This is a genomic window from Roseovarius sp. MBR-78, from assembly GCF_040547535.1.
Classification (GTDB): Bacteria; Pseudomonadota; Alphaproteobacteria; order Rhodobacterales; family Rhodobacteraceae; genus Roseovarius.
On sequence record NZ_JBEPPX010000010.1, the window covers coordinates 1 to 56,218 of the forward strand.

General features: G+C 63.0%; 53 protein-coding genes and 8 pseudogenes (1 of these 61 cut by a window edge). 30 read left to right on the forward strand and 31 right to left on the reverse strand.

The annotated features are described in order from the left end of the window. Positions 1-103: 103 nt before the first annotated feature. Positions 104-175, forward strand: a pseudogene (locus ABIE58_RS20335) (hypothetical protein); the annotation flags it as partial. Positions 176-313: 138 nt separating this feature from the next. Here the strand turns inward: ABIE58_RS20335 and ABIE58_RS09800 are convergent. Together ABIE58_RS09800 and ABIE58_RS09805 are read right to left on the reverse strand one after the other, a co-directional pair. Continuing rightward, positions 314-709, reverse strand: a pseudogene (locus tag ABIE58_RS09800) (IS6 family transposase); the annotation flags it as partial. 368 nt (positions 710-1,077) lie between these two features. After that, positions 1,078-1,812, reverse strand: coding sequence for a FadR/GntR family transcriptional regulator (locus tag ABIE58_RS09805; RefSeq protein ID WP_354544534.1), 735 nt, complete (start codon positions 1,810-1,812; stop codon positions 1,078-1,080). Positions 1,813-1,986: 174 nt separating this feature from the next. Here ABIE58_RS09805 and ABIE58_RS09810 point away from each other — a divergent pair. The 4 genes and pseudogenes from ABIE58_RS09810 to ABIE58_RS09825 all read left to right on the forward strand — a co-directional run. Further along, positions 1,987-2,460 (forward strand): annotated as a pseudogene (locus ABIE58_RS09810) (NAD-dependent epimerase/dehydratase family protein); the annotation flags it as partial. Between the two features lie 367 nt (positions 2,461-2,827). After that, positions 2,828-3,871, forward strand: a complete 1,044-nt coding sequence (locus ABIE58_RS09815; protein ID WP_354544535.1) for a TRAP transporter substrate-binding protein — start codon at positions 2,828-2,830, stop codon at positions 3,869-3,871. Positions 3,872-3,926: 55 nt separating this feature from the next. Further along, positions 3,927-4,529, forward strand: coding sequence for a TRAP transporter small permease subunit (locus ABIE58_RS09820; protein ID WP_354544536.1), 603 nt, complete (start codon positions 3,927-3,929; stop codon positions 4,527-4,529). Next, positions 4,526-5,890, forward strand: coding sequence for a TRAP transporter large permease (locus ABIE58_RS09825; protein ID WP_354544537.1), 1,365 nt, complete (start codon positions 4,526-4,528; stop codon positions 5,888-5,890). The genes ABIE58_RS09820 and ABIE58_RS09825 overlap by 4 nt, the downstream gene beginning before the upstream one ends. A 137-nt stretch (positions 5,891-6,027) precedes the next feature. Here the strand turns inward: ABIE58_RS09825 and ABIE58_RS09830 are convergent, their stop codons facing one another. From ABIE58_RS09830 to ABIE58_RS09840, 3 genes are all read right to left on the reverse strand, one after another. Further along, complete coding sequence (locus ABIE58_RS09830) at positions 6,028-6,783, reverse strand: 2-keto-4-pentenoate hydratase (RefSeq protein ID WP_354544538.1); 756 nt, start codon at positions 6,781-6,783, stop codon at positions 6,028-6,030. Between the two features lie 148 nt (positions 6,784-6,931). After that, the gene (locus tag ABIE58_RS09835) at positions 6,932-7,411 is read right to left on the reverse strand and encodes a hypothetical protein (RefSeq protein ID WP_354544539.1); all 480 of its coding nucleotides are present in this window, start codon (positions 7,409-7,411) and stop codon (positions 6,932-6,934) included. Beyond that, a complete protein-coding gene (locus tag ABIE58_RS09840) occupies positions 7,408-8,001 on the reverse strand; it encodes a recombinase family protein (protein WP_354544540.1) in 594 nt (197 codons plus the stop codon). Before ABIE58_RS09840 ends, ABIE58_RS09835 begins: the two co-directional genes overlap by 4 nt. A 128-nt stretch (positions 8,002-8,129) precedes the next feature. Here ABIE58_RS09840 and ABIE58_RS09845 point away from each other — a divergent pair, with 128 nt between their 5' ends. After that, positions 8,130-8,831, forward strand: a complete 702-nt coding sequence (locus tag ABIE58_RS09845) for an IS6 family transposase (protein ID WP_354544541.1) — start codon at positions 8,130-8,132, stop codon at positions 8,829-8,831. A gap of 53 nt (positions 8,832-8,884) precedes the next feature. Here ABIE58_RS09845 and ABIE58_RS09850 read toward each other — a convergent pair. The 4 genes and pseudogenes from ABIE58_RS09850 to ABIE58_RS09865 all read right to left on the reverse strand — a co-directional run. Beyond that, positions 8,885-9,172: pseudogene (locus ABIE58_RS09850) on the reverse strand (transposase); the annotation flags it as partial. Between the two features lie 85 nt (positions 9,173-9,257). Continuing rightward, entirely contained in the window at positions 9,258-10,754 is a 1,497-nt protein-coding gene (locus ABIE58_RS09855; RefSeq protein WP_354544542.1) for a tripartite tricarboxylate transporter permease, read from the reverse strand. A gap of 29 nt (positions 10,755-10,783) precedes the next feature. After that, on the reverse strand, positions 10,784-11,257 hold the full coding sequence (locus tag ABIE58_RS09860) for a tripartite tricarboxylate transporter TctB family protein (protein WP_354544543.1): 474 nt from the start codon (positions 11,255-11,257) through the stop codon (positions 10,784-10,786). Between the two features lie 79 nt (positions 11,258-11,336). After that, the gene (locus ABIE58_RS09865; RefSeq protein WP_354544544.1) at positions 11,337-12,308 is read right to left on the reverse strand and encodes a Bug family tripartite tricarboxylate transporter substrate binding protein; all 972 of its coding nucleotides are present in this window, start codon (positions 12,306-12,308) and stop codon (positions 11,337-11,339) included. A 186-nt stretch (positions 12,309-12,494) separates the two neighbouring features. On the opposite strand from ABIE58_RS09865, the gene ABIE58_RS09870 reads away from it, so the two are divergent. After that, positions 12,495-12,884 carry an NIPSNAP family protein gene (locus ABIE58_RS09870; protein ID WP_354544545.1) on the forward strand — a complete coding sequence of 130 codons (390 nt, stop codon included), beginning with the start codon at positions 12,495-12,497 and terminating at the stop codon, positions 12,882-12,884. A 29-nt stretch (positions 12,885-12,913) separates the two neighbouring features. Here the strand turns inward: ABIE58_RS09870 and ABIE58_RS09875 are convergent, their stop codons facing one another. The 3 genes from ABIE58_RS09875 to ABIE58_RS09885 all read right to left on the reverse strand — a co-directional run bounded on the left by ABIE58_RS09875 (position 12,914) and on the right by ABIE58_RS09885 (position 14,481). Next, the gene (locus tag ABIE58_RS09875; protein ID WP_354544546.1) at positions 12,914-13,432 is read right to left on the reverse strand and encodes a dihydrodipicolinate synthase family protein; all 519 of its coding nucleotides are present in this window, start codon (positions 13,430-13,432) and stop codon (positions 12,914-12,916) included. Continuing rightward, complete coding sequence (locus tag ABIE58_RS09880; RefSeq protein WP_354544547.1) at positions 13,332-13,664, reverse strand: dihydrodipicolinate synthase family protein; 333 nt, start codon at positions 13,662-13,664, stop codon at positions 13,332-13,334. The genes ABIE58_RS09875 and ABIE58_RS09880 overlap by 101 nt, the downstream gene beginning before the upstream one ends. Before the next feature lie 79 nt (positions 13,665-13,743). Then, positions 13,744-14,481, reverse strand: a complete 738-nt coding sequence (locus ABIE58_RS09885; RefSeq protein ID WP_354544548.1) for a GntR family transcriptional regulator — start codon at positions 14,479-14,481, stop codon at positions 13,744-13,746. A gap of 465 nt (positions 14,482-14,946) precedes the next feature. Here ABIE58_RS09885 and ABIE58_RS09890 point away from each other — a divergent pair, with 465 nt between their 5' ends. Both ABIE58_RS09890 and ABIE58_RS20340 read left to right on the forward strand, forming a co-directional pair. Beyond that, complete coding sequence (locus ABIE58_RS09890) at positions 14,947-15,849, forward strand: 5-dehydro-4-deoxyglucarate dehydratase (RefSeq protein WP_502950083.1); 903 nt, start codon at positions 14,947-14,949, stop codon at positions 15,847-15,849. A 151-nt stretch (positions 15,850-16,000) separates the two neighbouring features. Continuing rightward, positions 16,001-16,252, forward strand: a pseudogene (locus tag ABIE58_RS20340) (IS6 family transposase); the annotation flags it as partial. 61 nt (positions 16,253-16,313) lie between these two features. Here ABIE58_RS20340 and ABIE58_RS09900 read toward each other — a convergent pair. Further along, a complete protein-coding gene (locus tag ABIE58_RS09900; RefSeq protein ID WP_354544550.1) occupies positions 16,314-16,943 on the reverse strand; it encodes a glutathione S-transferase family protein in 630 nt (209 codons plus the stop codon). A gap of 90 nt (positions 16,944-17,033) precedes the next feature. On the opposite strand from ABIE58_RS09900, the gene ABIE58_RS09905 reads away from it, so the two are divergent. Continuing rightward, positions 17,034-17,777 carry an SDR family oxidoreductase gene (locus ABIE58_RS09905; protein WP_354544551.1) on the forward strand — a complete coding sequence of 248 codons (744 nt, stop codon included), beginning with the start codon at positions 17,034-17,036 and terminating at the stop codon, positions 17,775-17,777. Here ABIE58_RS09905 and ABIE58_RS09910 read toward each other — a convergent pair. From ABIE58_RS09910 to ABIE58_RS09925, 4 genes are all read right to left on the reverse strand, one after another. Beyond that, a complete protein-coding gene (locus ABIE58_RS09910) occupies positions 17,774-19,207 on the reverse strand; it encodes an FAD-binding oxidoreductase (protein ID WP_354544552.1) in 1,434 nt (477 codons plus the stop codon). The genes ABIE58_RS09905 and ABIE58_RS09910 overlap by 4 nt on opposite strands. Beyond that, complete coding sequence (locus ABIE58_RS09915; protein ID WP_354544553.1) at positions 19,207-20,904, reverse strand: thiamine pyrophosphate-binding protein; 1,698 nt, start codon at positions 20,902-20,904, stop codon at positions 19,207-19,209. Before ABIE58_RS09915 ends, ABIE58_RS09910 begins: the two co-directional genes overlap by 1 nt. A gap of 44 nt (positions 20,905-20,948) precedes the next feature. Beyond that, positions 20,949-22,823, reverse strand: coding sequence for a TRAP transporter permease (locus ABIE58_RS09920; protein ID WP_354544554.1), 1,875 nt, complete (start codon positions 22,821-22,823; stop codon positions 20,949-20,951). A 125-nt stretch (positions 22,824-22,948) separates the two neighbouring features. After that, the gene (locus ABIE58_RS09925; RefSeq protein ID WP_354544555.1) at positions 22,949-23,908 is read right to left on the reverse strand and encodes a TAXI family TRAP transporter solute-binding subunit; all 960 of its coding nucleotides are present in this window, start codon (positions 23,906-23,908) and stop codon (positions 22,949-22,951) included. Positions 23,909-24,162: 254 nt separating this feature from the next. Here ABIE58_RS09925 and ABIE58_RS09930 point away from each other — a divergent pair, with 254 nt between their 5' ends. From ABIE58_RS09930 to ABIE58_RS09950, 5 genes are read left to right on the forward strand one after another with little or no spacing between them, the layout of a single operon-like run. Further along, complete coding sequence (locus ABIE58_RS09930; RefSeq protein WP_354544556.1) at positions 24,163-24,921, forward strand: FadR/GntR family transcriptional regulator; 759 nt, start codon at positions 24,163-24,165, stop codon at positions 24,919-24,921. Next, entirely contained in the window at positions 24,918-25,703 is a 786-nt protein-coding gene (larE, locus tag ABIE58_RS09935; RefSeq protein WP_354544557.1) for an ATP-dependent sacrificial sulfur transferase LarE, read from the forward strand. Before ABIE58_RS09930 ends, larE begins: the two co-directional genes overlap by 4 nt. Further along, a complete protein-coding gene (larB, locus tag ABIE58_RS09940; protein ID WP_354544558.1) occupies positions 25,690-26,391 on the forward strand; it encodes a nickel pincer cofactor biosynthesis protein LarB in 702 nt (233 codons plus the stop codon). The genes larE and larB overlap by 14 nt, the downstream gene beginning before the upstream one ends. Before the next feature lie 3 nt (positions 26,392-26,394). Continuing rightward, positions 26,395-27,111: a FadR/GntR family transcriptional regulator gene (locus ABIE58_RS09945; protein ID WP_354544559.1), complete on the forward strand. Its 717-nt coding sequence runs from the start codon at positions 26,395-26,397 to the stop codon at positions 27,109-27,111. Between the two features lie 35 nt (positions 27,112-27,146). Beyond that, positions 27,147-27,464: an NIPSNAP family protein gene (locus ABIE58_RS09950; RefSeq protein ID WP_354544560.1), complete on the forward strand. Its 318-nt coding sequence runs from the start codon at positions 27,147-27,149 to the stop codon at positions 27,462-27,464. On the opposite strand, the gene ABIE58_RS09955 is transcribed toward ABIE58_RS09950, so the two are convergent. Genes ABIE58_RS09955 through ABIE58_RS09965 form a run of 3 tightly spaced genes read right to left on the reverse strand, consistent with a single transcriptional unit; the run spans position 27,465 to position 30,763 of the window. Beyond that, entirely contained in the window at positions 27,465-28,421 is a 957-nt protein-coding gene (locus tag ABIE58_RS09955) for a 2-hydroxyacid dehydrogenase (RefSeq protein WP_354544561.1), read from the reverse strand. After that, a complete protein-coding gene (locus ABIE58_RS09960; protein ID WP_354544562.1) occupies positions 28,418-29,962 on the reverse strand; it encodes an aldehyde dehydrogenase (NADP(+)) in 1,545 nt (514 codons plus the stop codon). Before ABIE58_RS09960 ends, ABIE58_RS09955 begins: the two co-directional genes overlap by 4 nt. A 39-nt stretch (positions 29,963-30,001) precedes the next feature. After that, positions 30,002-30,763 (reverse strand): HpcH/HpaI aldolase family protein, encoded by a 762-nt coding sequence (locus tag ABIE58_RS09965; RefSeq protein WP_354544563.1) that lies wholly within the window; start codon positions 30,761-30,763, stop codon positions 30,002-30,004. Positions 30,764-30,896: 133 nt separating this feature from the next. On the opposite strand from ABIE58_RS09965, the gene araD reads away from it, so the two are divergent. From araD to ABIE58_RS10010, 9 genes and pseudogenes are all read left to right on the forward strand, one after another. Further along, positions 30,897-32,639 carry an L-arabinonate dehydratase gene (gene araD / locus ABIE58_RS09970; RefSeq protein WP_354544564.1) on the forward strand — a complete coding sequence of 581 codons (1,743 nt, stop codon included), beginning with the start codon at positions 30,897-30,899 and terminating at the stop codon, positions 32,637-32,639. An 11-nt stretch (positions 32,640-32,650) separates the two neighbouring features. Continuing rightward, positions 32,651-33,562: a dihydrodipicolinate synthase family protein gene (locus ABIE58_RS09975; RefSeq protein WP_354544565.1), complete on the forward strand. Its 912-nt coding sequence runs from the start codon at positions 32,651-32,653 to the stop codon at positions 33,560-33,562. Then, positions 33,559-33,807, forward strand: a pseudogene (locus ABIE58_RS09980) (ribonuclease activity regulator RraA); the annotation flags it as partial. The gene ABIE58_RS09975 and the pseudogene ABIE58_RS09980, both read left to right, overlap by 4 nt. A gap of 45 nt (positions 33,808-33,852) precedes the next feature. Then, positions 33,853-34,499, forward strand: a pseudogene (locus tag ABIE58_RS09985) (IS6 family transposase). A 45-nt stretch (positions 34,500-34,544) separates the two neighbouring features. Then, positions 34,545-35,309, forward strand: coding sequence for a (2Fe-2S)-binding protein (locus ABIE58_RS09990; protein WP_354544661.1), 765 nt, complete (start codon positions 34,545-34,547; stop codon positions 35,307-35,309). Positions 35,310-35,318: 9 nt separating this feature from the next. Then, positions 35,319-35,431, forward strand: a pseudogene (locus tag ABIE58_RS09995) (RidA family protein); the annotation flags it as partial. A gap of 337 nt (positions 35,432-35,768) precedes the next feature. Further along, complete coding sequence (locus tag ABIE58_RS10000; protein WP_354544566.1) at positions 35,769-37,895, forward strand: YjbH domain-containing protein; 2,127 nt, start codon at positions 35,769-35,771, stop codon at positions 37,893-37,895. Next, positions 37,892-38,515: a YjbF family lipoprotein gene (locus tag ABIE58_RS10005; protein ID WP_354544567.1), complete on the forward strand. Its 624-nt coding sequence runs from the start codon at positions 37,892-37,894 to the stop codon at positions 38,513-38,515. The genes ABIE58_RS10000 and ABIE58_RS10005 overlap by 4 nt, the downstream gene beginning before the upstream one ends. Positions 38,516-38,542: 27 nt before the next feature. Next, a complete protein-coding gene (locus ABIE58_RS10010) occupies positions 38,543-39,934 on the forward strand; it encodes a polysaccharide biosynthesis/export family protein (RefSeq protein WP_354544568.1) in 1,392 nt (463 codons plus the stop codon). Positions 39,935-40,123: 189 nt separating this feature from the next. Here ABIE58_RS10010 and ABIE58_RS10015 read toward each other — a convergent pair whose 3' ends face one another. The 3 genes from ABIE58_RS10015 to ABIE58_RS10025 all read right to left on the reverse strand — a co-directional run bounded on the left by ABIE58_RS10015 (position 40,124) and on the right by ABIE58_RS10025 (position 43,661). After that, positions 40,124-40,522: a hypothetical protein gene (locus tag ABIE58_RS10015; protein ID WP_354544569.1), complete on the reverse strand. Its 399-nt coding sequence runs from the start codon at positions 40,520-40,522 to the stop codon at positions 40,124-40,126. A 91-nt stretch (positions 40,523-40,613) separates the two neighbouring features. Continuing rightward, positions 40,614-42,764 (reverse strand): GumC family protein, encoded by a 2,151-nt coding sequence (locus tag ABIE58_RS10020; RefSeq protein ID WP_354544570.1) that lies wholly within the window; start codon positions 42,762-42,764, stop codon positions 40,614-40,616. A gap of 99 nt (positions 42,765-42,863) precedes the next feature. Further along, a complete protein-coding gene (locus ABIE58_RS10025) occupies positions 42,864-43,661 on the reverse strand; it encodes a metallophosphoesterase (RefSeq protein WP_354544571.1) in 798 nt (265 codons plus the stop codon). A gap of 338 nt (positions 43,662-43,999) precedes the next feature. Here ABIE58_RS10025 and rpmB point away from each other — a divergent pair, with 338 nt between their 5' ends. The 5 genes from rpmB to cuyB all read left to right on the forward strand — a co-directional run bounded on the left by rpmB (position 44,000) and on the right by cuyB (position 47,479). Continuing rightward, entirely contained in the window at positions 44,000-44,290 is a 291-nt protein-coding gene (gene rpmB, locus ABIE58_RS10030; protein WP_354544662.1) for a 50S ribosomal protein L28, read from the forward strand. A 104-nt stretch (positions 44,291-44,394) separates the two neighbouring features. Continuing rightward, positions 44,395-44,742 (forward strand): hypothetical protein, encoded by a 348-nt coding sequence (locus ABIE58_RS10035; protein ID WP_354544572.1) that lies wholly within the window; start codon positions 44,395-44,397, stop codon positions 44,740-44,742. Between the two features lie 44 nt (positions 44,743-44,786). Then, entirely contained in the window at positions 44,787-45,263 is a 477-nt protein-coding gene (locus ABIE58_RS10040) for a copper chaperone PCu(A)C (protein ID WP_354544573.1), read from the forward strand. 230 nt (positions 45,264-45,493) lie between these two features. Further along, a complete protein-coding gene (hisD, locus tag ABIE58_RS10045) occupies positions 45,494-46,789 on the forward strand; it encodes a histidinol dehydrogenase (RefSeq protein WP_354544574.1) in 1,296 nt (431 codons plus the stop codon). 9 nt (positions 46,790-46,798) lie between these two features. Next, a complete protein-coding gene (cuyB, locus tag ABIE58_RS10050) occupies positions 46,799-47,479 on the forward strand; it encodes a cysteate racemase (protein WP_354544575.1) in 681 nt (226 codons plus the stop codon). Positions 47,480-47,770: 291 nt separating this feature from the next. Here the strand turns inward: cuyB and dapA are convergent, their stop codons facing one another. Then, the gene (dapA, locus tag ABIE58_RS10055) at positions 47,771-48,646 is read right to left on the reverse strand and encodes a 4-hydroxy-tetrahydrodipicolinate synthase (RefSeq protein WP_354544576.1); all 876 of its coding nucleotides are present in this window, start codon (positions 48,644-48,646) and stop codon (positions 47,771-47,773) included. Positions 48,647-48,774: 128 nt separating this feature from the next. Here dapA and ABIE58_RS10060 point away from each other — a divergent pair, with 128 nt between their 5' ends. Beyond that, positions 48,775-50,727, forward strand: coding sequence for a lytic transglycosylase domain-containing protein (locus ABIE58_RS10060; protein ID WP_354544577.1), 1,953 nt, complete (start codon positions 48,775-48,777; stop codon positions 50,725-50,727). A gap of 26 nt (positions 50,728-50,753) precedes the next feature. Here ABIE58_RS10060 and ABIE58_RS10065 read toward each other — a convergent pair whose 3' ends face one another. From ABIE58_RS10065 to ABIE58_RS10095, 7 genes are all read right to left on the reverse strand, one after another. Then, positions 50,754-51,617 carry a substrate-binding domain-containing protein gene (locus ABIE58_RS10065; RefSeq protein WP_354544578.1) on the reverse strand — a complete coding sequence of 288 codons (864 nt, stop codon included), beginning with the start codon at positions 51,615-51,617 and terminating at the stop codon, positions 50,754-50,756. Positions 51,618-51,691: 74 nt separating this feature from the next. After that, entirely contained in the window at positions 51,692-52,576 is an 885-nt protein-coding gene (locus ABIE58_RS10070) for an MBL fold metallo-hydrolase (protein WP_354544579.1), read from the reverse strand. Further along, positions 52,573-53,007 carry a DUF6691 family protein gene (locus ABIE58_RS10075; RefSeq protein ID WP_354544580.1) on the reverse strand — a complete coding sequence of 145 codons (435 nt, stop codon included), beginning with the start codon at positions 53,005-53,007 and terminating at the stop codon, positions 52,573-52,575. The genes ABIE58_RS10070 and ABIE58_RS10075 overlap by 4 nt, the downstream gene beginning before the upstream one ends. A gap of 3 nt (positions 53,008-53,010) precedes the next feature. Continuing rightward, a complete protein-coding gene (locus tag ABIE58_RS10080; RefSeq protein ID WP_354544663.1) occupies positions 53,011-53,475 on the reverse strand; it encodes a YeeE/YedE family protein in 465 nt (154 codons plus the stop codon). A gap of 77 nt (positions 53,476-53,552) precedes the next feature. Then, entirely contained in the window at positions 53,553-55,043 is a 1,491-nt protein-coding gene (locus ABIE58_RS10085; RefSeq protein WP_354544581.1) for a tripartite tricarboxylate transporter permease, read from the reverse strand. Continuing rightward, positions 55,040-55,531 carry a tripartite tricarboxylate transporter TctB family protein gene (locus tag ABIE58_RS10090; RefSeq protein WP_354544582.1) on the reverse strand — a complete coding sequence of 164 codons (492 nt, stop codon included), beginning with the start codon at positions 55,529-55,531 and terminating at the stop codon, positions 55,040-55,042. The genes ABIE58_RS10085 and ABIE58_RS10090 overlap by 4 nt, the downstream gene beginning before the upstream one ends. 101 nt (positions 55,532-55,632) lie before the next feature. Then, positions 55,633-56,218, reverse strand: partial view of a Bug family tripartite tricarboxylate transporter substrate binding protein gene (locus tag ABIE58_RS10095; RefSeq protein ID WP_354544583.1) — the 3' portion only. It continues 392 nt past the right edge of the window; the window shows 586 of its 978 coding nt (coding positions 393-978); its start codon lies off the right edge, out of view — the gene reads right to left on this strand; the stop codon is at positions 55,633-55,635.

The window sequence follows — 56,218 nt, forward strand, 5'->3', positions numbered from 1 at the left end:
GTGGCGCTTGTAGGTGATTTTCAATGGCTGCATCGACACCGCCTACGCCCGGATCAATGAACCAGCAACCTCAGGTCCATTAACGTGACAACACCCCGAGCGCGTCTCCGACGGGCGTGGGTACAAGATGCCCGCTGAAACCATCGTAATGTATCTGCAGAATTCCTTCGACTAAAAGTTCTCACATTGTTCTCGAAGAATCCCAAATATGCAGCTTCGGGCCAGCTAGGCCTATCATGTTCGACGAACGCTTCAACGCGTGACCGTATCTGAAACCCGCATGGGCCTGCCCAGATACACAAAGTTCATGACACTCCCCGAATTGAGCGATCAGCCGTGTCAGGAAGCGCTTGGCGGCTTTGGCATTGCGGCGTGTCTGAACCAGGATGTCGAGCGTGTCACCATTGCCATCGACGGCCCGCCACAGCCAGTGCTTCACGCCGCCCATCTGGATCACGACCTCGTCCATGTGCCACTTGTCGTTCGGCTGCGGTCGGTCCCGGCGGAGACAGGCCGCAAAATGCGCGCCAAATCGGTTGACCCAAAGTCGGATGGCTTCGCGGCTGACGAAGACGCCGCGCTCCGCCAGGAGATCCTCAACGTCCGCCGTGCTCAGCGCAAAGCGATTATAGGCCCAGACCGCATAAGCGACGATCTCGCGTGGGAAACGAAAGCCCTTCAGGCGCGGCATTGATGACGGTATCTGCATGGCACAACCGGTACCAGCCTCACAAGCCGCAAACAACTTGGCAATGCCCTCAAAGGTTGTCTCAATAAAAATCCGCACTTCCATGGCAGTTCCCCTCTCAATGAACTACCAGCATACACGGACACCCCCAAGTTTTGCCCACTCCCGATGGAAATCTCTTTCAGCGATACGTGCAAACCAGCATAATGTTCCATAGGTCGTTCTCCTCACGGCTTTTATCCATGAGGCCAATATACCGGACCTCGTTCGCCGCCGGAGCGCGACCGCCGCAATCACATCATGTCTTGACGATGCCTTCGGCAAGGCCGAACGGGCAGGAAAAGACAAGGTCAACGGTGGGCTTTGTCCTCGGACCGCCATTTTCGGGTTCAGCCGGACTGCCGGTTGAGCTCGAGACCCCGGGTCAGATGGGTTCGCATCGCCCGCGATGCGGCCTCGGCGTTGCGCTCCGCAATCGCATCGCGGATTTCGGCATGTTCCATCTGTAGTGTTTCCACATAGTCACGGCGGTCACGGCTCATTTGTGCGCGCAGGGCAGGGCGCGGAATGATGAACGGGCCGAGATAGCTCAGAAAGTTGGCGATATAGAGGTTGCCGGTCGCTTGGGCGATGGCGACGTGAAACGCAAAATCCTGCTCATAGGCCGGCTCGTCATGCCTGACGGCTTCGGCCATGGCGGCAAGCGCGCCGTCGATCTCATTCATCTGATCCGCCGTGTGCCGTTCTGCGGCCAATGCGGCGGTCTCGACCTCATGGCACAGCCGCAACTCCAGAATCTGCACGATGTGATCGCGTTCGTTCAGCCCTGGATTGACGATGCGAAAGGGCTGCAAGGTGCGATCGGTCGCGACAAAGGCACCCCGTCCCTGATGCACGGTGACGAGGCCGTCGGTCTTGAGCGCCGACACCGCCTCGCGGACTACCGTCCGGCTGACCCCGAACTGCTCGATCATCTCGCTTTCGGTCGGAAGCTGCGTGCCCGGTGCTAATTCTCCGCGAAGGATGAGACCCCGCAACTGCCCCGAGATCAACTCGCTGAGCTTGGATCGCGAGCGGATCTTTCCAAGCTGCGGTGCGGAGGTCTGGGTTCTTGACGGCGTCACATCGGTCCTTTCTGCACTTTAACGGCGCGCTCAAACCTGAGGTATTCCAGCGTGGTTTGGAATTCCAGTTGCAATCGCATTTTTCAGAATGTAAGCATATCATCAGTCATCATACAAGTGATGGCCTGATGAATTCAAGCGGGATGCAGGGTCATGTCAGTGTCGAGGGTGCTCATGACTGGTGCCGCCGGACAGGTGGGCCTGGCCATGCGCGAGGAATTGCGCGGACGATATAAGCTACTGAGATGCAGCGATATTGCGGCGATGGACCCGACCGTCGAAGGCGAGGAGGTGGTACGTGCCGATCTGACGGAGCGGTCCACACATGCGCGCCTTTTCGACGGGATTGACGGGATCACCCACCTTGGCGGGCTGTCGGTCGAGGACGACTGGGCACCGATCCTGCGCGTAAACATAGATGCCACCTATGATTTTTTCGTCGCTGCCGCCGAGGCGGGGGTCCGGCGGATCGTCTTTGCCAGCTCCAATCACGTAGTCGGATTCTACCGTCGCGACGTGCGGTTGACGCCGGAAGAGCGGCCGCGAGCGGACACGCGCTGTGGGCTGAGCAAGGCCTTTGGCGAGCTTCTGGGGCAGTATGTATCCGATCAGTATGGCGTCGGCATCCTGTCGGTACGAATCGGCAGTTGCTTCGAGAAACCGACCAACGAGCGGTTTCTCTCGACCTGGGCATCGCGGCGCGATCTGGCGCAGCTGTTTGCCATCGGGCTCGAGACGCCGACGCTGCATCACGAGATCGTCTGGGGTGTCTCCGGCAATAACCGGGGCTGGTGGGACAACAGCCGCGCGCATGAGCTGGGATACCGCCCGCTGGACAATGCCGAGAGCCATGCCGCGACATTCGATCACGCGGCCACCCGCGAAGCCGATCCGCTGTCTCGCGCGCTTCAGGGTGGCGGCTTTGTCGGCGCGGAATATCGCGGCGACCCGGCCCGCGTTCTGGGCGAGAGGCCGCGCGGACCTGACACGACACAATGGAGGAGGAGGAAGCAAAATGACGATTCTCAAGAAACTGGCCATCCTGGGGGGCGCGACGGTTTTCGTCGTCGCGGCCATGCCGGGCATGGCGCAAAATCTAAACCTGCACACCTTTGCAGGCCGGAATTCCGCCGTGATCGGCCCGGTGCCGCATCTTCTGGCCGAGCGCGTCGAGACGTTCACCGGCGGTGAAGTGAAAATCAAGGTGTTCGATCCGGGCGATCTTGTCCCGGCGATCCAGTATTACGACGCGGTGAGCCAGGGATCTGTAGATGCGGCCTTTGGTGCCGCCGGATTCGAGGTGTCAAAGAATTCTGCCTATGATTTCGTCTCGGCGATCCCGTTCGGACCGCAGGCCCCGGAATACTATGCCTGGATCTTCAATGGCGGCGGTCTGGAACTGGCGCAGGAATTCTATGCGCGCGACAATATCTACTGGTATCCCTGCGGCAATGTCGTTGCCGAAACTGGCGGCTGGTTCAAGCAGCCGCTGAGCGGGGTTGGTGACCTGGCGGGTCTGTCGATGCGGTTTGCCGGGCTTGGCTCCAAGGTCTTCACCAAGCTTGGCGTTTCGACGCAACTTATGGGCGGCGGCGAGATCTATCAGGCCATCGAGCTTGGCACAATCGACGCGGCGGAGCTCTCGTTTCCCGCCAATGACCGCAGCGCCGGCCTGCCGGAAGTGGTCAAGCACAATTACTTTCCCGGCTGGCATCAGCAACAGGCGATCAACGAGCTTCTGGTGAATCTGGACAGCTGGAACGGCCTTTCGGACGGCGCGAAGGAGGCGATCCATGTCTCGTGCAAGGCGGCCATTCTGGAAACCATGGCCGAGGGCGAAGCGACGCAATTCGCGGCGCTGGAGCAGCATGTCGCCGATGGCGTGACGCTGCACACCTATCCGCAGGAGTGGCTTGATACGTTCCACGCGACCTGGCTTGAGGTGGTCGAGGAGGAAAAGGCTGCCAATCCGGACTGGGCGCGCATGTGGGACAGTTTTTCCGAGTTCCGTACCCGCTACAAGCTCTGGGCCGACCGGGCGTATCTTCCAAGGAACTGAGCCCGTTCCGGCGGGCCGCACAAACGGCCCGCCGCCGTTTTGACAAGGACAGATCATGACTGGACTGCTTCACCTCGCCTTTGCGCTGGACCGGGTGGTGCGCCTTGTCGGCCGCAATGGCGCGCGCCTTGTGCTGCTGCTGATCGCGACGGTCATGCTCGATGTGATCGTGCGCAAGGTTCCGGGCGTGCACGGCGCGCTGTTCGGCTCTGTTCTGGCCGATTACCTCTCGGCGGTGAAGCTGCGCGAGTTCTCCTGGCATCTGCATAGCGTGATCTTCCTGACCGCGCTCGGCTATACCTATCTTGAGAATGCGCATGTCCGTCTCGATATCCTGCGCGAGCGGATGACGGCGCGGCGGCGCGCCTGGATCGAGCTGGCCGGTATCCTTGTCGCGCTGCTGCCCTATATGGCGATGATGATCTTTTTCGCCTGGGGGTTCGTGCATCAGTCCTGGATCAACGGCGAGGGATCGACCGCTGCCAGCGGCATACCGAATCGCTGGATCATCAAGAGCGCGTTGCTGATCGGCTTTGGCATGACATTCCTCGCGGGGTTGAGTATCGCGCTGCGGATCGTGGTCTTTCTGCGCGGTGATGCGGATCTGGAGGGCAGCCGACTTTCGACACTCATCGGCACGCCGGGGCAGGACGCATGAGCGCGCTTGTCGATGTTCTGCCACTTGCCATGTTCGCGGCGCTGGCGGCGGGCATGTTCACCGGCCTGCCGGTGGCCTTCGTGCTGGGCGGGGTCGGGGTGCTGTTCGGCGGGCTGGCCATTCTGCTCGGGGAAATGCCCGCGATCATGTTCTTCAATCTGGTGCCGCGGATCTGGGGCGGGATCGCCGAGAACCTGGTTCTCGTCTCGGTGCCGAGTTTCATCTTCATGGGGACGATGCTGGAACGCAGCGGATTGGCAGAGGATCTGCTGTCCGCGCTCGACCGGGTCCTGCACCGGATGCCGGGGGGATTGCTGCTGTCGGTCACCGGGTTGGGGACGATCTTTGCCGCGACCACCGGTATCGTGGGGGCGTCGGTGGTGATGATGACAACCCTCGCGCTGCCCAGCCTTTTGCGCGCCGAGGTCAATGGCGGGCTGGCCGCCGGGACCATCGCCTCTTCGGCGACCCTCGGGATTTTGATCCCGCCGTCGATCATGCTGGTGGTGATGGCCGACATGATGTCGGTCTCGGTCGGGCGGCTGTTTCTCGGGGCGGCGCTGCCGGGGCTGCTGCTGGCCGGGCTCTACGCGCTCTACATCTTTGCCACCGCGCTGCTCCGGCCCCATATGGCGCCACGGCGCGTCCCGCTCATCGCCGATGACGATACGCCGCTGGGGCTGTTGATCCTGCGCGGGCTCGTGCCGCCGGTGATCCTGATCCTGGCGGTGCTCGGCTCGATCTTCGGCGGCATCGCCACCCCGACCGAGGCGGCGGGTGTCGGAGCCCTTGCCGCCCTGCTGCTGGCGGCGCTGAAGGGGCGTGCGTCATGGTCGGTGATCGACGATGTCTGCCAGCGCACGGCGCGGATGGTCGGTATGATCTTCTTCATCTTCATCGGCGCGACGGCGTTTTCGCTGATCTTTCGTATCCTCGGCGGTGACGAGTTGATCGAGGGCATCATTGCCGCACTCGGCGTAGGCCCCTGGGGCACGCTGGGGCTGATCATGGGGGTGATGTTCGTGCTCGGCTTCTTTCTCGACTGGGTCGAGATCACGCTGATCATCCTGCCGGTCTTTACCCCGATCATCATCGGTCTGGACTTTGCGCCGCATGTGGCGCGCGGGGACGTGATCTTCTGGTTCGCGATCCTGATTGCCATCAACCTGCAAACCTCGTTCCTGACGCCGCCCTTCGGCATGTCGCTGTTCTATCTCAAGGCGATTGCCGGTCGGCAGATCGCGATGGCGACGATCTTTCGCGGGGTTTTGCCCTTCGTGCTGTTGCAACTTGTCGGGCTCGGGCTGGTGATGGCGTTTCCCGAGATCGCGCTTTCGTTGCCCGACCGAATGCTGAACTGACGCGGCAAAGTGCCCACCCACCATCGAAAGGGGCTGTCCCCAAATGGAAATGCCGGTAAGACAGTTTGACCCGCAGGGTCGGACCAGGCGAATGGCGGTGTCCGGCAGCGCGGCGATAGGAACGCGCAACCGCGCTCTCAGCCCGCAATGGTGACATCCACCGCGCCGTACATGCCGAAATCACAACGCACCGCGCCGGGCGGGGTGCGGGTGGGCGGGGCGCAGGTCCCGGTGGTGATGACATCGCCCGCCCCCAGGCGGCACCCGCGCCCGGCCAGGAACCGGCACAGAAACGCCGTTGCCGCGAACGGGTCGGGGCGGTTTTCCGGCGCAAACCCGGCAACCCGTGTGCCGTCGCCCAGACTCACTTGGATCCTGGCTTCGCGCACCGCATCGGGCGGCACTTCGCCCCCAAGCACCAGCCCGGCACCACAGTTCAGATCCGCGATGATGCCCGGCTGCCCGTACACGGTTTTTGTCACATAGCGGGTATCGGCGATTTCCATCGCCAGCCGCACCGCCCCGGTGGCGGCGCGCACCGCATCGGCATCCGGGTCGGCCCCCGGATCGGCGGCAAGCACAAGGGCGAATTCAGGCTCGATCTCGGGTTGGCGAAAGGTGTTCGCGGCAAAGGCCGTGCCGGTCGGCGCGATCATGCCCGACAGCAGCGGGCCGACCGTGGGCGCGTCAAGGCCGTTGGCCGCCTGCGCCCCCGCAGTGGACAGCGCCAGTTTCCAGCCCAGTATGGCGCGCCCGTCCAGCGCGATCAGCCGGTCCTGTATGCCATAGGCGGCCTCAAGCGTGCCGGGCACCGAACCGGAGGGCAGCGTTTGCAACGGCGCGCCACCGGCAAGGGCGGCGTGCAGGGCGCGTGCGGCGGTCTCATGAGTCATCGGATTCTCCATCTGGGTCATTGGCGGGGTCATTCGTCAAAGGGAAACCACACACCATGGTGCTTTTCGATTTCAAGCCGCATGCGGAATTGGCCTAGCTGGCCCGAAGCTGCATATTTGGGCTTCTTCGAAAACAATGTGAGAACCTTTAGTCGAAGGAATTCTGCAGATACATTACGATGGTTTCAGCGGGCATCTTGTACCCACGCCCGTCGGAGACGCGCTCGGTGCTAATCGGGTACTTTGGTCTATTGGGATTGATTGCCACGATCCGGTGGAGGTCTCCGCGCAATTTGAAGGTCCGCCCATAGTCAGATGGCTCAAGGCCAAAATCTGAAGCAAGAACTTCAAAGAGGGCTTTGTCTGGCGAATAGATTGCGCCGTCCTCCATCGGGATACCGACGCGGAAGCTGATGTCGAAACCATGACGCAGGTCGATGTCGCTCAGCTCCCCACCTTCGACCGTCAAACCATGCGTCTCCGCCACCTTGAGGCACGCTTGGGTCATGTCCCGGCGCAGCTTTTCGCAGAGCGGGGGCGCCAGATTGCGCGGTGGTGGTACTTTCGTGTTTGATGTGGCTGGTGGCTTTGTCACTGGCGACCGCTGCTTTGTCTTGCTCTTTTTCATGAATTCATGTGCCCTATCGCTTCGCTACTTGAGGGCATCAACGCCTTTGCTTTATAAACAGTGCCCCGCGATATTCCCATGTCACGTGCGATTTTCGCAGGCGACATTCCCTCTGACAGCTTCGCCTGAATGGTGGCCATATCGATTTTCGGGAGGCGCCCACGATACGCGCCACGCTGCTTTGCTGAGGCAATGCCCTCGGCCTGACGCTCCCGGCGCAGGTTGGTTTCAAACTCGGCAAAGACGCCAAGCATGTCGAAGAACGCCTTGCCCGCAGCGGTCGACGTATCGACAGGTTGCTCGGTGGCCGCAAGATGCGCACCCTTTTCCTTCAACCGCGCAACGATAGTCTGAAGATCCTGCATCGAGCGCGCCAACCGGTCGATCCGCGTGACCACCAGGGTTTCACCTGGATGGATGAAGTCGAGGATCGTCTTCAGCTCGGGGCGGCCCTGAAGCGTGGCCCCACTGCGCTGTTCTTGCCGTACCATCCCACACCCGGCAGCTGTCAGAGCCTCGATTTGAGCGTCGAGGTTCTGATCGACGGTCGATGTTCTGGCATAGCCGATTTTGGGGCTCGATCTGTTCATTTTGGGTGTGCCTATGACATGATTTATTCATTATCTTGAAACAGACCCAAAGTGAACACGCAAATCGGTGTTGTCACGTTAATGGACCTGAGGTTGCTGGTTCATTGATCCGGGCGTAGGCGGTGTCGATGCAGCCATTGAAAATCACCTACAAGCGCCACCGGTTTCCGCCTCAGATCATTGCTCATGTTGTCTGGCTCTATGTCCGGTTCAATTTGAGCCTGCGCGAGGTCGAGGAGCTGATGCTGGAACGCGGCGTGGACGGCTCATATGAGACGATCCGGCGCTGGACCGTCAAGTTTGGCCCCCTGATCGCGCACGTTCTGCGGCGACGGCAGCCGCGCCCCGGCGATGTCGGGCATCTGGACGAAGTCGTCGTGAAGATCGCGGGCCGGTCATACTGGCTATGGCGGGCTGTCGATCAACACGGCGCCGTTCTTGAAGAAATCCTGCAATCCAGGCGAGACAAGCGCGCGGCAAAGCGGCTTTTGATCAAGCTGATGAAACGTTGGGGCTTCGTGCCGAAAAGGATCATTACGGACAAATTACGATCCTACGGTGCCGCAAAACGCGAGGTCGCGCCTGGCATTGATCATTGGTCCCACAAGGGGCTCAATAACCGAGCAGAAAACAGCCATCTACCTTTCCGAAAACGAGAGCGAGCCATGCAGGGCTTCCGATCGCCGGGTGGATTGCAGCGTTTCGTCTCCATACAGTCCGCAACCCGCAATCGTTTCTCCGTCCCAGCCCGCCGTCGTTCCGCCCTCACCATCCGTTACCATCGGCTCGAAGCATTCGAAGCGTGGAAATTCGCAGCGAGTGCCGCTTGATGTACCATCGGCAACACAACTTTCTGACTGCGCGAGTTAACGTGACAACACCCCCGGTTGATCTCGACCAGCAGGCCATCATCGCGCCAGCGGTAGAAATAGTAGCGCACGGTCGAGACCGGCGGAAAGCCCTTAGGCAGAAGCGACCATGCGCACCCCGAGGCGGCAAGATACGGGATCGCGTTCCAGACCCGGCGCAACTTCACCTTTCGCGGCCGCCCAAGGCGGTTGCGACCGGGCAACAATGGCTCCATGATCGTCCATTCCGCATCGGTCAAATCGCTTGGATAGCGCTTCGTCTTGCGCTTATGCTGTGCGCGGGTGAGTTCGGTCCAGGCCATCGTGATCTCCGTTCTGTTTTCACAACCGAACAGAGTCACAACCTGCTGAATTCACTTAACTCATTTCCGATCAGCCTCTAAGGCTTCATTCTTCGGGGACGGGCATGACCCTTTTGGGTTTGCGGATCAGGATTCCCCAGATGAACAGCGCAGTCAGTGCGAGAAATAAAACGCTGTCTGGATTGGTCAGGAAAACCATCGGATTTCCATCGCTCAACGACAGCGCGCGTCTCAGGTATTCCTCGATGTCGGGGCCCAGAATGAAACCCAGAAGCATGGCCACAGTGGAATAATTCTGCTTGCGCATGAAATAGGCCAAGACACCGAACAGCACTGAAAGAGACATCTGAAAGATCGAGTAGGTCGCGACATAGCTGCCCACCAGGGCGACCACGGCGATGCCGGTGTAAAGCAGGCCCTTGGGGATCGACACGATCTTGATGAACCACGGCCCGAACAGCCACAGCGTGAGCGGAATGAGAATCAGGGCCGAAAAGAACAGGGAGCCCAGCATCGGCCCCAGAAGTTCTGCCTGGTTTTCAAGAAGGCGTGGTCCCGGCTGAAGGCCGTTGATCACCAGAACCCCAAGCACGATGGCCGTGGTCGGATCGCCCGGAATGCCGAACATCAGCATCGGAACAAAGGCACCGCCGCACATCGAATTGTTGGCCGTCTCGGCCGAGGCGATGCCTTCGCGCGAACCGGTGCCATATTCACCGGGGGTCTTCGAGGACGAGCGCGCCATCGCATAGGACACGAAGGCCGCCATCGACCCGCCCGCACCGGGCAGGATGCCAATCCCATAGCCGATAAAGGCCGAGCGCAAGTAGGTCAGCAGGCCGATTTCGCGAATTTCCGCGCGGGGCGGCAGGAAGTCGCGTCGCCGGATTCTCAGATCCTTGGCCTTTTCCAAGGTTGAGCTGAGACTGTTCTTCCAGTTTTCAGATTGAATAAGCACTTCGGATATGGCGAAGGCGCCGATGACCAGGGGCATGATGTCGATGCCTTCGATCAGCGTTTCGGTGCCGAAGTTGAAGCGCGGAATGGGTTGCAGCACGTCGATGCCGACGGTGGCGATCATTATGCCCAACAGGGTCGCGACAAAACCCTTGGCGATGTTGCCCTTGTCGACAATGATGATGACCACCAGCGCGAACAGCACCAGCGAAAACTTGCCGGGGGTGCGGATCAGCAGCGAAAGCTCGGCCGCGATGGGCATGAACGCCATGAGAAGCACCGCGCCGATGGTGCCGCCGATCATCGAGCCAAGTGCGGCGTGACCCAGCGCATTAGCGCCAAAGCCCTTTTTCATCAGGGCGTTGCCCTCGATGGCCGTCATCATCGACGACGGTGCACCGGGGATGTTGATGGTGGTCGCCGTGATCGAGCCGGAATACATCCCGGCCATGAAAATCGAGGCAGACATCACCAGCGCCGGCACCACGTCGATGGTGTAAGTGATCGGCAACAGCAGCGCGATGGCCAGCACCGAAGTCAGGCCCGGCATGGCCCCGAAAAAGGTTCCGACCAGGAAGCCGCCAATCATGAAGGCGATGACATAGGGGTCGGCGAGGGCGGACATGCCCCCGAGAATGTCCATGAAGATATCCATCAGAAAAACCCTTCGATAAGGGTGGGCAGACGCACACCGAAGACCCCCGCAAACAGCCCATAGAAAACGGCCGTCACGCCGACGGCGTAGATCGCGAACAGGTGCGGTTTGCGCAGATGAAAATGGAAGATGCCGAACAGCGCCGAGGTGAAGGCGAGGGTTGCCAGCCCATACCCCAAGGGGCGGAACAGCAGGATATAGCCGGATGTCGCGACGATCACTAGCAGCGGGCGCAGCAGTTCGCGAACGGGGCCGTCGGCGGTTGGCTTGCGGAACTCTCCGATGAACACCCCCGCAAGGGCGACATACATCAGGCAGGCCATCAGGATCGGCACCGAGCGCGGGCTCATCTCGCCGGGCGCCGCGAACTGCGACCGGATGTCGAAGGCGGCAGCAAGGTAAACGGTAGTGACGATCAAAAAGAAAAGGGGCAGCAGGACACCTGTCCTGAGAAGAGGCGCGCGGTCGGCCATCATGGTCTCCATATCGCGGCGGTACCGAAGCGTGCTCCAGTACCGCCAGTCATTGTCCGCTGGAATGGGGCGGGACCGATTACTTGTTCAGCACACCCGCCTCGACCAGCGCGTCCATCTGGGTGAACAGGCCCTGCGCGGTCTCTTCGGCCCAGACGTCAAGTTCATCACCCGCCAGCCAGTTCGGGGTCACGCCAATGTTGCCGAGCCAATCCTGAAACTCATCCGATTTATAGGCCTCGTGATAGGCCGCCTCAAGCGACGTCACTACGTCCGCGGGGGTGCCCGCCGGGACAACCAGCACGATGAACGAACCGTTCAGCAGGTCGATGCCGGCCTCTTCGGCGGTGGGCACGTCATAGGTCGGGTTCTTGGCGTCCGAGAATTCGACGATGCCGCGCACGCTGCCGTCCTCGATCAGGTTGGCGAAATCTCCCAGCGAGGTCAGGACCACGTCCACCTCGTCGGAAAGAATCGCCTCTTTCTGGGGTGCGGCGCCGCCGGGGTACGACACGATGCGGAACTCGGCGCCGGTGATTTGCTGCAATTGCAGCAGGGTCAGGTGCACGCGACCGCCAAGGTTCTGGACACCGACGCGCACATTGCCCGGGTCGGCCTTGGCCGCCGCGATCAGATCGCCAAGCGACTGGTAATCCGAATCGGCGTCGACGATGATCGCATCGGCCTCGCTGGTGATACGGGCGATGAGGTCAAGCTTGTCCATCTGATAGCTGGGCAGCATCCCCTGCCACGGCACGGTCACGATGCTGTCATAGGTCAACGCCCCCATGGTGTAGCCGTCGGCACGCGCGCCCATCACCTGGCCGACGCCGGTGGCCGAATTGCCGCCTTCGATGTTTTCGACATAAATGGTGCCACCAAGCGCGTCTTCGGCCAGGTTTGTTACCTTGCGCACGATGCCGTCGGTGCCGCCACCGGCACCCCATGGCACCACCATGCGCACGTCGCGCTCGGGATATTCGGCCATTGCGGCAAGCGGTACAAGCGCCGTGGTGATTGCGGCAATGGTGCCGATGAAGTTGCGTTTCATGGTGTGTCTCCTCCTGATCCTTTCGGAACAGCATTGGCCGTTCCGTCTTTATCCCGTGTTCTGGCGGCCAACCCGCGCCACGGTGCCTTGGGTTTTTCGTTCGGTGGTTTGATTTCGACGGGTGAATATACGTGATGTGCTTGCGCGCCCCTCCACTAATACATTACTATATTGAATTACGGGAAGATGGCAAGCCTCCCGGCTACTGCACCGGCGAGATCGTGCCAAGTTTTTGAAACTGAAGGAAACAACATGCTTTATGACCACCGGACCTATCACTGCCGCCCCGGGACCATCAAGAAACACCTTGCGCTTTACGGCGAACACGGGTTCGCCGTGCAATGTCGGCACCTGGGCGAACCCGTGGTTTACGGCGCGGTCGAAACCGGGGACGTGAATTCTTATGTGCACATCTGGTGCTATGCCGATGCCGCCGACCGGGCGGCAAAGCGCGCGGCGCTGGCCGCCGACCCGGATTGGCAGGCCTATCTGAAGAAAAGCGCAGAGGCCGCTTACCTGGTTTCACAGGTCAATCAACTTTTGACGCCAGTGCCCTTTTTCACACCAAAGGGCTGAGCGGCGGGCGACGGGCCGAGCCTTTCGCACTATCCCTGCGGCAGGTCCATGCGCCCTATAAGGACATCAAGTTTGGCAAGGTCCGTCTGGGTCAGTTTCGGCTCAGGTCCGCGCAGCGCGTTCGAGGACAGCGCGCCACGGCGACGCATCATTTCCTTGCGCAGGGCGATGCTCCTTTGGCCCTGCGCCTTGTGCTTGAGCAGGGGCAGATAGCGGTTGAAAAGATCATGCGCCGCGCACCGCTGTCCCGCGGTCATCAGGTCATAAAGGCCCGACAGCATTTCGGGATAGGAAAAGCCCGCCATCGGCCCATCGGCTCCGCGTTCCATTTCCTGCACAATAAACTGGCAGTTGTTGCCGGTCAGAATCTGCGCCGGGCGCGAAAGTTCGGCGCGCATCCGGGTGATATTGGGGCGCGCGGGAAAATCCTGAAGCACTGTCGGCACGTCACCGATCCGGGCATAGACCGCCTCGAAATAGCGCAGCAGATCCTCGTCGGTGCGCACCCCCGAGTGCGGGCAGATCATCACGGCGACCCTTTCGACCATGACCTGCGTGCTCAGCTTGGCCAACGTAACGGGCGGCCACCGCGATGGTTTCGTCCACGGTCAGTTTCATCGCCTCGCCCGATACACCAAGCACGGTCAACCCCTGCGCACCATAGCGATAATAGAGGGCCGACAGCGTGTCGATGCTGTCAAGATCAAGCGTGCCGCCATCAAGAAACGGCATCTGCACGACAACATGAAGGCCGCGGGTTTCGGCAAGTGCATTGGACATGATCTTTTTCTTCGCGGACCGGGCTGGCCCGCACGTTTGCCTGGTGATGCTGGCGTGCGTTGCCCGAACGGGCCGGATGTCAGGTAAAATAGTCCTTGTAAAGGGCGCGGTACTCGTCGGCCCAGTCGTCGGGTTTGTGGGTGTGGGCCCGGATTTCACGGACCGCTTGGTCAACATCGCCGTTTTCGATCGCGGCGACGATGCGTTCGTGGCCTTGCAGGATCAGCCGCAGCCGCCCTTCCGCGTGGACTTGCAAACGCCGCACTCGGTCCATGTCGCCGGTTTGTGAGCGCAGCAGCGCATGCAGGTTCGGATGACCGGCACCTTCGAACATGACGAAGTGGAAATATTCGTCGAGTTCCTGAAAGCGGCGCAGCTGGGTCTTGTCGGTGGCAACCTCGCGCTGGAGGGCTATGATTTCGCGCAGGCGTGCGACGGTGCTTGCCGTCCGCTCTTTCGTCAGTTTCATCACCACCTCGCTCTCAAGCGCCTGTCGCAGAAACAGGGCCTGGCGGATCTGCGCAAGGTTGATGCGTGTCACCAGCGTTTTGGACTGCGGATAGATGCGGATAAGTCCATCCTGGTCAAGCCGCTGCATCGCGTCCCGCAGCGGTGTCTGGCTGACGTCATACTTGCGCGCAAGGTCGGCGCGGGTCAGGGCGGTGCCCGGCGGAAGCTCCAGCGACAGGATGCGCTGTCGCAGGTCGTCATAGATCCGCCACGACGCCATCGGACGCCCCATCGGCGTCTCATGTTGCATCATGTCGAAAGCGTGTTGCATCATGTCGAAAGCGTGCGTCAGATTTGCTTTTTTCATGCCGCGATCCGTATCCTTTTCCCGCCGAAGTACAATTAAACGCATTTGCAGACTGTTGACCATACTGATAAACTAAAATATTAGCGCATGACAAGTCCCGCGCGTTGGGTTCAGTTTCAACCGAACCTAGCGGCAAGGACGGCATGGCTTGCCCGGATCGGGGCGCGCAACAAGAGGAGGCCAGTCCAATGGACGGCACCAAATGCGGGTATGTTTCCCGCGACAGGCCCTGCCCGGCCTTGACGACTTCGGGGCCACGCCGGTCGCCACAACTGCGATCCGCCGTTCCCAGCGCCGGTCAGCAATCAGAACCTGCCGGACGCGTCGAGGCCCGCCGACCGGCACTGAAATCCTGTCCGGTGGCCCCGCGACCACACGATCAGGTGCGCTGACTGACTGCACCGGCAAGGCATGTTCCGCCCCACCCGCGGACAAGATATCAAGAATGAGGAGACACACACCATGATCGCACCCGACGCGCTGCGCGAGACCATCCGTCACGGGCTTCTGTCCTTCCCCGTGACCCCTTTCGATTCCGACGACCGCTTTGCCAAAAAACCGTTCCAGGCGCATCTTGACTGGCTCAGGCCCCACAAGGTGGCGGGGTTGATCGTCGCGGGCGGCACTGGCGAGATGTTTTCGCTTGCCCCGCAGGAGATTCTGGATGTCGTGCGCGCCACACGCGAGGTGGCCGGTGACGCGCCGGTGATCGCGGGGTGCGGTTATGGCGTGCGCATGGCCTGCGATCTGGCACGCGAGACAGAGGCGGCCGGTGGCGACGGCATCCTTTTGCTGCCCCATTACCTGACCGAAGGCCCGCAGGACGGCGTTGCCAACCGCATTCGCGCGGTCTGCAAATCCACCAACATGGGGGTCATCGTCTATAACCGGGGCCAGGCGCAGATTTCGGCCGAAACGCTTGAACAACTGGCCGGCGAATGCCCGAACCTTATCGGGTTCAAGGACGGCACCGGCGACATCGACACCGTGCGCCGGGTGACCGTGCGCCTTGGCGAAAGGCTGTGCTACATCGGCGGCATGCCGACGCACGAACTGTTCGCGCAGGCCTATCGGGGCGCGGGCATGCCGACCTATTCCTCGGCGGTGTTCAACTTCGTGCCCGAAACCGCGCTGGAATTTCACGGCGCCTTCCTTGCCGGCGATGATGCGACATGCGAACGGCTTCTGAGGGACTTTTATTATCCCTTTGCCGCGATCCGCGACCGCAAGCCGGGTTATGCCGTTTCGGCCATCAAGGCCGGTGTCGCCCTGCGCGGGTTTGACACCGGGCATGTGCGTGCACCGCTTACCGATTTGACCGGCGAAGAGGTCGAAATGATGCGCGCGCTGATAAAAGGTCGCGGCTGATGTCCATCGGGCCCGCCGCCGTTCTGGAACCCGCCAGCGCGGGAATGCGCGCCCGGGTTGCGGAATTATGCGCCGGTTTTGATTTGGCATTGCCAAGTTGTTTGCGGCTTCTGCGGCTGGTACCGGTTGTGCCACGCAGATACCGTCATCAATGCCGCGCCTGAAAGGCTTTCGTTTTCCCCGCGGGATCATTGCCTATGCGGTCTGGGCCTGTCATCGCTTTGCGCTCAGCACGGCGGATGTTGAGGATCTCCTGGCGGAGCGTGGTGTCATCGTCAGCCGCGAAGCCATCCGCCTTTGGGTCAACCGATCTGGCGCGCATTTTGCGGCCTGTATCCGCCGGTACCAGCCGCAGAAGCCGCAAACAACTTGGCAATGCCGGGGTATCACACCGCCGTCACGCGCCGCTATCGTGCCGTGTTTGACCGCTTCAAAGGAAAACACGCCCACGTCAAAACCGGGGGTCATCCGGGCGGGATGTCACCCGTCGCTTTGGGCACATGATACCCTTTTTGTACCGCATCGCGCGCCAGCAGCCGTTGGTACCACGCGCGCACGGCGGGAAAGTCCGCCAGGTCGACCCCATGCCATTCATAGCGCGACACCCATGGCCAACACGCCATGTCGACGATGGAGTAGTCCGCACAGATGTGTTCACGCCCTTCGAGGCGAGTGTTGAGCACGCCATAAAGGCGTTTCACCTCTGCGGCGAACCGGTCCTGCGCATAGGGTGCCTTGCCCGGGTTGAAATGGCCGAAATGATGTGCCTGCCCCAGCATCGGACCGAACCCGCCCATCTGCCACATCAGCCATTGCATCGCGTCCGCGCGTTCCTTTGGATCGTTTGGCATGAATCGTCCATGCTTTTCGGCCAGATAGATCATAATCGCACCTGATTCCATCAAGGTCGTCCCGGTGTCATGATCGACAATCGCCGGAATCTTGTTGTTCGGGCTGATCCGTAGGAAATCCGGCGTCATCTGTTCATCTTTGGTGATGTTGACGGGAATCACGGTATAGTCTGCGCCCAGTTCCTCCAACAGGATGGAGACTTTGCGGCCGTTGGGGGTTGTCCATGTGTAGAGGTCAATCATCAGCTTCGGTCCTTTTCCGGTGGCCTTACTGATCTTTTATATTAATGTTCAATTAACGCAAAGCATCGCTTTGAAAGGGGTCGCAACACCATGCAAAAAATAGCTCTTGTCACGGGCGCCGGAAGCGGTGTCGGAAAAGCCTGCGCTGCGGCGTTGGCGCGCGACGGTTTCACCCTTGTTCTAACCGGGCGGCGGCAGGCGCCTCTCGATGACACCTGCGCCGATCTTGATGGGGACGGACATATTGCCGTCCCGGCGGACGTCGCCCGGGAGGGGGATGTGGCAGCGCTTTTCCAGCGCATCGAGCGGACGTTCGGTCGGCTCGATCTTTTGTTCAACAACGCGGGGCGCAATGGCCCGGCGGTCGAAATCGACACCCTGTCCGTCGCGGACTGGACCGATATCGTAGGCACCAACCTCACCGGATCGTTCCTGTGCGCGCGTGCGGCCTTCGCGCTGATGAAGCGGCAGTCGCCGCGAGGCGGGCGAATTATCAACAATGGGTCTATCTCCGCGCATGTGCCGCGGCCGCTGTCTGCGCCCTACACCGCAACGAAACATGCGATCACGGGGCTGACGCGCGCACTGTCGCTTGATGGTCGCAAGCACGACATCGCCGTGGGCCAGATCGACATAGGCAACGCGGCAAGCGAGATGACCGAACGGATGGTAGACGGCGTGCTTCAAGCCGACGGTACACGCGCGCCTGAACCACGCATGGACGTGGAAGATGTGGCGCGGACCATTTCGTACATGGCAGCGCTCGGTCCGGGGTCGAATGCGATGTTCGTTACTGTGATGGCGACGAAGATGCCCTTTGCTGGCCGCGGCTAGAGCACCTTGCCGGGGTTCATCAGACCGGCCGGGTCGATCGTGCGCTTGATTTGCTCCATCAACTCCAGCGCAACCGGATCCTTGTAGCGTCGCAACTCCGCTCGCTTGACTTGTCCGATACCATGTTCGGCGGAAATCGAACCGCTCATGTCATGCACGATGTCGTGCACGATGCGGTTAAATGTGGCGTATTCGGCCAGAAACACCGCATCGGCCATGTCGACGGGCCGCGACAGGTTGAAATGAATATTGCCGTCACCGAAATGTCCAAAGGGGCATGGGCGCAGGTCGGGCATGTGCTCCACGCACGCAGCCTTGGCCACCTGGATAAAATCGGCGACACGAGACACCGGCACGGACACGTCATGCTTGATAGAGGCCCCTTCCGGTTTTTGCGCCTCCGACAGGTTCTCGCGTAGCGCCCAAAGCGCGTCTTTCTGGGCTTCTGAGGTGCCGATTACTGCATCCGCGATCTCTTCGGCTTCAAATGCCGCCTCCAGCGCAGCCTGCAACCGGGTATCCAGCGCGGCCTGCGCGGTGCCGCTGGTCAATTCGATCAGGCAATAGGCCGGATGGGCCTCATTCATGGGATCGGTGCATCCGGGGGCGTGGTCCACCACCATCTGCAATCCCAGCCGTTCAATGTATTCAAAGGTCGACAGCGTATCCGCGTCGCTGCCCCGCATCCGGGCATAAAGTGCGAGCGCGGCGTCTGGTCCGTCGCAGGCCACCAGCGCCGTCGCGCGGGCAGTCGGCTTTGGAAACAACTTGATGACTGCCGCCGTGATGATGCCAAGCGTTCCCTCCGCACCAATGAACAGATTGCGCAGGTCGTACCCGGTATTATTTTTGCGCAGACTGCCCAGATCGTTCAGCACGCGGCCATCCGGCAGTACAACTTCCAGCCCCAACACGAGATCGCGCATGTTGCCGTAGCGCAGCACGGCGGTGCCGCCCGCGTTCGTCGACAGGTTACCGCCGATCTGACACGACCCTTCAGAGGCAAGCGAGAGGGGAAAAAGCGCATCCACCTCGTCCGCTGCGGCTTGGATATTGGCAAGGATGCATCCGGCCTCGACCGTCATGGTGGCGTTCGTGGTATCCACCGCCCGGATACGGTTGAGCCGTTGGGTCGTTACGATCACGCCACCGTCAGGAACGCCGCCACCGACAAGCCCGGTGTTGCCGCCCTGCGGGACAACGGCCACGCCCGCCGCAAAACACAGACGCAGGCAGGCCGCGACCTCTGCGGTGCTGCCGGGCCGGACGATGGCCATTGCCGTTCCGTTGAAAAGCCCACGATCCTCTTTCAGTCGCCCAGCCATATCGTCGGGATTGGTCATCACATGATCGCTACCGACAACGGCAACCAGTTCGCCGATCAGGTCGGACTGTTGCCTGTCGGGGGTGCGTAGCGGCGCGCCGGACATCATGCCATCGCTTTTTGTTTCGCCGCCTCACGCAGCTTCGTGATCGTTGTGCGGGTCGATATCTGTTCGGGGCTTGTCACAAGCTCAATCAGGGCCGGCTTGTTGCTGGCGCGGGCGCGATCAAAGGCCGCCGCAAAATCGGCGGTTTTCGTGACCCGTTCGGCATGCGCACCCAGACCTTCGGCCAGCTTGACGAAATCTTGGTTCTTCAGCGTGGTGCCGGATGCCCGTCCGGGGTGGTCACGTTCCTGATGCATGCGGATCGTGCCGTAGATGCCGTTGTTAAACAACAGCACGATAGGTTTTCCGCCGTACTGCGCCGCAGTGGCAAGCTCCAGTCCGCTCATCATGAAACCACCGTCACCGACGAAAGACAGAACCAGCCGGTCGGGCTGCGCGATGGATGCGGCTACGGCCGCAGGTACGGAGCACCCCATCGCCCCGCATGTGGACCCGATGATCCGTCCCGGCCGCCCGAAACGCAGATATCGTTGTGCCCAACCGGTGTGGTTCCCGGCGTCAAGTGTCACCACCGTGTCATCGGGCAACTGGTCGCGGATCTGGGTAAGGGCAACGCCCATGTCCAGATCCCACGCATCCCCGTTGGGGGCTTGTGTGTCCGTCAGGTAATCTGCGTGCAGCCGGTCGCACCAATCCCCCCAGACATCCGCCCGGCCCAGATCGATACCGTCGAGTGCCGCCGCGACAAATTCCGGGGCCGCCGTGATACCCAGATCCGGTGAGTAGACGCGTCCGATCTCGTTAGGATCAGGATACAGGTGCACCAGCCGCACCTGTGGATTTGGGGATTTGATGGTTGAATAGGTTTTTGTCGTCATCTCTCCGAGCCGGGCACCGATCACGACCAGCAGATCCGCCTCGCGCTGGTGGGCATAGAGCGTGGGCGCGGTTGAGGTACCGAAATCGCCAGCGTAGACGGGCGACAGATTGTCCACAATGTCCTGTCGCCGGAAAGAGCAGGTGACGGGGATGCGGTTCGCTTCGGCAAAGCGGGTGATTGCTGCCGCGCTGGCGTCAGACCATCCTGAACCGCCCAGCAACAGCATTGGCTTTTCGGCCCCTGCCAGTTCCGTCTTCAGCGCGTCGAGCGACGCGGAAGAGAGTTCGGCACGGGACGCTTCATAGGGCCGGGCATCGGCCACTTCCACGATATCCGTCAACATATCCTCGGGCAGGGATATGACGACGGGGCCGGGCCTGCCGGACGTGGCCACCCGGAACGCGCGGGCCATGTATTCGGGGACGCGGGCCGCATCGTCTATCTGCGTGGCCCATTTCGCGATCGGACCGAACATGGCGCGGTAATCCACTTCCTGAAAAGCCTCGCGATCGGTCGTATTGCGCGCGATTTGGCCTACCAGCAGGATCATTGGCGTGCTGTCCTGCTGCGCGATATGCACACCGATGGCCGCGTGGCAGGCCCCGGGACCGCGCGTGACCATGCAGATCCCCGGTTTGCCATTGAGCTTGCCGTAGGTCTCTGCCATGTTGGCCGCCCCCGCTTCGTGTCGCGCGTTGATCAGCGTAAAGCGGTCCTTGACGTCATGCAGCGCGTCCAGCACCTCCAAATAGCTCTCGCCTGGCACGCAATAGGCGGTATCGGCCCCGTGAATCAAAAGCTGATCGACAAGAACCTGCCCTCCGCTGCGTGGCTTTGGGGTTAGGTGATGCTCCATTTTGGTCTTGCTCCGTTATAGGGGGGGTCATTTGTCGAGAAGGATCATTTGTTGGCGGCTGCCGCGCCGGTCGCGTTCCGGTAGCGTCCCTTCTGAAAGACGATGGTGCCTCCTGCGATGGCCAGCCCTGCCGCTGTCAGTCGCGGGTCGGGATAGATCAGCAAGAGCGACCCGATGAACAGCACGAACGAAAGCCAGCCAGGTAAAGCGCCAAAGAAGTAGCGCTGCAACGATGCGGCAAGGATGATCACACCAATGGTCGCCTGTGCAATCACGAGCGCGATGTGGACCGTGTTGCCCTGCATCAGGATCGCCGGTTCGTAGACGAACATGAACGGAACAATGAAACCGGTGGCGCCCAGCTTCACGGCGGCCCAGCTTGCCTCCACGATCTTGGCCTGCGACAGCGTGTTGGCCGCATAGACCGCCATCGCCACGGGCGGTGTGATCGCTGACAGGATAGCAAAGTAGAAAACAAAGAGGTGGGCCGCTTCAGTCTGGACGCCCAGCTTCACGAGGGCAGGGACAAGCAGGGCGACCTGCACGATATAGGCGGGTGTCGTCGGCATGCCCATGCCAAGGATGATGCCTGCGACCATCGACAGCAGCAGAGCGATCACCAGCGTGTCTTGTGCCGATTCGATCACGAAGTTTGAGAATGTCAGGCCCAGGCCCGTAATGTCGATCACACCGACCACGATGCCAGCACAGGCACAGGCCGATGCGATGGACAGCACATTTCGTGCGCCGTTCTCTAGAGCCTGCAGGATGTTATCGACGGACACGTAATGGCGCGTGGTCTTGCGAAGAAGGGCACAGGGCACCACCGACAGGATGCCACACAATGCGGCATATGGCGCGGAGTAGCCCATCACCAGCACGGTCACGATGATCACCAGCGGCGCAAAAAGATGTCCGCGCTCCAGCAACACCTTCTTGAGCGGGACCTGATCTTCCTGCGGGACAGACCCGATGCCCTTGCGCTTGGCCTCGAAGTGAACGGCGGCGAAAAGGGCGACATAGAAAAGGGCGGCAGGCGCGAGCGCGTATTTGGCGACAGTAAGATAACCGACGCCAAGATACTCGGCCATGACGAAAGCCGCGGCCCCCATGACCGGCGGCATGATCTGACCGCCGGTGGAGGCGACGGCCTCGACCGCGCCGGCGAAGGCGGGCTTGAAGCCCATGCGCTTCATCAGCGGAATGGAAAACGTCCCGGTCGTCATTACGTTGGCGACCGCAGAGCCCGAAACAGACCCGAAAAGACCCGATGTCACACAGGCGACCTTGGCGGGGCCGCCTGCTTGGCGACCGGTGATCGCCACGGCAAAGTCCATGAACAGTTCACCAACGCCCATCTTTTCGACAAGCGAGCCGAACAGGATGAACAGCACCATGTAGGTAGCGGATACGGCGATCGGAATGCCAAAGATGCCTTCAGGCGTCATGAACAGCTGCTCAAGAATAACGGACGGCAGAGTAGACGTGAATGCGAGACCGTATCCTAGGAACAAAAGCGCCGTGATCGGCAGCATTGGCCCTAGCATGCGCCGCGTACCTTCCAGCAGCAGCGTCACGAGAACGAGGCCCACGACAATGTCCATCGGCAACAGCGGATCGACGTATAGGAACCGCTGAGTGATATAGTCGAGGTTGAAAGACGGATAAAGCGCCGCGCTTGCCGCGACAAGACCCAGGATGACGTCGTACCAACTCGGCACGTCCCTGCGCAGGCCTTTAACATCGACCGTCAGATAAACCAACAGCAACGCCATGGCCACATGAAGGCCGCGCATGATGTAAGGGTTCGGTGGGCCGACGAAAGCGACGTACATATGCCAGAAGGCCATCGCCATCAGCATTAGACGGGAAATACGGACAATCAGGGGCATCCTGTCAGAGATGATGGAAAGTTTCATGGCGTCTTCCCGCTTAAAGAATCAGGTGCAGGCTTGTCAGATCAACTGGGCCAGTGGGCAACAGGCACGGATTTGCCGGACAGAGCTTCAGAGCCCTGTCCGGCTGAACCGTCAGGTACGGTCGATCACATGCCCGAAACGCCACGCTCCGCGTAGAATTCCTTTGCCGCAGGGTGGAACGGAACACCGATGTCGGTCGCCATTTCCTCGACCGTCAGGTTGGCCATGGATTTGCTGACCGCACCGAAGCTTTCCGGATTGTCTGCGACTGCCGAAAGCACCGCCTTGATGATGTCCCCGTCATAGTCACAGGGGGCGACCATATGTGTATCATAGCTGATGGTGCGCACAGCTTCGTCGAAGCCCGGATATGAGCCGGCGGGAACATCGCGAAGCTGAAAGGCGGCGTTTTGATCCTTGAAGTGCTTGAACGTCTCTTCGTCGATGTTGATGAGCACGATGTCACGCGAAGACGCCAGATCCATTACCGACCCGGTCGGCAAGGACGAGCCGAGCGTGAAAACATCGACCTGACCGTCCTTCATCTGCGACGCAGAGTCCGAATAGGACGTGTTCGACACGCTGGCAAGATCGTCGAACGTCAAGTTCTGGGTCGCCAGCAGTTCGCGCGTCAGGAATTCGCCGGTATTGCCAAGCTGCTGCGTGGTCAAACGCTTGCCCTCCATGTCTGCAACCGTCTTGATACCGGAATCGGCCAGCGCAACGACCTGAAAGTACTGCGGGTACAGATTGCCAAGGTTGCACACGTTAGTCGTTGGCTTGCGGAAAGGCGGCTTGCCTGACAGGCTGTCCACGGTCGACGTGGAGTTGGCGAATGCGATGCCAAATCGCCCTGCGTCCACGCCCACGACGTTGGACACACCGGCACCCGGTGTCACGGTGATCGTAATGTCGGGATTTTCCCGCTCCACGATCGCCTTGATCGCACCGCCGACCGGATACCACGAACCGCCCTGCTGGCCGGTGGCCATGACGAAACTCTGGGCCTGCGCGGCGATGCCGGTGGCGGCGAAAAGGATGGTTGCCGCCGTGGTCTGGCGGATTGCTTTATTCAGCAGTGACATGAAAACTCCTCCCGAGTTATGATTTGAGCCAGCCCGGTTCCTCCAGCGCTGCGCCCCGCACATTTCGGCACTCCCGCGCCGATGAAATCGCAGACTGCGATGATTTGTATTACTTGTCAAATATAATAACATATTTTGACTGAGCAGCTGTTTGCTGTCATGTTGAATGCAGCAAAATAATTGCAAAACGGGGTTTTGCGTCATATGGTAATTTGTCATACAGGTATACCACGTTGAAACGAAGGGGCCTACGGATGCCTGACACATTGCTCTCCGCAGTGCCGCTGACGCGAGGAAAAACGCTGAGCGATCAGGTAACTGAGGTCATGCGTCACAACGTGATCACGGGGCTCTGGAAGGTGGGGGAGATGCTGCCGTCGGAGATCACGCTCGCATGTGATCTCGATGTAAGCCGTACAGTGATCCGAGAGGCCGTGTCGCGGCTGAAAGCCGAAGGGTTGCTCTCAAGCCGTCAGGGGCGCGGGGCCTGCGTGGCGAGCGACAGACCCCGATTCGGGTTTGCGATTCCCGAAGATGATGTCGAAAGCCTGCGCAAGCTGTCGCAAATCCTGGAACTGCGGATGGGGCTCGAAATCGAGGCGGCGGCTCTTGCTGCGGCCCGCGCCCCGGACGCCGCGCGTATCGAGATCAAGGCCGCCGCCGATGCGTTTGAACGCACCAGCGGCGGGGGCACTGCCCGTGTGCCCGACGGTGTGCGGACAGATCTGCGGTTTCACCGGGCAATCTGCGAGGCGACCGGCAACGATTACTATCTGGGGCTTTTCAACTATCTGGGTGCCAGCCTGCGCGAGACCATTCTGGCGGGGCGGCTGCAGGCGATCAAGCGGGGCAGCGACAGCAGGGATGCGGTGGCCGAACATCACCTGATCGCCGACGCCATCGCGGTCGGTGAGGTGGAACTTGCAAGGGACAAGATGCGTGCGCATCTGGAAATGTCCAGCATGCGCCTGCTGCAGGCGCTGAACGATACTGCCGCCGAGAGGACACCGTGACCCTTCCGGATACTTTGCGCGGGGCACTGATCAAGCCATCCTCCCTGACCATCGCCCTGAGCGGAGGCATTGACAGTCTGACCCTGTCTGCAGCGGCAGCCCACGCGCGTGGAGTGGACGGTGTCACGCTGTGCCATGCGATATCGCCTGCCGTGCCCGCAGCCGCGACCGCCCGCGTCCGGGACTTTGCGGCGACGCACGGTCTGGCATTGCGGATCGTGGACGCGGGGGAGTTCCAAGACGAGGCATACCGGGCCAATCCGGTGAACCGCTGTTATTTCTGCAAGTCGCACCTGTACGGCAGGCTGGCACAGCTGGGTCGAACAGTCGCCGCTGGCACCAACCTGGACGATCTGTCAGACTACCGACCGGGGCTTGTGGCGGCGGATGAACACGGGGTGCTGCACCCGTTCGTCGCCGCCGGCATGGACAAGAAAGCGGTGCGAGGGCTGGCCCGGCAGCTGGGCCTGGGTGATCTGGCGGATTTGCCGGCTGCCCCCTGCCTTGCCAGCCGGATCGAAACCGGCCTGCGCGTCGATCCTGAAGATATGCGGGTGATTGACGCGGTAGAAGAGGATCTGCGCGGCCTGCTCGGCGGTGTCACGCTGCGGTGCCGACGCCTGCGGACCGGGTGGGTCGTGGAGCTTGCTGAAGATGTTCTTGACGGGCTGACTAGCGTTCGACGGGCGCAGGTAATTGCCGCAGTTGCAGACCGGTTGCCGGGCGGTATCGCCGTTACCCTGCGCCCCTATAAGAAAGGCAGCGCTTTTGTCCACGAATAGCCCCACTTCGGATAGTCATGCCGACATCGTCTTCGACCGGGGCCGCGCCAGCCGCATCGGGATCGAAGAGACAGTACTGTGTCAGTACAAGTCCATCGATCAGATCGCCGCGATCCTGCGCGACGCGACGCGCGAGGGACGAAGGCTTCTGATGACCCGCCTGCTGCCCGCCCAGTGGGAGAGCCTGCCGTTGAATTTGCGGGAGGGCGTCGATTATTGCGCTGTATCCCGCACCGCGATCCTTGGCCATGTGCCTGAACTTTCGGAGCGTCCGCGCATCGCGCTGGTCAGCGCGGGAACCTCGGATGCAGGGCCGATGACCGAAGCGCGGCGGGTTCTGGCCTATGGCGGGGTGGATGCCGTGGCGATCAGCGATGTGGGCGTCGCCGGCCTGTGGCGTCTTCTGGCGCGCGAGGCGCAACTGCGCGAGATGGACGTGGTGATCGTTTTTGCCGGCATGGATGCGGCCCTGCCGTCGGTGGTGGCCGGATTGGTGCCGGGTATCGTGATCGGCGTGCCGACATCGGTGGGCTACGGCGTCGCGGCAGGCGGGCGTGTCGCGCTCGACTCCATGCTGGCCAGCTGTGCGCCGGGCGTTACCGTGGTGAATATCGACAATGGTTACGGTGCCGCTACCTCTGCACTGCGATTTGCGAATATCCTGCGCCGCGCATGGGGAGAGGATTAACGAGTGGAAGAACCTAAATTGCAGATCACAAAGCGTCAGACACTTGGCGACCAGCTTTACGGACAGATATTGGAGCAGGTCGTGTCGGGCAAGTTAGGCCAAGGCGAACGATTGCCGTCGGAAAATCAGATCGCCGGCGCCTTTGGCGTGTCGCGGCCCGTGGTGCGCGAAGCTTTGCGAAAGTTGCAGGAAGACGGGCTGGTAGAGGCACGGCGCGGCGTCGGCTCTTTCGTTCGTCGCCGGCCGCCCGAAAAACTGATCGAATACGCCACTGCGGAGTCAGTCGCGGGCTTGATGCGGGCGATGGAGGCCCGGATTACTGTAGAGCACACGACAGCGCGCCTGGCAGCATTGCGCGCCAGCCCTCGCGACCTGGCCCGGATCGAAGCCGCGCTGCTGCAGCTTGAAGCGTCGATGCAGGCGCGTACCCCGTCAGTTGCCGAGGACTACGATTTTCACCGCGCCATCGCGGCGGCAGCGGGCAACGACGTGTTCATCCAGATGCTTGATTGCACCCGTGGCCTGATCGAACGCGGCATCGACGTGGCCCAGAAACTGACCCGCGGGGGGTCGCAGGCGCGGCTTGACCTTGTCATTCGCGAACATCGCCAGATTTTTGAGGCGATTCGTGCGGGCGACAGCGAAGCGGCGGCCGTGTGCATGTCCTATCACCTGTTGCAGGCGCGCACGCGCATCACCGACAACACAGAACCCCTCTAGAAAACCGCAACAATTTGCCCAAAAGGCCCTGTCCGATGATCTATGACCACCGCACTTATATCTGCCGTCCCGGCACGATCAAAAAGCACCTCGCTCTCTACGCGGAGCATGGCTATGCGGCACAACTGCGCATTCTCGGCGCACCGCTGCTGTTCGCACAGACGGAAACGGGAGACGTCAATTCATTCGTGCATATCTGGCCATATCGCGATGCCGCCGATCGTGCCGAGCGTCGCGCGCGGCTTGCCGCCGATCCGGACTGGCAGAGCTATCTCGGCAAGAGCGCTGCAGCCGGATACCTGGTCGAACAGACCAGCAAGATCATGATGCCTGCGCCCTTCTTCGACACCTGATCAGATGACGATGCAGTCCGCGTCAATGCCGCGTCCGTCACGGAAGCGGCGGATGTTCTCGGCCCAGTGACTGACCATGCGGTGCAGGTTGTCTTCGGTATAGCCGCCGATGTGCGGCAAGACGACGACGTTATCCATGTGCAGCATCGGATTATCCTCGTTCACAGGTTCCTGCGCGAAGACGTCAAGTGCAGCCGCGGCGAGATGCCCGCTGCGCAGCGCAGCGATCAGTGCATCTTCGTCCACCAGACCGCCGCGCCCGGTATTGACCAGCATCGCGCCCGTTTTCATGGCCGCAAGCTGCGGCGCGCCGATCATATGACGTGTCGCCTCTGTCAGCGGCAGATGCAGGCTGACGATATCGGCGGTTTCAAGGATTTCTGCCATCGAGGCAAAGCGCGCTGCGGCACCCGGCAGCCGCCCCGAAGGCCGATGATACATCACGTCGCAATCGAATCCGGTCAGGCGCCGCGCGACCAATTGACCAATGGCGCCGAAGCCGATCAATCCGACCGACCGTCCGTTCAGATCGCGGGCACCCGGCACCAGTGAGTCCACGATCCAGCGACCCGCACGGGTGTTATTGTCATGCTGCGGGATCCGGCGAAGGGCTGCGATAATCATGCCGACGGTCAAATCCGCGACGGTCGGGGCATTCACTCCGGGGCTACGCGCAACGGGCACTTTCAGTTCGCGCGCAACGTCAAGCGGGATATTGTCGACGCCCGTTCCCCATTTATGGACCAGCCTGACCGCGTCGGAACCGCGCAGGATCTCTTCTGACAGACCGAGGCCGCGCACCACGATCACGTCGGCACCGCGCACCGTGGCTGCGAAATCGGCGATGTCGGGTGACGCGGGAAACCGCAGGTCCAGATCGCCCGCGATGGCGCGCACTTTGGCCTGCATCGCATCCGGCATCGGGTCAAGCACGGCAACATGGCAAGGGCCGGTCATTGCATCGCTCCATCAGTCAGATCCACAGGCAGGATGGAGCCGGGCACGTTCTGGAACGACACCGGCCGCAGGAAGCGTCGGATCGCCAGCGTCCCCACCGAGGTGGCCCCAAAGTTGGTCGAGGCGGGATAGGGGCCACCATGCACCATCGCGCTACTGACCTCTACGCCGGTGGGAAATCCATTGACCAGAACCCGGCCCGCTTTGCGTTCCAGTATGGGCAGCAGCGCGCGTGCAGCATCGGTGTCAGCGTCATCCATGTGGATCGTCGCGGTTAGCTGTCCCTCTAATTCCTTCGCCAGTGCACGCATATCGTCGGGGCCGTCAACCCGGACCACAAGCCCCAGCGGCCCGAAGACTTCACCGCCCAGCGTGTCATCGTGAAGATATGTCTTGACGTCAGTTTCGTAGATGTTCGGTTGTGCCGTCCGCCCATCGCTTTGCGTTTGCAACACTGGCTTAACTCCTTTTCCGGCATCGAACCGCGCCTTGCCGTCACGGTAAGCCTGCGCGATACCGTCGGTTAGCATGACCTGTTCAGGCGCTTTTTCCAGCGCAGATTTCGTAGCGGCGACGAAAGTATCGCCCGCGTCCCCCCTGCGCACCACTGCGATGCCGGGATTGGTGCAGAACTGCCCGGCACCCATCGTAAGCGATCCGGCCCAGCCTTCACCAATCGCGGTGCCGCGGGCTTGCGCGGCTGCGTCAAGGACAAACATCGGATTGACCGACCCCAGTTCGCCGAAAAAGGGAATCGGATCTTTGCGCTGCGCACACAGGTCGAAAAGCGCGCGACCACCGGCCAATGATCCGGTGAAGCCGACGGCCCTGATTAGCGGATGTTCCACCAAGGCCTTGCCCAAGGCGCGCCCACCGTCCTGAATCAGCGAGAACACGCCCGGATGGATGTCACATTTGCGGATGGCGGCGTGGATCGCTTCCGCCACGATTTCTGAGGTGCCCGGATGTGCCGGGTGGCCCTTGACCACTACCGGGCAGCCAGCCGCAAGCGCCGCTGCAGTGTCCCCACCAGCGGTCGAGAACGCCAGCGGAAAGTTTGAGGCACCGAAGACTGCAACAGGCCCGATGGGCCGCTGTATCATTCGGATATCGGGGCGCGTGAATGGCGTGCGGTCCGGCAGTGCGGCATCGACGCGGCGATCGAGGTGGTGACCTTGCAGAATGTGATCCGCAAACAGCCGCAGCTGGCCGGTGGTGCGACCGCGCTCACCCTCCAACCGCGCCGCGGGCAGGCCGGATTCGCGGCTGCCAATCTCGGTAATCGCCGCAGCCCGGGCCTCGATCTCGTCGGCGATGGTAATCAGAAACGCCGCCCGCGCCGCGCGGGCGCTGTAGCCGTAGCTCCAGAATGCCTCTTCAGCAGCGGTGCAGGCGGCATCAACGTGCGCAGCCGTGCCGAACTGGAATGTGTCCTTGCGTCCATCCACTGGGTCGTTGGTGAAGGTATCGCCGCCACCAATCCAGTCACCTGCGATCAGGTGGTTGCCATGCGGGGTGAAAGCGGGGGTATCTGCGGTCATCAGTCTCTCTTTCTGAAATTGTCGTCCGTGAATGGGGCGTTATCGCATAGACGCCATGTCCTGCACCAACGTGTCCATCTGACGGGTCAGAAGCCACGCATCGCCCGCGATGGCGACGAATTCGAAGCCTTGATCGAAATAGCGCCGGGCCGTGTCCTTGCCGTAACCAAGAATGCCCGCAGGAAGGCCCGCCGCGTGGATAGCCGCGATGGCCTGTGCGATCCGGTCCTGCACCTCGGCGTGCATCGGGTCGCCTGCGTGACCCATGGAGGCGGCCAGATCACCCGGTCCGACAAAGACCGCATCCACCCCTGGCACTGCGGCGATGGCCGGGATTTGATCGATGGCCTCGGATGTTTCGACCTGTACGATGACACATTGAGCGTCAACGTAACGGTCCAGATAATCGGCCTGCCGCCCATAGTTGTTGGCCCGCGTCGTCGCGGATATGCCCCGCACCCCCTCGGGTGGATAGCGTGTCCAGGACACGGCGGCGGCGGCATCTTCAGCGGTCTGGATCATCGGAAACATCAAATTGCGAACGCCGATATCGAGCAGGCGTTTCGTCATGGTCTGGTCAGCAGCCGGTGGCCGCACGATGATCTCAACCGCCGCCCCGCCCGGGGCACTTTGCGCGGCGCGCAGGTGGTCGGGAACCTGACCAAGGTCGTTCGGCGAATGCTCCATGTCCAGCAGCAGCCAGTCAATGCCGCTGCCGGCCGCGATTTCCGTTGCCGTCGGTGCGCAAAGCGACAGCCAGAAGCCGGGTTTGCAGCTGTTGCGGATCAGGGTCTGTTTCAACGTCTGAGGGAACATTGCAGGGATGCCTTTTGGAAACGGTATCGACAATGCATCTAATACGGTAATATATTACTAGTTACAACCCGGCCGTTCCCCGGAAATATGCACGACATTAAAAAAGAAAGAGGCGCCGATGACCAAGCACCGAAAGACCGCAAAGACGCTGCGCAGCACACGTTGGTTCGGCCCCGATGACCTGCGCAGTTTCGGGCACCGGTCCCGAATGATGCAGATGGGGCTGGGACCCGAGGATTGGGAAGGTCGGCCTATCATCGGCATCCTCAACACCTGGTCCGAGATGAACCCCTGTCACCTGCATTTCCGCGACAGGGCAGAGGACGTCAAGAAAGGCATAGCGCAGGCGGGCGGGCTAGGTCTGGAGATCCCCACGATCTCCATCGACGAGAGCTTTACCAAACCCACCTCGATGCTCTATCGCAACATGATCGCGATGGAGACGGAAGAGACGATCCGCTCGCATCCGCTGGATGGCGTAGTGCTGATGGGCGGCTGCGACAAATCCACGCCGGGGCTGACGATGGGGGCGATCACTGCGGGGGTTCCCTTTATTTATCTGCCCGCTGGTCCAATGCTGCGCGGAAATTATGCAGGCAAGTCGCTTGGGTCGGGATCGGATGCATGGAAGTACTGGGACGAACGCCGCGCCGGCACGATTTCGGCGCAGGAGTGGCTGGGCGTGGAGGGCGGTATCGCGCGCTCTTACGGGCATTGCATGACGATGGGCACGGCATCCACCATGACGGCGATCGCCGAGGCCATGGGTCTGTGCCTGCCTGGCGCATCCTCGATTCCCGCCGCCGACGCGGGCCACAAGCGGATGAGCGCATCATGCGGGCGGCGCATCGTGGACATGGTGTGGGAGGATCTGACCCCCGACCGCATCATCACCCCTGCATCGGTGCGCAATGCTGCAGTGGTCGCAATGGCCACGGGCTGTTCCACGAACGCAGTCGTGCACCTGCTGGCGATGGCGCGGCGGGCGGGTGTCCCGCTCGATCTTGACGATCTGGACGCGCTGGGGCGCGAGACACCGCTGATCGCCAATATCCGCCCGTTGGGCAGCAGTAACTACCTGATGGAGGATTTCTACTTCGCGGGCGGGTTGCGCGCGTTGATGGACCAGCTTGGCGAAAAGCTGGACCGGGACGCGATCACCTGCACCGGCAAGCCGCTGCGCGATGGAATCGCGGGCGCGCCCGTCTACAATGACGACGTGATCAGGCCATTGTCCAATCCGGTCTACCGCGAGGGTTCTCTGGCGGTCCTGCGCGGCAACCTGTGCCCTGACGGTGCGGTGATCAAACCCGCCGCCTGCGATCCCAAATACTATCTTCATGAAGGCCCGGCGCTGGTCTTTGACAGCTACCCAGAGATGAAGGCGGCTATAGAGGACGAAGATCTGGACGTAACGCCGGATCATGTTCTGGTCTTGCGCAACGCTGGCCCGCAGGGCGGACCGGGAATGCCGGAGTGGGGGATGCTCCCCATGCCCAAGGCGCTCTTGAAACAGGGCCATCGGGACATGTTGCGCATTTCCGACGCGCGGATGTCAGGTACATCCTACGGTGCCTGCATCCTGCACGTCGCCCCCGAAGCCTTCGTCGGAGGGCCACTGGCCTTGCTGAAGACAGGCGATACCGTGCGCATGGATCTTGAAGCGCGAACCCTCGACATGCTGGTGGACGAGGATGAAATCGCCGCCCGCCGCGCGGCATGGGTGGCGCCGACGCCGCGGTTCGAACGTGGGTGGGGCCATATGTTCCAGCGACACGTCGGGCAGGCCGACCAAGGGTGCGATTTTGATTACCTCACGGCCCAGCACGGTCAGGCCGCTGGCGAACCCGACATCTACTGAAAGAAAAACCCATGGCACATGACCTTGAAAAGGCCCTGACCGGGATTTCCGGCATCCTCGTGACGCCATATGACGCGGCGGGCGATATTGCCCCGGGAAAGCTGGCGCCGATCCTTGACCGCGCGCTGGGGGTGGGCATGCACATCCCCGTGATGAACGGCAACACCGGCGAGTTCTACGCGCTGACGACCGACGAGGCCTGCACGATGGTCCGCGAGGTGGCAGATATGGTCGCGGGTCGTGCGCCACTTCTTGCGGGCGTGGGGCGGGGCCTGCGCGATGCCTGTCGGCTTGCGCGCGCAAGTGCCGATGCGGGGGCCGCGGCGCTGATGATCCATCAGCCGCCCGATCCCTTCGTATCACCGCGCGGCACGATCGACTATATCAAGGCGGTGCGCGACGCGTCCGGCGGGTTACCCGTGATGCTGTACCTGCGCAACGACGCGATGGGCCCTGACGGCATTGCGCGCCTATGCGAGGCGGGCGGCGTCAAAGGCGTGAAATGGGCGACGCCCAACCCGCTGAAGTTGGCCGCCGCTATCGCGGCCTGCCCCGACCAGATCGTCTGGGTCGGCGGGCTGGCCGAGGTCTGGGCACCGCCGCTCTATGCGGTCGGCGCGCGGGGGTTCACGTCGGGATTGATCAATGTCTGGCCAGAACGATCCATGGCGATCCACGCCGCGCTCGACGCGGGCGACTATCCCAAGGCAAATCACCTGATCGCGGACATGCGCGCGTTTGAGGATATCCGGGCGGAAGAATTTAACGGCACCAACGTCACCGGTGTAAAGGCGGCCCTGATGGCCATCGGGCATGATTGCGGACCGACGCGCCCGCCCTCTGCATGGCCGCTGACGGACCGACAGCGGGCCGCGCTGGAAGATTTCGTGGCTCGTAACAGGCTTAAGGAGATTGCGACATGAACGAAGATACCCGTGAAAAGCCCAGGGAGGTTTCCGTGGCGACGCTTGCCACCGCCCTTTAAAAGCGCAGTCTGCGCAATCAGGTGGTGCAGGGTGTTGGCCCGGTTGCGCGCAAGGGTCGCAACATGGTCGGCCCCGCCTTTACGCTGCGGTATATGCCAGCACGCGAAAACCGCAACCAGCTGGTGGAATTCCGCAATCGCGACCATCCCCAGCGTGTCGCGACAGAGACCTGTCCCGAGGGCATTGCCAAGTTGTTTGCGGCTTCTGCGGCTGGTACCGGGCGTGCCATGCAGATACCGTCATCAATGCCGCGCCTGAAAGGCTTTCGTTTTCCCCGCGAGATCGTCGCCTATGCGGTCTGGGCCTGTCATCGCTTTGCGCTCAGCACGGCGGATGTTGAGGATCTCCTGGCGGCGCGTGGTGTCATCGTCCGCCGCGAAGCCATCCGCCTTTGGGTCAACCGGTTTGGCGCGCATTTTGCGGGCCGTATCCGCCGGGACCCGGCCGCGTCCGAACGACAAGTGGCACCTGGACGAGGTCGTTGTGCCGATCAATGGCGTGAAGCACTGGCTGTGGCGGGCCGTCGATGGTGAGGAGGATCTGGATTTGATCCGGGGGATCAATTCCCCGACGAACGGTGATACGCTCGACATCCTGGTTCAGACACGCCGCAATGCCAAAGCCGCCAAGCGGTTTCTGATGAGGTTAATCGCTCTATTTGGCCTGCCAAGGGTGGTCACAGACCGACGCGGGCGACGAGAAAAATCATGGCGCGGTTCAAGTCCCCCAGACAGGCACAGCGCTTCCTTGCCGCGCATGACCAGATCAACACGATCTTCAAACCCCGCCGCTATTGCCTCACCGCCACATCCGCCATGCCCGGGCAGACGCATTCGATCTGTGGACGAACTATGCTCTCCAGATGAAGCCATGACTTGGCAAACGCGGGGCATCGCTGCATCAACCAAGCAACTTGGCAATGCCGTCGGGCGCTCTGGCACGCCGCGCGGTGCTGGTGGGCTCCGGTCCGCTCCTCTACCTCATCGCGGCACAGATGGTGCGGGCGGGCGTGCCCCCTGTTGCCCTGGTCGAGACGCAGACGCGGCGCGATCTGATCCGCGCGACGAGGCATATCGGCGGCGCGCTGCGCGGCTGGCGCTACCTGCTCAAGGGGCTGGGCCTTTTGGCCGAGATCACCCGCGCGCGGGTGCCGCGTTATGTCGGCGCGACCGGTACCGCCATCGAGGGCGAGGCACGTGCCGAGGCCGTGACCTTCACGCACAGAGGCCGCGCGCACCGCATCGCGGCGCTGAAAGTGGCGGAGGAAACCGGCCACCTCTCTGACGCCGCGCGCGACCATCAGGCGAGCCCGTTGAGATCCGTGCAGGGCAGGGAGCTGGCCGCGCGGCCCTTCCTCGACATGGCCTATCCACCTCATGCCGAGGCGCTCGCGCCCGATGACGCCACCATCATTTGCCGCTGCGAGGTGGTCACCGCCGGGGCCATCCGCCGCTATGCGCGCTTGGGCTGCATCGGGCCCAATCAGGCCAAGGCCTTTGGCCGCGCCGGGATGGGGCCGTGCCAGGGGCGCTATTGCGGTTTGACGGTGACGGCGCTTCTTGCAAAGGCCAACGGGCGAACGCAGGACGAGACCGGCCATTACCGCATCCGCCCGCCGCTCAAGCCCGTCACGCTTGGCGAGTTGGCGGCGATGGACCATCCCGCCTCGAAACCGGTGAAATAGGGGTCTGACATGATCGAACGCATCGAGACCGGCCAACGCATGAGCAAGATCGTCAAGCATAACGGCGTGGCCTATCTGTGCAGCGAGGAGGGGTGGGCGCGACGGTGGCCGGGCAGACCCGCCATGACCCTGAAGATCGCCACCCAAATCTACGGATGCGGCCAATTCCAAGGGAAGATTGGCGGGTGTCGGCTCTCGGACATGGTGACAAAACGCAGCAGAAAAACGGCGCGCTCGACACGACTGGAACGCAAGCATCCTGTGCTTGCATTCGGCGGGAAGCGGACGCCGGAGACCGCCCCGCCTGACACCAAAAGACGTTTCGACATGTCATATTTCCACATGCGTGATGGCACGCCGCCATGCTCGACGTGGCCTTTCGGCAACGCCGGTTTTGTTGTTTCACATGGCCGGTACTTTTCTTGGTATTACGGTGTGGCGCTCTGATATGCGACCGGCATGTTCCGGAGATTGTATCTTAAGATTTTTACCTGCGGCGTTGTGGTCACGGTATCCACGGCTTGCGCAGCCTTTGCCGAGACGCAACCGCTGATCGAGACTGGATATAACAGCTATGGCTATCCCGGCATGATTGACATGCCCGTGGCCACGAGCCGCCCGGACGGCGAACTGGCCTTCTCGATCAGCAGTTTCGCGGGACAAACCCGCAACACGCTGACCTTCCAGATGCTGCCCCGTCTTTCAGGGAGTTTCCGGTATGCCGAATTGCAGGATTTCCCTACGACCGGGGGCACCGTCACGAACTATGACCGCAGTTTCTCGCTGCATTATCGCTTCGCGGATGAAACCGATCTGCGCCCGGCTTTCGCAGTAGGGTTGAACGATTTCCTAGGCACGGGTATCTACTCATCGGAATATATCGTCGCCACCAAGACCTTCGGCAAGAGCCTGCGCGTGACCGGCGGGCTGGGCTGGGGCCGACTGGGTGGGGTGGGCGGCTTTAGCAACCCATTGGGCATCCTCGACGACCGGTTCGACAGCCGTCCGCAGCGTGATGCTGGCAGAGGGGGCGACGTCGAATCGCAGCAGTTTTTCCGGGGCGATGCGGCGTTCTTTGGCGGCATCGAATGGCAGGCGACAAAGAAACTCAAGCTAACGGCCGAATATTCCTCGGACGATCATCCGCGGGAGGACCCTTCCGCCTTTGAGCGCGAGACGCAGTTGAATTTCGGGGCCACCTACAAGGTCGGCCCGATGACGGACCTGTCGCTGCGGTATCTCTACGGCAGCGAGATCGGCGTGCAGATCAGCACCGCGCTCAATCCGAAATCCCGGCCCAACGGGGCCGGGCGCGATCCGGCCCCCCCGCCGGTCTTGCTGCGCGAGGTGACGCCGGCGGCGGCGCTGGGGTGGTCTGGCACCGTCGAAGAGCGCAAGGATCTACGCACCCGCCTGGCCGAGGCGCTTGCGTCTCAGGGGGTGAGGCTGCACGGTCTCGTGGTCGAGGCAGACACCGCCCGTGTCGAGATCGAAAACCTTGCCTATCCGCAGGAGGCGCAGGCCATCGGGCGGACGGCACGGGTTTTGTCGCGGCAATTGCCGGTCTCTGTCGGGAGGTTCGATATCGTGATGGTCGTGAGCGGCCTGCCCGTGACCGAGGTGACGATCGCGCGCGCGGACATGGAATTGCTGGAACACGATCTTGATGGAAGCTGGAGGAGCTTTGCGCGCGCGCGGATCACGTCTCCGACAGGGGGAACGCAGCCCGTGCCGGATCGCTATCCGCGCTTTGACTGGGGGCTCAAGCCCTATCTCAGCCCCAGTCTCTTTGATCCGGACAATCCGCTTCGGGCCGATGTCGGGGCCCAGCTTGATGTCTCCTTTCAGCCTGCGCCGGGGTTTGAGCTGTCGGGCAGTCTGCGCCAGAAAGTCGTCGGTAATCTCGACGAGTCAACGCGGGTATCCGATTCGGTGCTGCAACATGTGCGCAGCGATTTCACGCTCTATGACCGCGAGGGCGAAACCGCGCTCACGACCCTGACCGCCGCCCATTACTTCAAGCCCGGTCGCGACCTCTATGGCCGGGTGACCGTGGGCTACCTGGAGCGGATGTTCGGGGGAGTGTCATCAGAGCTTTTGTGGAAGCGCAACGACAGCCCCTTTGCCCTCGGGGTGGAGGTGAATTACGCGCAACAGCGCGATTTCGACGGGGGGTTCGGCTTTCAAAGGTACGATGTGGGGACCGGCCACGCCTCGGCCTATTGGGATATGGGCAACGGGTTTCACGCGCAGATCGATGCCGGGCGCTATCTGGCGGGAGACTGGGGGGCGACCTTCGCGCTCGACCGTGAATTCAACAACGGCTGGAAGATCGGCGCCTTTGCCACGCTGACCGATGTGTCCTTTGACAGGTTCGGCGAGGGCTCGTTCGACAAGGGCATCCGCATCACGATGCCGATCTCATGGCTGCTGGGCGAGCCCAACAAGACCGCCTTCAGCACCACGATCCGCCCGGTCCTGCGCGATGGTGGCGCGCGCCTGGATGTGCCCGGTCGCCTTTACGATCGCGTTCGCCCGGTTCAGAAGCCGGCCCTTCAAGATGGCTGGGGGAGGTTCTGGCGATGAGGTCGGGCGCGTTTCGTCTTCTTTCTCCGGTGGTGATGATCCTGTCTGCGGCCCTGCTCGCTGGCTGTGACCGGATGCTGGGCGCGCTCGAACTGACCGGCAATGTGTCGGGCACCGCGCCGCAGCTCATCGGCCCTGAACGGCTGCGCGTATCGATCCCCGAAACCGGGGCCGTCGCGGTGCTGGGCCCGGTGTCGCGCAACGCGGATGTGACGGTGTGGCAAACGCTGGACGGGATCACGCTGTCGTTCCGGCACGGTATCGTGGTCGCGACACGAGGTTTGGGCGACGATCTCATGTCGGCGGATGTCGACGGCGATATCACTCTTCTGCGCGGCATGGGGGGCAGCGGATATTACCCGCATATCCGGTCCTATCTCGATGGCGAGGATCGCACCGTGTTTCGCGCCTATCAGTGCCGCCAGGCCGGGGTAGCCCCCGACCGTGTCGCGGCCGGCGGGCAAGACATATCCTTGCAACGAACCGAGATTGCCTGCGTCTCTCCGGGGCACAGCTTTACCAACATTTTCTGGCAGGACGGGTCCGGGCAGGTTATCAGATCGCGACAGTGGATCAGCCCAGCCATCCAATACATGGACACCGAGCGCGTCGCCCGATAGCAAAGATACATTTTCCGGAGGACTACGATGACATACGGCAAACACATCTCCGCACCGCGCACCGCGATCGCAATGGCGCTCGCCGCCGTCATGATCCTGCCTGCGGGGTGCGGTGTCGTCTACAAGAGCCCCACGGTCAGCCGCTCGGCGGGCACCAATTTGGATGTGCGCGAAATCACGTTGACGCCCCAGACGGTGCTGGTGGCCAACCGCACGCCCTATAGCCCGCGCAACCTGCCAGGGGAATTCTTCTCATCGGCCTCGGCGCGGCAAGGGATGGGTCTCGGCGCCCTGCCTGCGGCCCCGCAAGTGCCCGATGAGCAGCCCGGTCGTCTCGAATTGCGGCCGCCGGCGGATTTCGAGGTGCCCCCCTACCGGATCGGGGTAGGCGATGTTGTCCTGCTGGCCACCCGCCAGGCCGGAAATTCGGTCGAGGAGTTGAGCGGGCTGCTGGCCGCGCAGACGCAGCGGCAAGGCTATGTGGTCTCCGATGACGGGGCGATTTCCATTCCCGATATCGGGCGGGTCGAGATCGGCGGGCTGACGCTCGCCGAGGCACAGGATCGCATTTTCAGGTTCCTGTTGGAAAACCAGGTCGATCCGGCATTTTCGCTGGAGGTGACAGGGTTCAACTCGCAACGCGTTACCGTCGGCGGGGCCGTGCGTCAGGCGGCGCGGGTGCCGGTCACCTTGCAACGCCTCACCATCGGCGACGCGCTGACCGCCACCGGGGGCGTGATGGTTAAGGACGAGCAATTCGCCTCGATCCGCATATACCGCGATGGCACGCTCTACCAGATCCCCTATGAGGATTACCTCGCACGGCCGAACCTGCGCGAGTTGCCGCTTCGGGACGGCGACGCGCTCTATGTCGACACGACCTATGACCTCGACCGCGCCTTTGAATTCTACCGCCAGGAGGTGGACGTGATCCGGCTGCGCAACGAGACGCGCAGAAACGCGTTCGAAATGATGACCGCCGAGATGGAGATGCGCCGCAGCGTGCTCGAGGAAGGACGCAGCAATTTCCGCGCGCGCGAAGAGCTTGGAGCGGAGGCGCGCGACTATATCTATCTCACGGGCGAGGTGGAAAAGCAGGGGCGCATCCCGCTGCCCTACGAGCAGCAGGCGACACTCGCCGATATGCTGTATGGTGGTGGCGGCGTCCCGACGGTGACCGGGAATGTGTCTAACATCTACGTCTTGCGCCCGTCGCAGGACCCGGCGGAATTCGGCGCGATAACCGCCTGGCACCTTAATGGACGCAACGCTGTGAACATCACCCTCGCCACGCAGATGCAGATGCGCCCGAACGATATCGTTTTCGTCGAGGAACAGCCGGTCACCAAATGGAACCGCGCCGTGCAGCAAATCGTGCCGTCGCTGATTTTCTCGACGGCAAGTATCGCGACACAATGACGCGGTGTTGCCGGAGGATATCGGTCGCGACGGGAACTGAAATTCCCGCCTTCCGATATGCGGACGCACCCGATCGCGGCGCGCGCTCGCTTTGACATAAAAAAGCGGCACTCACCGTGCCGCTTTTTCGATTTCACCACTGTCGTGCGGTCTTCACAAGCCTTGTGGCTCGCCAGATCCTCGCGGCACTCAGTTCGTGCCGGTCGTGCTCGTCGTGCTCGACCCGCCGCTGCTCGCCGCTGCGGCCACACCGGCTACTGCAGCGACGCTCAGCGCGACCGTGCCCGCGACGCCCAGGCCACCAACAAGACCGCCTGCCGCGGCAGTGCCTGCACCGCCAGCCCCCGCAGCTCCAGCGCCCGCCGCGGCACCTGCACCCAAGCCACCGACGCATCCAACCTTCAGAAGGCCGCCCGCATCACTGAAACGCGCGGTCCGGATGCCGGCACTGTCACAGGCACCGATCCGGCTTGCCATCTGCATGGCAGATTCGCCCTCAAGCCGCTCATATGCCTGTTGTGCAAATGTTGGCGCAGCCACGGAAAAAGCGGCAACAAGCGCCAAAGTCGAAGCAATAAATTTCTTCATGGCAAGATATCCTTTCTACCATCACCCATCGTCGGGAAGTTTACACCTTAATATGGCCAAATGAAATAGGCGCATAAGGCCCAAACAGAAATCATCCCGCCTCGTAATAGCCTTTTCCATAGGCCCCGTAATAGGCCCCGTATTTACCCCCGTAGCCATAGCGATGCATTCCCTTGGGGTCAATCTGGGCCAAGGCGATTCCGGTCACCCGCACGTTGACCGACTCGAATTCGCGCAGCGCCGCGACCACCTGGGCACGCTGGGTCTTGTCCCAAGCGACCGAAAACAGAATCGCGTCAACATGCTGGCCGATGACGCGCGCATCCGGCACCACCAGAACCGGCGGGGTGTCGATGATGACGAAATCATAGGCCTCGCGCGCCCGTGTGACAAAACGGGCGAAGCGATCCGATGAGAACAGGTCAGCCGCGTTCGCGCTCGATTTCTCGCCCATGAGCACATCCGCGCCCAGCCGGTCATCGTGAAACACGACCTCGTGCAGTGGCACCTCGCCCGACAGCGCCGTGAGGATCCCGCCCTTGGGCACGTCCGAGAAATATTGCGCAAGCGTGCGCCGCCGGATATCGCCCTCGATCAGCAACACCTTCTTGCCCAGGCCCGACAGGTTCTGCGCGAGTGCCACGGCCTGCGTCGTCTTGCCCTCGCCGGGCAGCGAGGAGGTGGACATGATGACCTTGGGCGGGTTGTCGATATCCGACAGCAAGAGCGAGGTGCGCAGGTTGCGAATCGCCTCCGCCGGGGCCGAGGTCGGCTTGTCGCGCAGATAGCTGATCAGGTCGGTGCGCGCCTTGAACGGCATGCGCGGGACCTGGCCGAGCACCGGCAGCCCGGTCGCCGCCTCGATCTCTTCGGCGCTGCGGAACGTGTTGTGCAGGAATTGGCGAATCAGCACGACGACCGCACCGGCTATGAGACCCAGAACAAACGACAGCGCCAGGATAAGCGCGGTTTTCGGGGCGACCTTCTGGCCAATAATCGCATCCGACAGAACCCGGCTGTCGGCCTGCTGCAAGCCGCGCTGGATCGTGGTTTCTTTAAGTCGTGTCAGGAAAGTCTCGTAGAGCGTGCGCGTCGCCTCGACCTCGCGGGCCATTTGCTCGATGCGCACAAGATCGGCGGATTGCCGGTCGATCCGATCCTGAAGAGACAGATAGGATTCGGCCAATGCGTTCGCTTGCCCGCGCAGCCGCTCATACGCCTCCCCGGCAGTCGCCACCAACGTGTCGAGCTGCTGCTCGAACAATGCCGCAGCACCGCTATCGCCGCTCTGGATGGCCGAGAGCAACCGCCGCAACGCCGGATTTCCTGTCTCTTCGACAATGGCCGCGCGATCACCGGCTGCGCGCAATGCACGTAGCCGTTCGGCCTGGTCACTCGCGGTATCCGCGCGCGTGCGCATCTCGGCCAGCCGTTCGCGCAGGTCCTTGGCCTGCACGTTGAGCCCTTCCAGCGCTTCGGGGCTGATAAGATCGGTCTCGGCCCGTGCCTGCTTGAGCGTATCCTCGCGTTCGCGCAGGTCCGTTTCAAGCACTGCCACCCGCGTCGAAAGCCAGTCTACCGCCTGTTCGGTCGCCTCGAACTTCACGGCGATCTGCTCTGCGATATAGGTTTGCGCAAGGGTGTTCACGATCTCCGCCGATTTTTGCGCATCACCGGTCGTGGCGCTGATGGTAAACACGTAGGTCTCACGTTGGATCGAGGCCGAAAGCGCGGTCAGCAGCGTATCTACCGTCTTGTCACGCGGCGATTTCTGGATTTTCGGCCCGGTTTCGACACCACCACTTACAAGCCCCTTGACCGCCTTCACGGCTCCCGACAAGCGGGACGGCTCGCGCAGCTCGGGGTTGAATTCAGGATCACCGGTCAGGCCCATCTCATCCACCAGCCTGCCCAGCACGCGGCGTGACAGCATGATCTCGATCTCGGTATTGAGCGCTGCCGTTTCGGTGGACACCCCGGACATCACACTCGCGATATCGACAACCTGGTTGGTCCGCACCTCAACCGTGAGCTTGGCGGTGGAGCGATATTGCGGATCGGCAATGCCAAAAGCGTAATAGCCACCAACAAACACCGCCGCGACTGCCGCCAACGCAATCAACCACTTGCCGCGCCACAGGGCGCGGAACAGCTCCATCAGGTCGATCTCATCATCGTCCGCCTGAGCAGGCAAAACCCGTGTGGCACCCCGGCTGCCCGCGATAGGTGTCGAATCTTTCATGGAATACTCGTATCAGTAATTTGCAACTGAGGGCTGACTACCGCTTTCGTGGGGCAATGACAAAACATTTCGGGCCCGATGCCTGTCGTGCAAGCGCCGTTATGCTGGTCCGGTCCCAAGGAAATCAACACCCTCGGCGGAAATCGCGGCCGCGCTCAGGCGACCGGTGGCATAGGCCCCGGTATCAAGGGCGATTCGCCCCGAGAGGGCATGTGGCGCATCCACGATGGTATGCCCGTGGATCACCCATTGCCCGTCTGCCCGCGGCCTGCGCCGGAATGCGTGATGCCCCCAGAGCAGCGCCTCGTCGGCCTGTTCTTCCATCGGCAGATCGGGATCGGCACCGGCATGGACCACCCAGACATTGCCACCATGCCACGAGAGCGGCCGCGCGCGCAGCCAGTCGATCATCGCGGGGCCCATTTTCTCGGCCAGCCGGTCGCGCAGATCGCCGAGCGCCGATGCGTCCCCCGCCGTGCCAAGTGGCGGCGCGAGGCCAAAGCTTTCCAGCGTCTGCAGCCCGCCATTACGCAACCAGCGCGGCCCCGCTTGCGCCGGAGCATCGAGAAAATCCAGCAACATCCGCTCGTGATTGCCCATCAGGCATGTGACCGGTGGCGTGCCCTCGGGCGAGACCGACATCAAAAGCTCCAGCACCTCGCGGCTCCGGTCGCCTCGGTCAATATAATCGCCCACGAACACCACCGGCCAGCCTGGGCAGCGCGCTGCAATCAGGCGATCCATTTCCAGCAACAGATCGGCGCGCCCGTGAATATCCCCCACGGCAACAAAAGGCCGATCCGGGGCCACAGGCGCGTTTGGCCACGGCCCTTGCGGGGCGGGTATCGGCTTTGCCCAGTTCAGCACACGGCGCATCACGTCTTTCATGACCGTCATATTTATCATTCGCGGCAAAGGTTCAAGCTGGCCCGCCCGCTCAACCCGCACAGCGCGCCCCGGATTGGCGACATCATCTCGACCCCGCTGAAACCTGCCCTCCCGGCCCCCCGCCTCGGCGACGGGCGCATGAATTCCGTGAAATACCGTCTCGCCCTTGCCCCGATCCCAGATCGCAACAAACAAAAACGAACGCCGCTTTTCCTGCGCGCCATACTTGACGCCAACCGGCTTTGCGCTTAATCACCGGCAATGGAATTCGAGGCGCTGCCTGTGGCGGTGCCTTTTGATGTTTAGACGGGGCGTCGATGCCCTCACCCAAAGACGAGGATGATCCCATGTCGCGCCGCTGCGAACTGACCGGAAAAGGCCCGATGACCGGCAACAATTCGAGCCACGCCAACAACAAGACCCGGCGTCGCTACCTGCCGAATCTCAACGATGTGACGCTGCAATCGGAGGCGCTGAACCGTGGCATCAAGCTGCGCATCTCGGCACACGCGCTGCGCAGCGTCGATCATCGTGGCGGGCTTGATGCCTTTCTCGCCAAGGCCAAGGATGAAGAGCTTTCGGCCTCGGCGCTGAAGGTCAAGAAAGAGATCGCCCGCGCACAGGCCGCCACCGTCTGAACACGGGCTGCATCGCGATATTTCCGGCCCCGTCGCGCCTGCGACGGGGCTGTTTCCTTTTGTCGCTTGTCGCGCGCGGGCCGGGGGGCCTATACCGTTGGGCGATGACGGTCTTGCGCGGCATAACCACCCTCGGGCTCTGCCTGTTCCTGGCGCTCACCAGCGTCACCCTCGCGGTTGCGCGCGGCGCGCCCCGGCCGGTTGCGCTGCTGGTGATCTGCTCGGGCGAGGGGCTGACCCATGTCGCGCTCGATGCCCGTGGCCAGCCGGTGACCCCGCAACATGCCTGCCCCGATTGCCTGCTTGCGTTTCACGCCAGCGTGCCGCGCGATCCGCTGCCCGCGCGGCACGCAACGCTCACGTGCGCGCGCACGCCCTTTGCCCATGCCCGCCACACCACCGATCCCGTGCGCCCGGCAATGCTGGCACGCGCGCCGCCGCGCCTGGCCTGACACCGCGTTTTTTTCCGAAATTCACACCAGAGAGGAGCGACTGAATGTCCCTCAAATCCACCGCTTTCACGGCGCTTGCCGCCGTTGCCCTCACCCTCGCCGCCCCCGCGATGGCGCAGGAAATCCATGTGCTCGATCCCTATGCCCGCAGCGCCAGCCCGATGGCCAAGACCGGCGCGGCCTTCATGCTGATCGAGAATATCGGCGATGCCGATGACCGGCTGATCGGCGTCAGCAGCCCCGCCGCCAAGATGGTGCAGCTTCATACCCACCGCGAGGAAGGCGGCGTGATGAAGATGGTCCATGTCGAGGAGGGCTTTGCCGTGCCCGCAGGCGAGACGATCTTCCTTCAGCGCGGCGGCGATCACGTCATGATGATGGGCCTGACCGAGCCGTTCGAGCAGGGCAAGACGATCCCGCTCACCCTCGTGTTCGAAACATCGGGCGAGATCGAGATCGAGGTGCCGGTAGACCTCGCGCGCAAGGCCGAGCACGGGCACAAGCACGGCCAGAGCAACTGACGCCTGCCTACATCACCGATCGAGGCGCGGCCCCGCCGCGTCTCGGCCATAGACTATCCGACCTGATGAGACCTGCGCGCGGGGGCTTGCCGCGCGGCCCTGACCCGCGCGCGCTTTCGGAAACTCCGAAACCCGGTTTCACGGGCCGCAAAAACCCCCTCACATCCCCGGCAAATCGCTTGCCCAAGGCGGCACCGCCCCCCATTCCAGAGGGGAAGGAGACCCGCATCATGCCGCTCATATATCTCAAGACCGCCCCCGGAGAGCCCGCGCAAACCCCGGCCGATATCGCCGACACGGTGCAGGTGATGCTTGCGCGGCTGCGCATGGGCGGTGCGCAAGTGGCGCTTGAATACGCCCGCGATCTGGATGGCTGGCAGGGGCCGGTGGTGCTCATAGGGGACCAGATCGCGGCGGCCTCGGCCCGCGTGGCCCCGACGCTCAAACACGATATCGCCTGGGCGCATGACAACATCTCGCGCTTTGCCAAGGCCCAGCGCGCCACCGCACAGGATATGGAGATCGAGCTGCGCCCCGGCCTGATCGCGGGGCAGAGACAGATCCCCGTGCAGGCGGCGGGCTGTTACGTGCCCGGCGGGCGCTACAGCCATATCGCCTCGGCGCTGATGACCATCGCCACGGCGCGCGAAGCCGGGGTGGCCGATATCACGGCCTGTTCGCCGCCCTCTGGGCCGGGCGGCATTCCCGATGCGCTCATCCACACGATGCGCCTCGCCGGGGCCACACGCATCCTGTGCCTTGGCGGGGTGCAGGGGGTGGCGGCGATGGCCTTTGGCCTTTTCGGCGCGCCGCGCGCCGATATCCTTGTCGGCCCCGGCAATGCCTATGTCGCCGAGGCCAAGCGCCAGCTTTTCGGCCCCGTGGGCATCGACATGGTCGCAGGCCCCACTGACAGCCTGATCCTCGCCGATGACACGGCCTGTCCCGAGACCGTCGCCGCCGATCTGGTGGGCCAGGCCGAGCATGGGGCCAATTCGCCCGTGTGGCTCGCCACCACCTCGCGCGCTCTGGCCGAGGCGGTGATCGCCCGCGTGCCCGAACTCATCGCCACCCTGCCCGAACCCAATCGCACCGCCGCGCACACTGCGTGGCACGATCTGGCCGAAGTGGTGCTTTGTGACAGTCGCGAAGAGATGGCCGCCCATGCCGATACCCGCGCACCCGAACACCTGCATGTGCAGGCGCGCGATCTCGACTGGTGGCTGGGGCGGCTCAGCGCCTATGGCTCGCTCTTTCTCGGAGAGGCCACCACCGTGGCCTTCGGTGACAAGGCGGCGGGGCCGAACCATGTCTTGCCCACCTCGGGGGCGGCGCGCTACACAGGGGGGCTTTCGGTGCATAAGTTCCTGAAAACCGTCACCTGGCAACGCGTCACGCCGCAGGCGCGCGACCACCTCGCCGGGGTGACCGCCCGGCTCAGCCGCGCCGAGGGAATGGAGGGGCACGCCCGAAGCGCCGATATCCGGCTTGGCACGGGGAGCCACGCCCTCACCTCGACAGGATAGAACACGACCATGAGAACCGTTGGAATTCTGGGCGGGATGGGGCCGGAGGCCACAATCCTGCTGATGCAAAAGGTGATGGCGGCGGTGCCCGCGCGCGACGATGCCGATCACGTGCCGCTTCTGGTGCATCAGAACCCGCAGGTGCCCAGCCGCATCAAGGCGCTGATCGAGGGCGGCGGCGAAGATCCCGCCCCCACCCTCGCGCGCATGGCCCGCGATCTCGAGGCCGCAGGCGCGCAGGCGCTCGCCATGCCCTGCAACACCGCGCATTATTATGCCCCGGCGATCCGCGAGGCGACCGGCCTGCCGTTTCTCGACATGCTCGCGCTGACCGCCACGCATCTGGCCGGGACGGGCGCGCGACGGGTAGGGATGCTCGCCTCGCCCGCGACGCGGCTGGCGGATGTCTTTGCCGCGCCCTTTGCCGCGCGCGGGCTGGTGCCGGTGTTCCTCGATGACGATACCGCGCTCTTGTCGATCATCCGCGCGATCAAGGCAGGCGATCCACCCGCCACGCTGACCGGCCCCTTGCGCAGGCAAGCCGACGCGCTGCGCGCGCAAGGGGCCGATCACCTGCTGGTGGCCTGCACCGAACTGTCACTGATGACCGATGCCCTGCCCGACGACCTGCCGTGCAGCGACAGCCTCGATTGCCTGACCGGCGCGATCGTGGAGTTTGCGAGGGGATAGCGGGCGGGTGGCCTGTTGCTGTCATCCGCTTTCTGCCCCGCGCGGAATCAAGGCGCGCTTGCGCGCCGCCGCGCGAGCGCCCGTCCGCCCCGTCGCACCGAAGGTGCGCCGATTATGGTCGGCACGCCTTCGGCGTGACGGGCGGGCGCTTTTGCAACGGTGCAATCTTTACAATCGTTGAAGTATTTGGCCGCCATAAAGTGCCACTCTAATACGTTTCTGCGCCCACCCGGCGGACGGGCACCCGCGCGGCTCCCTCAACGCCTCTCCCAATCGAGGCACCCTCTGCCCTCAGTTGATCAGCCCCGCGTGGCGCAAGCCGTCCTCGACCAGCGCCTTGACCGGATCGCTCAGCCCCACCAGCGGCAGGCGCACCTCCTCGCTGCACAGGCCCAGCCGAGACATGGCGTATTTCACCCCCACCAGTCCCGGCTCGACAAAGATCGCGCGGTGCAGCGGCATGAGCCGGTCCTGAAGATCGAGCGCGGTGGCGTAATCGCCCGCGAGCGTCGCCTCCTGCACCTGCGCCACCAGTTTCGGCGCGACATTGGCGGTGACCGAAATCACCCCCCGCCCGCCTTGGGCGTTGAAGCCATGCGCGGTGGCATCCTCACCGGAAATCTGGAGGAAATCCTTGCCGCAGGCGATGCGCTGCGTGCAGACGCGCGCGAGATCGCCGGTGGCATCCTTCACCCCGATGATGCGCGGCAGTTGCGCCAGCTTGCCCATCGTCTCGGGCGTCATGTCCACGACCGAGCGGCCGGGGATGTTGTAGATGATGATCGGCAACTCGCAGCAATCGTGCAGCGCGGTAAAATGCGCAATCAGGCCCGCTTGCGTCGGCTTGTTGTAATAGGGCGTCACCACGAGGGCGGCATCCGCGCCCACATCGGCGGCATGGCGCATGAAGCGAATCGCCTCCAGCGTGTTGTTGCTGCCCGCCCCTGCGATCACCGGGATACGGCCAGCGGCGGCGCGCACCACTTCGGCGATCACGCGCTCATGCTCGATATGGGTCAGCGTCGGGCTCTCGCCGGTGGTGCCCACCGGCACAAGGCCATGACTGCCCTCGCCGATATGCCATTCCACGAGTTTGCCGAGCGTGTCCCAATCCACTTCGCCGTTCCGGAACGGCGTGACGAGGGCCGGGAATGATCCTTTGAACATGACGCGCTCCTTCGTGATCGCGGGGTGGGCGGAGGCAACAGCCGCTCTTGCACTCTTGAGTGGACCGCGATGGCCGCGCCGCCTAGGCTGGCCCCGTCTATCCTGATTCAGCGCGCAAAAGGCAAGAGATGTTAAGATTTCTGGCAACGGTTTTGATCTCTGCGTTGCCGCTTTCCGCGCTGGCGCAGACGGATGTGGCGCGCCTCGCCCCGCGCCCGCTCGCCAGCGCGCTCAACGCCATGCAGGACGGCCGCTGGGAGGTGGCCGCCCGCCTCGCGGCGCGCGATGGCCCGGCGGCGGCGGACCTCATCGAATGGCACCGGCTGCGCGCGGGGCTGGGCACGCCCGCCGACATCCTCGGCTTTCTTGCGAAGAACGGCCATTGGCCCGGCCTCGACCACTTGCGCGCGCAAAGCGAGGTGGCGATGGCCCATGGCACATTCGATCAGATGCTCGCCTTCTACGATGGCTACATCCCGCAAACCGGCACCGGCGCGCTGTCTGCGGCGCGTGCGCGGCTGGCGCGCGGGCGGCAGGGCGAGGCCGAGGCCGGGATCGTCATGGCCTGGCGCACGCTCGACCTCACAGCGGCAGAACATGCCGATGTCCTGCGCGAGTTTGCCACGCTGATGGCCCCGCATCACGAGGCGCGGCTCGACATGGCGCTGTGGCGCGGGCTGGATGACGTGGCCGTGATGCTGCCACTGGTGGGCGATGCCGCGCGCAGCCGCGCCGAGACCTGGGCGCGCGTCGCAACCGGCACCATCGACGGGCTGAGCGAGACAGAAGCCCGCGACCCCGGCATCGCCTTCGCGCTCTTCTCCCACCATCTCGACCGTTCCGCCGAGGATGCCATCGCCGTGCTTTTGCGCCAGAGCCGCATCCGGGGCGGGCTGGGCGTGCCCGAGCGCTGGGCCGGATGGCGCCGCGCGCTGGCCCGTCAGGCCATGCGCGACGGCAACGCCGCGCGCGCCTACGAGATCGCATCGCTGCATCAGCTTGCCGCAGGAACCAATTACGCCGATCTCGAATGGCTCGCAGGCTACATCGCGCTCACCCATCTCGACGCGCCCGATCTGGCGCTGGATCATTTTCAGCGCTTTCGCGCCGCCGTCTCGACGCCCATTTCGCTGGGCCGCGCGGGCTATTGGCTGGGCCGCGCCCTCGACGCGGGCGGCGATCCCGAGGGCGCGCGCGACGCCTATGCCCTGGGTGCCGACCACCCGACGAGCTTTTACGGCCTGCTCGCCGCCGAGGCGATCGGGCGCGACATCACCGCGCAAATCACCGCCGCCGATACCGCCGATACCGCCGCCCCGTGGCGCGCGGCGGATTTCGCCCGAACCGACCTGCACGAGATCACCACGCTTGCCCTGCGCATGGGCGATACCGGGCTGGCGCGCCGCTTCCTGCTGCACCTCTCGGAGACACAAGACCGCGAGGGCCTTGAGCAGATGGGCGCGATGCTTGCCGAACTGGGCACGCCCTATCTGCAAGTGATGCTCGGCAAGGCGGCGGCAGAGCGCGGGCTGACCATCCCCGGCCCCTATTACCCGCTGCACCCGATGACGGGCATGGACCTGCCCGCGCCGATGCACTGGGTGCTCGCCATCGCCCGGCGCGAGAGCGAATTCAACCCCGATGTCATGAGCGGCGCGGGCGCAACCGGGCTGATGCAGCTCATGCCCGCCACCGCCCGCGAGATGGCCCGCGATCAGGGGCTTGCCTATGACGCGGCCCGGTTGGTGAGCGATTGGCGCTACAATGCCCGCCTCGGTGCCGCCTATCTCGCGGGGCTGCTTTCACGCTACGACGGCAACCCGCTGCTGGTGGCGGCGGCCTACAATGCCGGTCCGGGTCGGCTGGCCGGGTGGCTCGAAAGCTACGGCGATCCGCGCCTCATGACCCCCGAGGCGGTCCTCGACTGGATCGAGCACCTGCCCTTTCGCGAGACGCAAAACTACGTGATGCGCGTGGCCGAGAGCCTGCCGATCTATCGCGCGCGCCTTGGCCAAGAGGCCCTGCCAGGCCCCTTTTCCGCCGAAATCAAGGGCGATAGCGGCGGGAGCATGACAGACTGACCGCCCCCCCGGTCAAGCCTGCCACCTCACGGCGAGAGCCAGCGCACCGTGCCCATGGCCCCGGTGTCATAGCCGCCCAGCGCGGCGGCCTTGGCGGCGATCACCTCCGAGCGCATGAACCCGGCAAGGCTCTGCACCGGCGCGGTAAACCAGGCGCGGCGATCCACCAGAAGATCGAACCGCTCACGCACAAGCGGACGAAACACCAGCCGGAATTGCCGCGCCATCGCCTCGATCCCGAGCGTCGCCTCGGCCTCGCCCGCCGCCACCGCCGCCGCCGCCTCGCTCTCGGTATGGGCGGGCGCCGCCGGGGTCGAGAGATCCGCCGCCACCAGCCCCGCCTCCTCCATCAGCCGCTGAAACAGCGCCGTGGTGCCCGCCCCCTCCTGCCGCAGGATCACCCGCCGCCCGCGCAGATCGGCGAAATCGCGCACCATGTCGGCGACCGAAGGCGCAAGGATCAGCCCGCGCACCCGCGTGGCCCAGCCGATGAGCACCGCATCGCGCAGCCCCCGCGCCTCCAGCGCGTCGATATTCCACGCGCCCGCCTCGCCGGGGATATGCAGCCCCGCCATCGCCGCCTCGCCCCGGCAAAACGCGTCAAGCCCGCCGGTGCTGCCGTTCCACAAGGTTGCCAGCGCCGATCCGCTCTCGCGCAGCGCCCAGTCGAGCAGCGGATCATGCGAGCCGGTCACGACGCCCGGCCGCACGGGCGCACGCAGCGCGCCCTCGCCCTCGATCCACGCAGTGATCTCGGACTGCGGAAACAGCAGCTTGCCGGTCACCTTGCGATGCGGAATCTCGCCCGCCGCCACCATGTCATAGACCTTGCGCTCGCGCACGCGCAGCAGATCTGCGACTTCCTTGGTGGTGAGGTAACTCGGGTCCATCGGCTCTTCATCATCGCGGGGGCACTCCCCCGGTCCTAGCCGATCCACGCCGGGAAATCAGCACCAAAGCGCGATCAGAGCCGGTTCACCGGCAGTTTGAGCATCGGGTTGCCATCCGCGTCCTTCGGCACCGCGCCCGCCCGCATGTTGACCTGCAACGAGGGCAGGATCAGGCGGGGCATCGCCAGCGTCGCATCGCGCGCGGTGCGAAAGCGCACGAACTCCTCGCGCGTCTTGCCGCCGCCGACATGGATATTCCCGGCCTTTTCCGCCGCTACCGTGGTCTCCCACGCGATATCACGGCCACCCGGCCCGTAATCGTGACACATGAAAAGCCGCATCGCGTCGGGCAGGGCCAGCACCTTCTGAATGCTGTCATACAATTCCCCCGCATCGCCGCCCGGAAAATCGGCCCGCGCCGAGCCGCCATCGGGCATGAACAGCGTATCGCCGACAAAAGCCGCGTCGCCCATCACATGCACCATGCAGGCGGGGGTATGGCCGGGCGTGTGCATGGCAAAACACGCCATCCCGCCCACGTTATAGGTATCGCCATCGTGAAACAGGCAGTCAAACTGGCTGCCGTCGCGCTGAAACTCGGTGCCCTCGTTGAAGATCTTGCCGAACACGTCCTGCACGGCCATAATTTGCGCGCCGATGCCGATCTTGCCGCCAAGGCGGTCCTGGATATAGGGGGCGGCAGACAGGTGATCGGCGTGCACATGGGTCTCGATGATCCATTCGAGCGCCAGCCCCTCGCGCTCTATATGGGCAATCATCGCGTCGGCATGGGCGTGGCTGATCCGCCCCGCCGCCATGTCGATATCCATCACCGAATCGATCACCGCGCAGGCGGTCGAACCGGGATCGCGCACCACATAGCTGATGGTGTTGGTGCCCTCGTCGAAAAACGCCTCGACCTGCGGCCTCACCGCCATGTTGACGGGATAGCCGGTCATGCCAATGCCCCCTTTCCGGTCGGCCTGTCGCGGATCATGCGCGCAGCCCACAGCCCCGCCAGCAGCGCCGCGACGAAAAGCGCGACCTCCCACTTGCCGGAGCCGAGCGCCGGCACCGCCGCGCCGGGGCAGAACCCCGCGATGCCCCAGCCGATCCCGAACACCGCCGAGCCGCCAACCAACCGCGCGTCGATATCGCGCGCCGTCGGGAGCTGGAACCTCGCCTCGATCAGCGGCGCTTCCCGGCGCAGCACAAGGCGATAGCCGATGAAGGTGGTGAGCAGCGCGCCGCCCATGACAAAGGCAAGGCTCGGGTCCCAAGCCCCCGCGACATCAAAGAAATTCAAAACCTTGGCGGGGTTTATCATGCCCGAGACGGCAATCCCCAAACCAAAGATCAACCCGACGATGAATCCAGACAAAAGCCGCATTCCTCAGCCCCCCAAAACATGACGGATGACATAGACGGTGATCCCGCAGGCGATCATGAAGGTGACCGTCGCCACCGCCGATCGCGGCGACAGCCGCGCATTGCCGCACACCCCGTGCCCCGAGGTGCAGCCCGCGCCGAATGTCACCCCGATCCCCACGACAAAGCCGCCGATCACGATCATCGGCCAGCTGACCGGCACATCGACAGCGGGCATTTGCCCGGTGACGGCCAGCACCACCAGCGGTCCCGCAATCATGCCCGCGACCATCGCCGCGCGCCATCCCCTGTCGCCGGGGGCGGTGCCCGCGATCAGCCCCGAAAGAATACCCGTGGCCCCCATGATCCGGCCCTGCGCCAGCATCAAAAGCACCGCCGACAGCCCGATCAGCACCCCGCCGGCCAGCGATTGCAGCGGGGTAAACGCCGTCTCCAGTCCCGTCATGTCCGTTTCCCGTGTCCGCGATATATTCGCGAATGAGTATATGTATTCCACCACGATTTTGACAGGGCAATCGCACGATCTACACGAATGTGACCGCGCGATCAGCCCTTCGCGCGCCCGGCAAGCAGCGTGCCACGCGTGATCGCCACGATGGCAATCACCGTCAGCGTCCAGAAAAACCACGTGATCGGCCCGCGCAGCAATATCTCGGGGCTGCCGCCCGACATGAGCATGGCCTGGCGGAAATTATCCTCGAGCAACGGCCCGAGGATAAAGGCGATAAGGAACGGGGCCGCCGGGATTTGATAGCGCATCATGGCAAACCCGACCCAGCCCATGACGAACATCACGCCCACGTCGAAAATGTTGTTGTTGACCGCGAAAACGCCATAGATGCACAGCACCAGAACCATCGGCATCAGGATGCGCTTGGGGATATCGGCCACCGGGCGAAACCCGCGAATCGCCAGTCCGCCGACGATGAACAATATCCCCGAGGACAGGATCAGCCCGATGAACAGACCATAGATGATATCGACATTGAGCACGAACATCATCGGCCCCGGTTGCAGCCCGTGCACCATGAACGCCCCGATGATGATCGCCGTGATGACATCGCCGGGCACGCCCAGCGCCAGCAGAGGGATGAGCGTCGCCCCCGCCACGCCGTTATTGCCCGCCTCTGAGGCGGCGACGCCCTCGATCTCGCCCTTGCCGAAATTGGCCTTGTTGGGCGATTTGCGCCGCGCCTCGGAATAGCTGAGAAACGCCGCCGGGGCCGCCCCGATACCGGGGATAGAGCCGAGGAAAACGCCGATGAAACTGCCCCGCAGGATCGAGCGGAAACAGCGTTTGTATTCCGCGAAAGTCACCCATTTGCTACCCAGCTTCTGCACCTTGCCCATATGGCCGGTCGGGTGCCAGACCATGTTGATGACCTCGGGGATTGCGAAAAGCCCGATCAGAACGGCAATGAAATTCAGCCCCCCCATCAGGTTCGGATCGCCGAAGGTGAAGCGGTTGGTGCCATAGACCAGATCAAGGCCGATGGTCGCCAAGAGCAGCCCCAAAAGCGCCGACAGAGCGCCGCGCAACAGGCTATCGCCTGACACGCCCGCGATGATCGTGAGCGAAAAGAGGATCAGCGCGAAAAATTCCGGCGGCCCGAAGCTGAGCGCAAAGGACGCGAGGAACCCGGCAAAGAAGATCAACGACAGGTTCGAGACGAAATCCGCCGTGCACGACGCCCAGAGCGCCATGCCGAGCGCCCGCCCCGCCTCGCCACGCTCTGCCATCGGGTGGCCGTCAAGGATCGTGGCCGAGGATGCGGGCGTGCCCGGCGTCTTGATCAGAATCGCCGGGATCGAGCCGCCGAAAATGCCGCCCTTGTAGACACCCAGCAGCAACAGGATACCGTTGATCGCCTCCATCGGAAAGGTGAAGGGCAGCGCCAGCGCCACCGCCATCGTCGCCGATATGCCGGGGATCGCGCCCCCCACCACGCCGATCACGATGCCTATGGCCAGCGACAACAGCGCCTCCCAGTTGCCGACAAGGCCCAGCCCGGCCATCACGCTGTCATAAAGGCTCATGGCAGGCGCACCAACTCGCCTTGCGGAATGGCGACGCTCGCCACATGCGCGAAAAAGGCGTAGAGGATCAGCGGCACGATGACGGCGCAGACCACCGCCGTGGCCGGGTGTCGCGTGCGCACCAGAAATGCCAGCGCCACGAAGGCCAGCATCGAAACCCAGACCATGCCGAGATAGGGCAGCGCCCAGAAGGTAACGGCCATCATCGCCGCGAACACCACCAGCCGAACCACCCCCGCGCCGGCATCGTCGATCGCCTCGTTGACCGGCCCGGCCTCCGGTGCCGCGCGCCAGCCCGCAACCACGAGGCCGAGCCCCACAAGCCCGGTCAACCCGCCAAGGATATAAGGCCAGAACAGCGGCGACAGCACGATATTGCGCACGTTGCTTGGCGATGACACCCAGTTCGGAATGGCGTGGATCACAAGAAACGCCGCCGCAAGGATCGCGCCGATCCCCAGCCGCAATTGCAGTGCCCGATGACTCACCCGCGCCCCTCCCGGCTCGTTGTTCATGCCTGTTGTTCAGACCTGTATCATGCCAGTGACCCGGCCGCCGCCTCTCCCGCCGCAGCCGGGCATCTTACGCCTCAGCCTTCGATGCGCATCCCCAGCTTGTCAACCAGCGCGCGGAAGGTGTCATATTGCGTCTGGATAAACTCGTTGGCCTCTTCGGGGCTCATCACCTTGATGACAGAGCCGCGCGCCGTCATCTGCTCGACGAATTTCTCGTCGCCCGCGGCCTCAGCCATCCATTCCCCCCATTTCGCCGCCACCGCGTCGGGCAGGTCATCGGGCCCGGCAATGCCGGTCCAGCCGACAAGCTGTTGCAAGTCCGGCTTGCCGAGGCTGCTGGCCGAGGGCACGTCGAAACCGGGCACCGGCGCATCGGTGGTCACCATCAGCGGCTTGAGCTGCCCGTTCGCCACGAAACTCGCCAGCGCCGAGGTGTTGGTGCACAGAAACGTTGCCGTGCCATTGAGCACCGCCGTCGCCGCCGCACCACCGCCCTTTTGCGGGATATGCGTGGCCTTCTCCAGCGGGTTCTTGACGCCGAATTCATCGAGAACGAACACCGCCGCCAGGTGCAGCATCGAGCCGACACCCGAAGAGCTGTAGCTGGTGCCCTCGCTCTCGGTCAGCGCCACCAGATCCTCCATGCTCTCGATGCCGGAA

Excerpts from the sequence above, each read along its gene's own strand:
- ABIE58_RS09815 (WP_354544535.1), top strand. The coding sequence starts at position 2,828 with ATGACGATTCTCAAGAAACTGGCCATCCTGGGGGGCGCGACGGTTTTC.
- ABIE58_RS09820 (WP_354544536.1), top strand. The coding sequence starts at position 3,927 with ATGACTGGACTGCTTCACCTCGCCTTTGCGCTGGACCGGGTGGTGCGC.
- ABIE58_RS09825 (WP_354544537.1), top strand. The coding sequence starts at position 4,526 with ATGAGCGCGCTTGTCGATGTTCTGCCACTTGCCATGTTCGCGGCGCTG.
- ABIE58_RS09830 (WP_354544538.1), bottom strand. The coding sequence starts at position 6,783 with ATGACTCATGAGACCGCCGCACGCGCCCTGCACGCCGCCCTTGCCGGT.
- ABIE58_RS09835 (WP_354544539.1), bottom strand. The coding sequence starts at position 7,411 with ATGAAAAAGAGCAAGACAAAGCAGCGGTCGCCAGTGACAAAGCCACCA.
- ABIE58_RS09840 (WP_354544540.1), bottom strand. The coding sequence starts at position 8,001 with ATGAACAGATCGAGCCCCAAAATCGGCTATGCCAGAACATCGACCGTC.
- ABIE58_RS09845 (WP_354544541.1), top strand. The coding sequence starts at position 8,130 with ATGCAGCCATTGAAAATCACCTACAAGCGCCACCGGTTTCCGCCTCAG.
- ABIE58_RS09855 (WP_354544542.1), bottom strand. The coding sequence starts at position 10,754 with ATGTCCGCCCTCGCCGACCCCTATGTCATCGCCTTCATGATTGGCGGC.
- ABIE58_RS09860 (WP_354544543.1), bottom strand. The coding sequence starts at position 11,257 with ATGGCCGACCGCGCGCCTCTTCTCAGGACAGGTGTCCTGCTGCCCCTT.
- ABIE58_RS09865 (WP_354544544.1), bottom strand. The coding sequence starts at position 12,308 with ATGAAACGCAACTTCATCGGCACCATTGCCGCAATCACCACGGCGCTT.
- ABIE58_RS09870 (WP_354544545.1), top strand. The coding sequence starts at position 12,495 with ATGGCAAGCCTCCCGGCTACTGCACCGGCGAGATCGTGCCAAGTTTTT.
- ABIE58_RS09875 (WP_354544546.1), bottom strand. The coding sequence starts at position 13,432 with ATGGTCGAAAGGGTCGCCGTGATGATCTGCCCGCACTCGGGGGTGCGC.
- ABIE58_RS09880 (WP_354544547.1), bottom strand. The coding sequence starts at position 13,664 with ATGTCCAATGCACTTGCCGAAACCCGCGGCCTTCATGTTGTCGTGCAG.
- ABIE58_RS09885 (WP_354544548.1), bottom strand. The coding sequence starts at position 14,481 with ATGAAAAAAGCAAATCTGACGCACGCTTTCGACATGATGCAACACGCT.
- ABIE58_RS09900 (WP_354544550.1), bottom strand. The coding sequence starts at position 16,943 with ATGATTGACCTCTACACATGGACAACCCCCAACGGCCGCAAAGTCTCC.
- ABIE58_RS09905 (WP_354544551.1), top strand. The coding sequence starts at position 17,034 with ATGCAAAAAATAGCTCTTGTCACGGGCGCCGGAAGCGGTGTCGGAAAA.
- ABIE58_RS09910 (WP_354544552.1), bottom strand. The coding sequence starts at position 19,207 with ATGTCCGGCGCGCCGCTACGCACCCCCGACAGGCAACAGTCCGACCTG.
- ABIE58_RS09915 (WP_354544553.1), bottom strand. The coding sequence starts at position 20,904 with ATGGAGCATCACCTAACCCCAAAGCCACGCAGCGGAGGGCAGGTTCTT.
- ABIE58_RS09920 (WP_354544554.1), bottom strand. The coding sequence starts at position 22,823 with ATGAAACTTTCCATCATCTCTGACAGGATGCCCCTGATTGTCCGTATT.
- ABIE58_RS09925 (WP_354544555.1), bottom strand. The coding sequence starts at position 23,908 with ATGTCACTGCTGAATAAAGCAATCCGCCAGACCACGGCGGCAACCATC.
- ABIE58_RS09930 (WP_354544556.1), top strand. The coding sequence starts at position 24,163 with ATGCCTGACACATTGCTCTCCGCAGTGCCGCTGACGCGAGGAAAAACG.
- ABIE58_RS09950 (WP_354544560.1), top strand. The coding sequence starts at position 27,147 with ATGATCTATGACCACCGCACTTATATCTGCCGTCCCGGCACGATCAAA.
- ABIE58_RS09955 (WP_354544561.1), bottom strand. The coding sequence starts at position 28,421 with ATGACCGGCCCTTGCCATGTTGCCGTGCTTGACCCGATGCCGGATGCG.
- ABIE58_RS09960 (WP_354544562.1), bottom strand. The coding sequence starts at position 29,962 with ATGACCGCAGATACCCCCGCTTTCACCCCGCATGGCAACCACCTGATC.
- araD (WP_354544564.1), top strand. The coding sequence starts at position 30,897 with ATGACCAAGCACCGAAAGACCGCAAAGACGCTGCGCAGCACACGTTGG.
- ABIE58_RS09975 (WP_354544565.1), top strand. The coding sequence starts at position 32,651 with ATGGCACATGACCTTGAAAAGGCCCTGACCGGGATTTCCGGCATCCTC.
- ABIE58_RS09990 (WP_354544661.1), top strand. The coding sequence starts at position 34,545 with ATGCCGTCGGGCGCTCTGGCACGCCGCGCGGTGCTGGTGGGCTCCGGT.
- ABIE58_RS10000 (WP_354544566.1), top strand. The coding sequence starts at position 35,769 with ATGTTCCGGAGATTGTATCTTAAGATTTTTACCTGCGGCGTTGTGGTC.
- ABIE58_RS10005 (WP_354544567.1), top strand. The coding sequence starts at position 37,892 with ATGAGGTCGGGCGCGTTTCGTCTTCTTTCTCCGGTGGTGATGATCCTG.
- ABIE58_RS10010 (WP_354544568.1), top strand. The coding sequence starts at position 38,543 with ATGACATACGGCAAACACATCTCCGCACCGCGCACCGCGATCGCAATG.
- ABIE58_RS10015 (WP_354544569.1), bottom strand. The coding sequence starts at position 40,522 with ATGAAGAAATTTATTGCTTCGACTTTGGCGCTTGTTGCCGCTTTTTCC.
- ABIE58_RS10020 (WP_354544570.1), bottom strand. The coding sequence starts at position 42,764 with ATGAAAGATTCGACACCTATCGCGGGCAGCCGGGGTGCCACACGGGTT.
- ABIE58_RS10025 (WP_354544571.1), bottom strand. The coding sequence starts at position 43,661 with ATGACGGTCATGAAAGACGTGATGCGCCGTGTGCTGAACTGGGCAAAG.
- rpmB (WP_354544662.1), top strand. The coding sequence starts at position 44,000 with ATGTCGCGCCGCTGCGAACTGACCGGAAAAGGCCCGATGACCGGCAAC.
- ABIE58_RS10035 (WP_354544572.1), top strand. The coding sequence starts at position 44,395 with ATGACGGTCTTGCGCGGCATAACCACCCTCGGGCTCTGCCTGTTCCTG.
- ABIE58_RS10040 (WP_354544573.1), top strand. The coding sequence starts at position 44,787 with ATGTCCCTCAAATCCACCGCTTTCACGGCGCTTGCCGCCGTTGCCCTC.
- hisD (WP_354544574.1), top strand. The coding sequence starts at position 45,494 with ATGCCGCTCATATATCTCAAGACCGCCCCCGGAGAGCCCGCGCAAACC.
- cuyB (WP_354544575.1), top strand. The coding sequence starts at position 46,799 with ATGAGAACCGTTGGAATTCTGGGCGGGATGGGGCCGGAGGCCACAATC.
- dapA (WP_354544576.1), bottom strand. The coding sequence starts at position 48,646 with ATGTTCAAAGGATCATTCCCGGCCCTCGTCACGCCGTTCCGGAACGGC.
- ABIE58_RS10060 (WP_354544577.1), top strand. The coding sequence starts at position 48,775 with ATGTTAAGATTTCTGGCAACGGTTTTGATCTCTGCGTTGCCGCTTTCC.
- ABIE58_RS10065 (WP_354544578.1), bottom strand. The coding sequence starts at position 51,617 with ATGGACCCGAGTTACCTCACCACCAAGGAAGTCGCAGATCTGCTGCGC.
- ABIE58_RS10070 (WP_354544579.1), bottom strand. The coding sequence starts at position 52,576 with ATGACCGGCTATCCCGTCAACATGGCGGTGAGGCCGCAGGTCGAGGCG.
- ABIE58_RS10075 (WP_354544580.1), bottom strand. The coding sequence starts at position 53,007 with ATGCGGCTTTTGTCTGGATTCATCGTCGGGTTGATCTTTGGTTTGGGG.
- ABIE58_RS10085 (WP_354544581.1), bottom strand. The coding sequence starts at position 55,043 with ATGAGCCTTTATGACAGCGTGATGGCCGGGCTGGGCCTTGTCGGCAAC.